48 protein-coding genes and 1 pseudogene (1 of these 49 running past the window's edge) are annotated in these 57,212 nt (G+C 68.8%); 23 read left to right on the top strand and 26 right to left on the bottom strand.

What is annotated here, in order from left to right:
* The 6 genes and pseudogenes from ACWD3H_RS36410 to ACWD3H_RS36385 form a co-directional block, all read left to right on the top strand.
* A protein-coding gene (locus tag ACWD3H_RS36410; protein WP_451958241.1) for an NAD-dependent epimerase/dehydratase family protein crosses the window boundary here: on the top strand, positions 1-463 show its 3' portion. Its footprint begins 482 nt before the window's first position; the window shows 463 of its 945 coding nt (coding positions 483-945); the start codon falls outside the window, past its left edge; it ends in the stop codon at positions 461-463.
* A 571-nt stretch (positions 464-1,034) separates the two neighbouring features.
* The gene (locus ACWD3H_RS36405; protein ID WP_350959590.1) at positions 1,035-2,381 is read left to right on the top strand and encodes an HD-GYP domain-containing protein; all 1,347 of its coding nucleotides are present in this window, start codon (positions 1,035-1,037) and stop codon (positions 2,379-2,381) included.
* Entirely contained in the window at positions 2,378-3,658 is a 1,281-nt protein-coding gene (locus ACWD3H_RS36400) for an HD-GYP domain-containing protein (RefSeq protein ID WP_451958240.1), read from the top strand. The genes ACWD3H_RS36405 and ACWD3H_RS36400 overlap by 4 nt, the downstream gene beginning before the upstream one ends.
* A 156-nt stretch (positions 3,659-3,814) precedes the next feature.
* A pseudogene (locus ACWD3H_RS36395) lies at positions 3,815-3,886 on the top strand (biotin carboxylase N-terminal domain-containing protein); the annotation flags it as partial.
* A 34-nt stretch (positions 3,887-3,920) separates the two neighbouring features.
* Positions 3,921-4,190 (top strand): hypothetical protein, encoded by a 270-nt coding sequence (locus ACWD3H_RS36390; RefSeq protein ID WP_451958239.1) that lies wholly within the window; start codon positions 3,921-3,923, stop codon positions 4,188-4,190.
* A gap of 49 nt (positions 4,191-4,239) precedes the next feature.
* Positions 4,240-4,452 carry a biotin/lipoyl-binding carrier protein gene (locus ACWD3H_RS36385; RefSeq protein ID WP_157594786.1) on the top strand — a complete coding sequence of 71 codons (213 nt, stop codon included), beginning with the start codon at positions 4,240-4,242 and terminating at the stop codon, positions 4,450-4,452.
* On the opposite strand, the gene ACWD3H_RS36380 is transcribed toward ACWD3H_RS36385, so the two are convergent.
* Positions 4,442-4,846, bottom strand: a complete 405-nt coding sequence (locus tag ACWD3H_RS36380) for a thioesterase family protein (RefSeq protein ID WP_451958238.1) — start codon at positions 4,844-4,846, stop codon at positions 4,442-4,444. The genes ACWD3H_RS36385 and ACWD3H_RS36380 overlap by 11 nt on opposite strands.
* Here ACWD3H_RS36380 and bsaP point away from each other — a divergent pair.
* Together bsaP and ACWD3H_RS36370 are read left to right on the top strand one after the other, a co-directional pair.
* A complete protein-coding gene (bsaP, locus tag ACWD3H_RS36375) occupies positions 4,845-5,054 on the top strand; it encodes a biotin synthase auxiliary protein BsaP (RefSeq protein ID WP_343969275.1) in 210 nt (69 codons plus the stop codon). The genes ACWD3H_RS36380 and bsaP overlap by 2 nt on opposite strands.
* A 372-nt stretch (positions 5,055-5,426) precedes the next feature.
* Positions 5,427-7,079 (top strand): serine/threonine protein kinase, encoded by a 1,653-nt coding sequence (locus ACWD3H_RS36370; RefSeq protein WP_451958237.1) that lies wholly within the window; start codon positions 5,427-5,429, stop codon positions 7,077-7,079.
* Between the two features lie 165 nt (positions 7,080-7,244).
* Here the strand turns inward: ACWD3H_RS36370 and ACWD3H_RS36365 are convergent, their stop codons facing one another.
* The 5 genes from ACWD3H_RS36365 to ACWD3H_RS36345 form a co-directional block, all read right to left on the bottom strand.
* On the bottom strand, positions 7,245-8,897 hold the full coding sequence (locus ACWD3H_RS36365; RefSeq protein WP_451958236.1) for an acetolactate synthase: 1,653 nt from the start codon (positions 8,895-8,897) through the stop codon (positions 7,245-7,247).
* 132 nt (positions 8,898-9,029) lie between these two features.
* Complete coding sequence (bioB, locus tag ACWD3H_RS36360) at positions 9,030-10,025, bottom strand: biotin synthase BioB (RefSeq protein ID WP_451958235.1); 996 nt, start codon at positions 10,023-10,025, stop codon at positions 9,030-9,032.
* Positions 10,026-10,128: 103 nt separating this feature from the next.
* Positions 10,129-10,851 carry a dethiobiotin synthase gene (bioD, locus tag ACWD3H_RS36355; RefSeq protein WP_451958234.1) on the bottom strand — a complete coding sequence of 241 codons (723 nt, stop codon included), beginning with the start codon at positions 10,849-10,851 and terminating at the stop codon, positions 10,129-10,131.
* Positions 10,852-10,870: 19 nt separating this feature from the next.
* Positions 10,871-11,590, bottom strand: coding sequence for a GntR family transcriptional regulator (locus ACWD3H_RS36350; RefSeq protein WP_030924850.1), 720 nt, complete (start codon positions 11,588-11,590; stop codon positions 10,871-10,873).
* Positions 11,587-12,747, bottom strand: coding sequence for an 8-amino-7-oxononanoate synthase (locus ACWD3H_RS36345; protein ID WP_355564981.1), 1,161 nt, complete (start codon positions 12,745-12,747; stop codon positions 11,587-11,589). Before ACWD3H_RS36345 ends, ACWD3H_RS36350 begins: the two co-directional genes overlap by 4 nt.
* 68 nt (positions 12,748-12,815) lie before the next feature.
* On the opposite strand from ACWD3H_RS36345, the gene ACWD3H_RS36340 reads away from it, so the two are divergent.
* The gene (locus ACWD3H_RS36340) at positions 12,816-14,279 is read left to right on the top strand and encodes a PAS domain-containing sensor histidine kinase (protein ID WP_350914278.1); all 1,464 of its coding nucleotides are present in this window, start codon (positions 12,816-12,818) and stop codon (positions 14,277-14,279) included.
* 460 nt (positions 14,280-14,739) lie between these two features.
* On the opposite strand, the gene ACWD3H_RS36335 is transcribed toward ACWD3H_RS36340, so the two are convergent.
* Together ACWD3H_RS36335 and ACWD3H_RS36330 are read right to left on the bottom strand one after the other, a co-directional pair.
* On the bottom strand, positions 14,740-14,994 hold the full coding sequence (locus ACWD3H_RS36335; RefSeq protein WP_030924840.1) for a WhiB family transcriptional regulator: 255 nt from the start codon (positions 14,992-14,994) through the stop codon (positions 14,740-14,742).
* A gap of 279 nt (positions 14,995-15,273) precedes the next feature.
* The gene (locus tag ACWD3H_RS36330) at positions 15,274-16,233 is read right to left on the bottom strand and encodes a diacylglycerol/lipid kinase family protein (RefSeq protein ID WP_451958233.1); all 960 of its coding nucleotides are present in this window, start codon (positions 16,231-16,233) and stop codon (positions 15,274-15,276) included.
* 114 nt (positions 16,234-16,347) lie between these two features.
* Here ACWD3H_RS36330 and ACWD3H_RS36325 point away from each other — a divergent pair, with 114 nt between their 5' ends.
* Positions 16,348-16,731 carry a hypothetical protein gene (locus tag ACWD3H_RS36325; RefSeq protein ID WP_451958232.1) on the top strand — a complete coding sequence of 128 codons (384 nt, stop codon included), beginning with the start codon at positions 16,348-16,350 and terminating at the stop codon, positions 16,729-16,731.
* 123 nt (positions 16,732-16,854) lie between these two features.
* On the opposite strand, the gene ACWD3H_RS36320 is transcribed toward ACWD3H_RS36325, so the two are convergent.
* The 3 genes from ACWD3H_RS36320 to sodN all read right to left on the bottom strand — a co-directional run bounded on the left by ACWD3H_RS36320 (position 16,855) and on the right by sodN (position 19,304).
* Positions 16,855-17,655 carry an RNA polymerase sigma factor SigF gene (locus ACWD3H_RS36320; RefSeq protein WP_030924834.1) on the bottom strand — a complete coding sequence of 267 codons (801 nt, stop codon included), beginning with the start codon at positions 17,653-17,655 and terminating at the stop codon, positions 16,855-16,857.
* Positions 17,652-18,077: an ATP-binding protein gene (locus ACWD3H_RS36315; protein ID WP_030924831.1), complete on the bottom strand. Its 426-nt coding sequence runs from the start codon at positions 18,075-18,077 to the stop codon at positions 17,652-17,654. The genes ACWD3H_RS36320 and ACWD3H_RS36315 overlap by 4 nt, the downstream gene beginning before the upstream one ends.
* 825 nt (positions 18,078-18,902) lie before the next feature.
* Positions 18,903-19,304, bottom strand: coding sequence for a superoxide dismutase, Ni (gene sodN / locus ACWD3H_RS36310; RefSeq protein ID WP_355564993.1), 402 nt, complete (start codon positions 19,302-19,304; stop codon positions 18,903-18,905).
* 90 nt (positions 19,305-19,394) lie between these two features.
* On the opposite strand from sodN, the gene ACWD3H_RS36305 reads away from it, so the two are divergent.
* A complete protein-coding gene (locus ACWD3H_RS36305; protein ID WP_355564996.1) occupies positions 19,395-19,697 on the top strand; it encodes a S24 family peptidase in 303 nt (100 codons plus the stop codon).
* Here ACWD3H_RS36305 and ACWD3H_RS36300 read toward each other — a convergent pair.
* Positions 19,667-20,197, bottom strand: a complete 531-nt coding sequence (locus tag ACWD3H_RS36300) for a CGNR zinc finger domain-containing protein (RefSeq protein ID WP_343969233.1) — start codon at positions 20,195-20,197, stop codon at positions 19,667-19,669. The two genes, ACWD3H_RS36305 and ACWD3H_RS36300, sit on opposite strands and share 31 nt — an antisense overlap.
* Positions 20,198-20,474: 277 nt before the next feature.
* Here ACWD3H_RS36300 and ACWD3H_RS36295 point away from each other — a divergent pair, with 277 nt between their 5' ends.
* Positions 20,475-21,668, top strand: coding sequence for an NAD(P)-dependent malic enzyme (locus ACWD3H_RS36295; RefSeq protein WP_355564999.1), 1,194 nt, complete (start codon positions 20,475-20,477; stop codon positions 21,666-21,668).
* A gap of 465 nt (positions 21,669-22,133) precedes the next feature.
* On the opposite strand, the gene ACWD3H_RS36290 is transcribed toward ACWD3H_RS36295, so the two are convergent.
* The 6 genes from ACWD3H_RS36290 to ACWD3H_RS36265 all read right to left on the bottom strand — a co-directional run bounded on the left by ACWD3H_RS36290 (position 22,134) and on the right by ACWD3H_RS36265 (position 32,572).
* Positions 22,134-23,645 carry a hypothetical protein gene (locus ACWD3H_RS36290; protein ID WP_451958231.1) on the bottom strand — a complete coding sequence of 504 codons (1,512 nt, stop codon included), beginning with the start codon at positions 23,643-23,645 and terminating at the stop codon, positions 22,134-22,136.
* A gap of 846 nt (positions 23,646-24,491) precedes the next feature.
* Positions 24,492-26,003, bottom strand: coding sequence for a hypothetical protein (locus ACWD3H_RS36285; protein WP_451958231.1), 1,512 nt, complete (start codon positions 26,001-26,003; stop codon positions 24,492-24,494).
* A 485-nt stretch (positions 26,004-26,488) separates the two neighbouring features.
* The gene (locus ACWD3H_RS36280) at positions 26,489-27,661 is read right to left on the bottom strand and encodes a trypsin-like serine peptidase (protein ID WP_355569213.1); all 1,173 of its coding nucleotides are present in this window, start codon (positions 27,659-27,661) and stop codon (positions 26,489-26,491) included.
* Between the two features lie 129 nt (positions 27,662-27,790).
* Positions 27,791-29,026 (bottom strand): trypsin-like serine peptidase, encoded by a 1,236-nt coding sequence (locus ACWD3H_RS36275; protein ID WP_451958230.1) that lies wholly within the window; start codon positions 29,024-29,026, stop codon positions 27,791-27,793.
* A 216-nt stretch (positions 29,027-29,242) separates the two neighbouring features.
* A complete protein-coding gene (locus ACWD3H_RS36270; RefSeq protein WP_451958229.1) occupies positions 29,243-30,802 on the bottom strand; it encodes a hypothetical protein in 1,560 nt (519 codons plus the stop codon).
* Between the two features lie 654 nt (positions 30,803-31,456).
* Entirely contained in the window at positions 31,457-32,572 is a 1,116-nt protein-coding gene (locus ACWD3H_RS36265) for a trypsin-like serine peptidase (protein WP_451958228.1), read from the bottom strand.
* Between the two features lie 318 nt (positions 32,573-32,890).
* Between ACWD3H_RS36265 and ACWD3H_RS36260 the strand changes: the two genes are divergently transcribed.
* The 4 genes from ACWD3H_RS36260 to ACWD3H_RS36245 all read left to right on the top strand — a co-directional run bounded on the left by ACWD3H_RS36260 (position 32,891) and on the right by ACWD3H_RS36245 (position 37,469).
* Positions 32,891-34,351, top strand: a complete 1,461-nt coding sequence (locus ACWD3H_RS36260) for an acetyl-CoA synthetase (protein ID WP_451958227.1) — start codon at positions 32,891-32,893, stop codon at positions 34,349-34,351.
* A 105-nt stretch (positions 34,352-34,456) separates the two neighbouring features.
* The gene (locus tag ACWD3H_RS36255) at positions 34,457-35,344 is read left to right on the top strand and encodes a hypothetical protein (RefSeq protein ID WP_451958226.1); all 888 of its coding nucleotides are present in this window, start codon (positions 34,457-34,459) and stop codon (positions 35,342-35,344) included.
* A 9-nt stretch (positions 35,345-35,353) separates the two neighbouring features.
* Positions 35,354-36,316: a zinc-binding dehydrogenase gene (locus ACWD3H_RS36250; protein WP_355616998.1), complete on the top strand. Its 963-nt coding sequence runs from the start codon at positions 35,354-35,356 to the stop codon at positions 36,314-36,316.
* A 133-nt stretch (positions 36,317-36,449) separates the two neighbouring features.
* The gene (locus ACWD3H_RS36245) at positions 36,450-37,469 is read left to right on the top strand and encodes an oxygenase MpaB family protein (protein WP_451958225.1); all 1,020 of its coding nucleotides are present in this window, start codon (positions 36,450-36,452) and stop codon (positions 37,467-37,469) included.
* A gap of 90 nt (positions 37,470-37,559) precedes the next feature.
* Here ACWD3H_RS36245 and ACWD3H_RS36240 read toward each other — a convergent pair whose 3' ends face one another.
* The 7 genes from ACWD3H_RS36240 to ACWD3H_RS36210 form a co-directional block, all read right to left on the bottom strand.
* Positions 37,560-38,249 (bottom strand): PadR family transcriptional regulator, encoded by a 690-nt coding sequence (locus ACWD3H_RS36240; RefSeq protein ID WP_355616994.1) that lies wholly within the window; start codon positions 38,247-38,249, stop codon positions 37,560-37,562.
* The gene (locus ACWD3H_RS36235; protein ID WP_350959546.1) at positions 38,246-39,043 is read right to left on the bottom strand and encodes a DUF4097 family beta strand repeat-containing protein; all 798 of its coding nucleotides are present in this window, start codon (positions 39,041-39,043) and stop codon (positions 38,246-38,248) included. Before ACWD3H_RS36235 ends, ACWD3H_RS36240 begins: the two co-directional genes overlap by 4 nt.
* Before the next feature lie 69 nt (positions 39,044-39,112).
* Positions 39,113-39,289, bottom strand: a complete 177-nt coding sequence (locus tag ACWD3H_RS36230) for a DUF6104 family protein (protein WP_169750152.1) — start codon at positions 39,287-39,289, stop codon at positions 39,113-39,115.
* Between the two features lie 113 nt (positions 39,290-39,402).
* On the bottom strand, positions 39,403-43,110 hold the full coding sequence (locus ACWD3H_RS36225) for a multifunctional oxoglutarate decarboxylase/oxoglutarate dehydrogenase thiamine pyrophosphate-binding subunit/dihydrolipoyllysine-residue succinyltransferase subunit (protein ID WP_451958224.1): 3,708 nt from the start codon (positions 43,108-43,110) through the stop codon (positions 39,403-39,405).
* A 194-nt stretch (positions 43,111-43,304) separates the two neighbouring features.
* Entirely contained in the window at positions 43,305-43,970 is a 666-nt protein-coding gene (locus ACWD3H_RS36220) for a B3/B4 domain-containing protein (protein WP_451958223.1), read from the bottom strand.
* Between the two features lie 78 nt (positions 43,971-44,048).
* Positions 44,049-46,589 carry a glycoside hydrolase family 9 protein gene (locus ACWD3H_RS36215; protein ID WP_451958222.1) on the bottom strand — a complete coding sequence of 847 codons (2,541 nt, stop codon included), beginning with the start codon at positions 46,587-46,589 and terminating at the stop codon, positions 44,049-44,051.
* A gap of 203 nt (positions 46,590-46,792) precedes the next feature.
* On the bottom strand, positions 46,793-47,686 hold the full coding sequence (locus ACWD3H_RS36210; RefSeq protein ID WP_451958221.1) for a glutathione S-transferase family protein: 894 nt from the start codon (positions 47,684-47,686) through the stop codon (positions 46,793-46,795).
* A gap of 182 nt (positions 47,687-47,868) precedes the next feature.
* On the opposite strand from ACWD3H_RS36210, the gene ACWD3H_RS36205 reads away from it, so the two are divergent.
* Together ACWD3H_RS36205 and ACWD3H_RS36200 are read left to right on the top strand one after the other, a co-directional pair.
* Positions 47,869-48,390, top strand: coding sequence for an NADPH-dependent FMN reductase (locus ACWD3H_RS36205; RefSeq protein WP_451958220.1), 522 nt, complete (start codon positions 47,869-47,871; stop codon positions 48,388-48,390).
* Positions 48,391-48,509: 119 nt separating this feature from the next.
* Positions 48,510-49,016: a flavin reductase family protein gene (locus ACWD3H_RS36200; RefSeq protein ID WP_355563231.1), complete on the top strand. Its 507-nt coding sequence runs from the start codon at positions 48,510-48,512 to the stop codon at positions 49,014-49,016.
* A gap of 334 nt (positions 49,017-49,350) precedes the next feature.
* Here the strand turns inward: ACWD3H_RS36200 and ACWD3H_RS36195 are convergent, their stop codons facing one another.
* The gene (locus ACWD3H_RS36195; protein WP_355616983.1) at positions 49,351-50,409 is read right to left on the bottom strand and encodes an NAD(P)H-dependent amine dehydrogenase family protein; all 1,059 of its coding nucleotides are present in this window, start codon (positions 50,407-50,409) and stop codon (positions 49,351-49,353) included.
* 309 nt (positions 50,410-50,718) lie between these two features.
* Between ACWD3H_RS36195 and ACWD3H_RS36190 the strand changes: the two genes are divergently transcribed.
* The 5 genes from ACWD3H_RS36190 (at position 50,719) to ACWD3H_RS36170 (ending at position 57,136) form a co-directional block, all read left to right on the top strand.
* Complete coding sequence (locus ACWD3H_RS36190) at positions 50,719-51,615, top strand: SDR family oxidoreductase (RefSeq protein ID WP_355563237.1); 897 nt, start codon at positions 50,719-50,721, stop codon at positions 51,613-51,615.
* A gap of 370 nt (positions 51,616-51,985) precedes the next feature.
* A complete protein-coding gene (locus ACWD3H_RS36185) occupies positions 51,986-53,494 on the top strand; it encodes a sugar ABC transporter ATP-binding protein (protein ID WP_451958219.1) in 1,509 nt (502 codons plus the stop codon).
* 100 nt (positions 53,495-53,594) lie between these two features.
* The gene (locus tag ACWD3H_RS36180; RefSeq protein WP_350914341.1) at positions 53,595-54,602 is read left to right on the top strand and encodes an ABC transporter permease; all 1,008 of its coding nucleotides are present in this window, start codon (positions 53,595-53,597) and stop codon (positions 54,600-54,602) included.
* A 219-nt stretch (positions 54,603-54,821) separates the two neighbouring features.
* A complete protein-coding gene (locus tag ACWD3H_RS36175; protein WP_355563242.1) occupies positions 54,822-55,886 on the top strand; it encodes an ABC transporter substrate-binding protein in 1,065 nt (354 codons plus the stop codon).
* Positions 55,887-55,981: 95 nt separating this feature from the next.
* Positions 55,982-57,136, top strand: coding sequence for a Gfo/Idh/MocA family protein (locus tag ACWD3H_RS36170; RefSeq protein WP_451958218.1), 1,155 nt, complete (start codon positions 55,982-55,984; stop codon positions 57,134-57,136).
* Positions 57,137-57,212: the final 76 nt, after the last annotated feature.

The raw sequence follows: 57,212 nt of genomic DNA, 5'->3' as shown, positions 1-57,212 counted from the left end.
GCTCCACGGCATCGACTACACCACGCTGGTGCTCTCCAACGTCTACGGCCCGCGCCAGTCGCCGGACGGCGAGGCGGGGGTGGTCGCCATCTTCACGGACGCGCTGCTCAACGGCACCCCCACGGTGGTGTACGGCGACGGCACCCAGACCCGCGACTACATCTTCGTCGACGACGTGGTCGACGGCTTCGCCCGTTCCTGTGGCGCCAAGGGCGGCGGCGGCCGCTTCAACCTGGGCACCGGAGTCGAGACCACCGACCGGAGGCTGCACTCCCTGGTCGCCGCGGCGGCGGGGGCCGTCGACGAGCCGGGTGGGGCTCCGGCCCGCCTGGGAGACCTCCCGGCCATGGCCGTCGATCCGGCTCCCGCCTTCGACGGGCTCGGCTGGCGCCCCCAGACGGACCTGGCCACGGGCCTGAAGGCCACGGTCGACTGGGCGAGGACCAAACTCGCAACCCCGTAATCCCACCAAGCACCCTCAACTCGTGAGGCCACACCGGACCGGCCGGGACAGCGCCCTGGGGCCGTCCCTCAAGAATCTTCCTGAGGGACGGCCCGTGAGGCCGCGTCGGCGACTGGACCAGGAAGCCCCCTGGGGACGTGCCCCATGCTTTGTTCCCGAGGGACTACTCGTGAGGCCGCGCCGGCGACTGGACCGAGGAGAGCGGGGTCGCGAGGGAAGGAGCCGGGTAAGAGCGGCCGAACCGCGACGCGCAGCGTCGCCGGCAACTCGTGAGGAACGAGCGACCCGCTCGACGAGGGAAGGAGCCGGATAAGAGCGGCCTCACCGCGACGCGTTAGCGTCGCCAGAAGCAGGCCCGAACCGCGACGCGCAGCGTCGCCAGCAGTCCGTGATTGACCGGTTACGCTTTGCTTTCGATTGGCCGTCTCGCCCTCCTGATCTGGCTCGCTTCTGTAGCCTGAGTGCGAAATCGACGTGGAGGCAGCGCATGTTGAAGGAAACGGTCGACCCGGCCCACCCCGGGATCTCCTGGACCTGAACGCGCGCCCTTTGGAACCCTAGGGTGGCCGCTTTGCGTGGACTGCCGTGGTTTGCCAAGGTCTATCTGATCCTTGTCATCGGAGCCGCCTTTGTGCTGCTCGGATACAGCGTGGCGGCGGACGGTCGCCTGGATCGGCTCGACTGGTCCAACCTCATGGTGCTTGCCCTGCTGTTCCTGGTGTGCGAGTCGGTGCCCACCCTGCTGAGCGTCAGGCAGGCGGCGGTGTCGGTCAGCTTCTCCGCCGTGCTCGCCGCGGTGGTGCTGCTCGGCCCCGAGGGAGCGGCGCTGGTCGGCATGACGGCCATGTTCAGCGTGCGGCCCGGCCTGCCGCTGGTGAAGCGGCTGTTCAACAGCGCCCAGTTCGCCATCTGCGGCTACGTCGCGGGCCGGGTCTACGTGGCGCTCGGTGGCAGAGCCGAGGTGCCCACCATCGCCGGATTCGACGAGATCATCGTGCCGTTCGCGGGCGCGGCGGCCGTCTTCGTGCCCCTCAACTTCGTCCTGATCGCGTTGGTGCTGGCGGTCACGGGCCAGGCCGATCAGGTGCCGCTGCGGGGCGTGGCCCAGTTCATGGTCTCCTACTTCGGTTACGCCACCTTCGGCCTGCTGATCGCGGGGCTGTGGGCCACGGTCAACTCGATCTCCGCGGTGCTCGTGCTGCTCCCGCTCTTCGTGGCCCGCTGGGCCTTCGGCCAGTACCTCGCGCAGCAGCGCTCCTACGACGCCACGATCGCCGCGCTCTGCCAGGCGGTGGAGACCAAGGACTACTACACGCGCGGCCACTGCACCCGCGTCTCCCTGGCCGCGGGAATGATCGCTGAGGAGATCGGCATGGGGTCCGAGCGGTTGCGTGCGATCCGCTACGCCGGGATGCTTCACGACGTGGGCAAGCTGGGCGTGCCGACCAAGGTGCTGCAGAAGGACGGCCCGCTCAGCGAGGAGGAGTTCGCGGCCATCCAGCTCCATCCGATGCGCGGGCTGGAGATCGTGCGCGGCATCGACTTCCTGGACGAGGCGTTCGCCGGGATCATGCACCATCACGAGCGGCAGGACGGCAAGGGCTACCCGATGGGGCTGGCGGGGGACGAGATCCCGGAGTTCGCCAGGATCATCGCGGTGGCCGACGCCTTCGACTCGATGACCTCGGACCGTTCCTACCGCAACGCCCGTCCGCGCGAGGTGGCCATGACCGAGCTGCGCAAGGGCGCCGGCACCCAGTTCGACCCGGTGATGGTCGTGGCGTTCATCAAGGCGGTCGACCGCGACGGCTGGGAGCCGCCGCGCACCGTCGTCACGCCCCTGGCCGACGTGGCGGAGACCACCACGAAGGACCACGACGACCCGACCATGCCCATTCAGGTGGTGTCCGAGCGATGAACGGCTCCGGCGCCAACCGGGCTTTCCAGGCGCTCGACTCGGGTCAGCTGCTGCTGATCTGCGCGGCGGGCCTGCTGGCGGTGGCCGGGGTGGCCCACACGGCCGCGACAGGGCTGCTCGATCCCCAGATCGCCGTCGCCTTCGGCGCGTTGATCGCGGCGGGGGAACTGGCCAGGCTGACCATGCCCGGCAACAGGGAGGTGGCGCCGATCGGCGCGGCGGCCGCGCTCGGTTACACGCTCCTGCTGGACATGGGTGGTGTTCCCACCCGGCACTCGGCGCTCCAGGTCGTCGCGGTGCTCTCGGTCGGCATGGTCGCCGGGGCGCTGCCGCACCTCGCGGTGGGCCGCCCACCCCGCCTGGACGCGATGGCGCGCAGGCTGCTCACCGGCGCCCTGCTCGCGCTGGCCTACCGGCCGCTGGCAGGCCCGCTGTTCGACCTGGCCAGGGGCGATGAGAGCGGCTGGTGGCCCGCGCTCGGAGTGATGGCCCTGTTCATCCTGCTCATGGTGGTGGCCGACGTGCTGCTGGCCGCCGCGCTCCGGGCCGAACAGGTGCGTGCCGCCTTCAAGGTGGCCGTTCACGACGAGCTGTGGATGGCCGCGCCGTTGGGGGTCGCCGTCGCGGCCTCGGGCATCCTGCTCGCGCTCGCCTCGCACAGCATGGACATGGCCGCGCTGCTGGTCTTCGCGGCGCCGCTGCTGGTCACCCAGGTCGCCTTCCGTAAGTACGCCGGGATCAGGGCCACCTATCTGCAGACCGTACGAGCGTTGTCGAGGGTCACCGAGGTCGGCGGCTATGTCGAGCCGGGGCATTCCCGCCGGGTGAGCCGCCTGGCGGTGGCGGTCGGGCGGGAGCTCGGCACGGCCGAGCCCGAGTTGCTGGAGCTCGAATACGCCGCGCTCATGCACGACATCGGTCAGCTGTCGCTGCGCGACCCGATTCCCGGCGGTGCCACGGTTCTCACCGACCCCGAGCAGGCGCGGCGCATCGCCGAGCTGGGCGCGGAGGTGATCAAGCAGACCGGGGTGCTGGACCGGGTGGCCGAGATCGTCCGTCGTCAGTGTGACACCTGCGCCGAGAAGCCGCCCACGGCCAGCCGCATCATCAAGGCGGCCAACGCCTACGACGATCTCGTGGGTGGTTCCAGTGACCGCGATCGGGCAGGCGCCGCGCTGGAGCGTCTCCGTCTCGGCGCGGGCAAGGAGTACGATCCGACGGTCGTCGAGGCGATGGCCAGAGTGATCGACAGGCTGGCCCCGATCCATCGGCTTTAGGGTTCTCCTACAGTTGAACGCCGGTTCCCTGCGGTTTCCGCCCGCTCACATCTGCGGGGTTCCTACGGTTCGCGTTGCCGCGATCGGTGGTTTCGGGCGAACGGTTGCGCGGAATGCCCAGCCGTAGGGTGGAGCGGTCGAAAGGAACCCACCAACGTGTTCGAGTCCGTTCTGATCGCCGACCGTGGCGAAATCGCACGACGGATCGTCCGCACGGTTCGGCACATGGGGGTGCGTGCCGTCGCGGTGTACTTCGAGGTGGATGCCGACCTGCCGTTCGTCACCGAAGGAGCCGCCGGGCGAGGGGGGCTGGGTCGACTCCGGGTACGCGTTGGGGAACACGGTCACGCCGTTCTACGATCCGCTCATGGCCAAGCTGTGCGGGTACGGGCGGACGCATGCCGAGGCGCTGGGGCGCGCCCGCGAGGCCGTGGCGGGCAACAACCGACCGTTCCGCCTGGAGCTGCTGGAACGGCCGGAGTCCGTCGACGGAAAGTACGACACAGGACTGGTATCTCGCATGCGAGCGTGATCAGCTCTGTCTGGCACAGTTGAAGAACGTTGAACGATGGGAGTTTCCGGTGGCTGAGATCCGCGCTGAGATGGTGGCGAATGTCTGGAAGGTCCTCGTGGCCGAGGGGGACACCGTAGAGGACGGCGACACCCTGCTCATTCTTGAGTCGATGAAGATGGAGATCCCGGTCCTCACCGAGGACGACGGCGTGATCGCCAAGTTGCAGGTCGCCGAGGGCGATGTCATCCAGGAGGGCGACCTGATCGCCGTCATCGAGTAGTTCCGCCCCCGCTCCCGGGAGTGAGGCGCGCGAGGAAGCGCTCGCGGTCGACGACGACGCGCTCGATGGTTCCGCTCGCGACGACGGACTTCCGATCGCGGGCGGTGAAGCCGAAGACCAGGCGGTGGCCGTCGACCTCGGTGAGTTCGACGGCGACCTCGATGTGCGTGCCGACCGGGCTGGCCGCCAGGTGCTCCAGAGAGACCCGTGTGCCCACGGAGGTCTGGCCGGGGGCCAGAGCTCCAGCGACCGCCTGGAGGGTCGCCTGTTCCGCGAGAGCCAGCACGCGGGGGGTGGCCAGCACGGGGACGTCCCCGCTGCCGACCTTCGTCGCGGTGTCCTCCTTCTCCACCATGGTGAGAAGCCGTGCCTGCAGACCGGGAGCGAGCGTCATGCGCGCCAGCATAGGCTCTGGTCCCGTGACCCCGTACTGCGACCACTGCGGCCGCCCGGAGGGCGAGGCCGACCACGCCGGGTGCCGGGCCGCGCGCGTGATGGAGCCGCCCCGTTACTGTGCCCGCTGCCGCCGCCGGATGGTGGTGCAGGTGACCCCAGGCGGCTGGTCCGCGCGCTGCGCCGAGCACGGTGTGACAAGCGGCTGACGGTGAGCAGCGTGTGCCGGCTTTTTCACCCGAATGCGGTTCGGTGGAGATGGGTCGCTTTCGCCCCGGCTTACGTCTTATCTGCGTAGTCTTGTAGGGTTTTACGGACTTTGCTGGTGTGCTGTGGGTTGCCGTTGCGGTACCCGGGTCGGCTGTTTCGGGTATGACGCCCGAGTTGCCCCGGGCGCAAGGGCCTGCAAGGTGTACAAGTACGCCCAAAATTGCCGGGGTTTGTGCGATGCTACGGCACGCGTCTTGTTTGCGAGCCATACGGCATGCAGGGTTTCGTTACAGCGCCGTGATGGTGCCGCGATGCGAATCCGCTTTGTTGGAGAGCCCTGGCGTAGGAGTGGAGAGGGTTACGGGGGAGTAATGGTGGCCCAAGGCACGACGCTGGCGGGGCGGTATCGCCTGGATACCCGCATCGGCGCCGGCGGTATGGGCGAGGTGTGGAAGGGCGAGGACATGGTCCTGGCCCGCACCGTCGCCGTCAAGGTGCTGCTCCCGGGCCGTACCGACGATCCGGGCTTCCTGGTTCGCTTCCAGGGCGAGGCCAGGGCGATGGCGACGATCAACCATCCCGGGGTCGTCGACGTGTACGACTACGGGGTTCACGAGGTACCCGGCGCGGGGGCTACGGCGTACCTGGTGATGAAGTTCGTCGACGGCGAGCCGCTCGACCGCCTGCTCGGACGGCTGCGACGCATCGCCCCCGGGGCCGCGATGGACCTCATCTCCCAGGCGGCCTCGGCGCTGCAGGCGGTCCACGACCAGGGCATCGTCCACCGGGACATCAAGCCGGGCAACCTGCTGGTGCGCTCGGACGGCACCCTGGTGCTCACCGACTTCGGCATCGCCAGATCCGACACCGCCAGCCGGCTGACGGACGCGGGCATGGTGCTCGGCACCGCCGCCTACTGCGCGCCGGAGCAGGCGGAGGGCGCACCCGTCACGCCCGCCGTGGACATCTACGCGCTGGGCGTGGTGGCGTACGAGTGCCTGGCCGGGCAGCGCCCGTTCGACGGTGACACGCCGGTCACCATCGCGCTCAAGCACATCCGCGAGGCGCCGCCGCCGCTGCCGCCGGACGTCCCGCCCGCGATCCGGGCGCTTGTGGAGCGCTCCCTCGCCAAGGATCCGGCCCGGCGCTTCCCCAGTGCCGCCGCCATGAGCGCCGCCGCCAGGCAGGCGGCCTTCGGCGCGGAGGGTGCCACCGCGCTGTCGCCGCAGGCAGGAAACGTCCCGGAGACCGGATGGCAGGTGCAGGCACCCCAGCAGGGACAGACCGGCTGGCAGGGCCAGGGACCGGCCATGCCGCAGACGGGCGGCTGGCAGGACGCGGTGCAACACCCCACCACGTCGGCGCACGGGGTGGGACCGGCCACCGAGACGGTCTCGCAGCACCGCGGCCGCCGCGCCGCGCGGAAACAGGGGCGCAAGGGAGGGGTGATCGCGGCGTCGGTGGCGGCGGGCGCGATATGCGTCGGCCTCGTCACGGTGGCGATCAACGGGTTGGCGGCCTCAGGCTCGGCCCCTGACCCCGACCTCATGGGGGGGCAAACGGTGCCCACCGTCAGCGCGTCGCCGACGCCGCCGAAGAAGGGATCCCGCAAGCCGCCGTCCCCTACTCCCACGGTGACCCGCCTGACCCCGAACGATCGGCCCACGCCGACGGCGACCCAGGGGGACAAGCCGCCGTCTCCCACCGCGGAGGCCACGAAGACGCGGACCCCCACTCCTACTCCCACCGCCACTCCCACCCCGACCCTGCTGCCGAAGAAGAGTGTTCCTGCCGTCATCGGGATGACGCCGGAGGCGGCGGCCGCGACGCTCAAGCAGGCGGGCTTCACGTCGAAGCTCTCCTACAGCGCCGACGTCGATCGTTCGGGGTGTGTCGAGGTGGTCGAGTCCCGCCCCGGCGCGGGAACGATGTGGAGCCCTTCCAAGCCGGTGGAGATCATCGCCGTCAACGTCGACTGCCCGCCCACGCCCACCCCGACGCCCACCCCGACCCCCAAGCTCTAGGCAGGCAAGGTAACGGCGGCTGTCCCGCGGGGACCTTCCTCCCCTTCGGGGGCGGGCGGTGCCTCGCCGCGTCATCGGTCACCGCGGCACGCCGCGGCTCCCTCCTCCGCCTCGCGAGGCACCAGCCGGCCGATCCCCGTCACGGCGAGATCCGCCGGGCAGGGCCTAGATGCCCGTGGTCTGGCGGGGGTAGGCCACCGAGGGGTCGGTGGCGATGTTGACCATGTAGGGCACACCGGAGTCGAACGCGCGGCGCAGGGCCGGGCCGATCTGCGAGGGGTCGGTGACGAGCTCACCGCCACCGCCGAGGGCGGTCACCACCTGGTCGTAGCGGCACTGCGGCTGGAGGTCCGCGGCCACGTCGTAGCCGTAGAGCATCTGCATGGGGTGCTTCTCCAGGCCCCACATACCGTTGTTGCCGCAGATCATCACGACCGGCAGGCGGTGCCGCACGAGCGTGTCGACGTCCATCAGCGAGAAGCCGGCCGCACCGTCGCCGAGCAGCAGCACCACCTGCGAGGAGGGACGGGCCACCCTGGCGGCGATGGCGTAACCCAGACCCGTGCCCAGGCAGCCGTACGGGCCCGGGTCGAGCCAGTTTCCCGGCTGCTTCGGCTCGACGTACTTGCCCGCGTACGAGACGAAGTCACCGCCGTCGCCGATCACCACGGCGTCGTCGGCGAGGAGCTTGCCCAGCTCGCCGTAGATCCGCATCGGGTGGATCGGGTCGGCCGCGGACTCGAGCAGGGCGGCGTCGGCGGCGATGGCGGCCGAGGCCGCCTCGGAGAGCCGGGTCACCCAGGGCGCGTAGGCCTTGGGGGACACGCCCGCTTCGGCGCAGGCCGTGCCAAGCCCCCAGAACAGCAGCGAGAGGTCACCGGCTGCGGTGCCCGCGGGCTCCATGTGCGTGGTCAGCTGCGACGGCGCGTCGGCCAGGTGCACGACCTTGGCGAGCGGGGTGCCGTCCTTGCCGCCGAACCAGCCGTAGCCGAGGCGGAAGTCGATCGGGGTGCCGGCCACGATCACCAGGTCGGCCTGGGAGAACGCCGTTCCCCTGGCCCGGGTGACCAGCAGTTCGTGGCCGGCGGGCAGGATGCCGCGGCCCTGGCCGTTGGGGATGACCGGCAGGCGGTATTCCTCGGCGAAGCTCCTGGCGACCTCCTCGGCGCGGTCCATCCACACGTCGGAGCCGAGCACCAGCACCGGGCGCTGGGCCTCGGCGATCAGGCGGGCGATCGCGGCCAGCGCGTCGGGGTCGGGCTCCAGCGGCGACGGGGTCAGCGTCTGGGGGGCCTCTTCGAGCGCAGGCGCGGCCGAGAAGAGGTGGTCCATGTGGAAGTCGAGGAAGACGGGGCCGCGGTGCGGGGCGAGGGCGGTGCGGAAGGCCATCTCCACGTCCTGCGCGACGGAGTCGGCGCCCGAGCCGGTGAAGGCCAGCTTGGTGATCGGTGCGAACAGCGGCGGGTGGTCGATCTCCTGCAGCGCGCCCGAACCCCACCGGGACTGGGGGGCGCGGCCTCCCATGACCACGACGGGCGAGCCGTTGAAGTGCGCGGTGGCCACTCCGCTGACGCCGTTGGTGATGCCGGGGCCCGCGGTGAGTACGGCCAGCCCGGGTTTACGGGTGAGCCGCGCGGTCGCCTCGGCGGCGAAGACCGCGCTCTGCTCGTGGCGGACGTCCAGGATGGGCATCCCCTCGTGGACCGCGCCGTCGTAGAGCGGGAAGACATGTCCACCGGACAGGGTGAACATGGTCTCGATGCCGTATGCCTTGGAGATGGCGACCGCGATGTCACCTGCGTGCTTCGGAGACTCCATATCGCGCAACCTACCAGTCAGTCACTTAGCCGAACAGGGATTGTTCTCCCTGCCCAGATCCCCTCGCCTAATGCGGGCAGCACATATGGCATCCGGCTGGAGATAAGGGATAGGCATTCGTCGGCGGGAGGCTCAGAGAGTGTCGGAGAGCGCCTTGATGGGCATCTTCAGGTCCGCCAGCAGGCCGAGGTCGGCCTCGGCCGAGCGGCCCAGGGTGGTCAGGTAGTTCCCCACGATGATCGCGTTGATGCCGCCGAGCATGCCGTCGCGGGTGCCCAGGTCGCCCAGGGTCAGCTCGCGACCGCCCGCGTAGCGCAGGATCGTGCGGGGCAGCGCGAGCCTGAAGGTGGCGATCGTCCGGAGCGCCTCGGACCCCTCCAGCAGCGGGAAGGACTCGAAGGGCGTGCCGGGGCGCGGGTTGAGGAAGTTCAGCGGGACCTCGTCGGGCGCCAGCTCGCCCAGCTGCCCGGCGAACTCGGCCCGCTGCTCCCGCGTCTCGCCCATGCCCACGATGCCGCCGCAGCACAGTTCCATGCCGGCTTCGCGCACCATCAGGCAGGTGTCCCAGCGCTCCTCCCAGGTGTGGGTGGTGACGACCTTCCCGAAGTGCGACCTCGCGGTCTCCAGGTTGTGGTTGTAGCGGTGCACGCCCATCTCGGCCAGCTCGTCGACCTGTGCCTGGGTGAGCATGCCCAGCGAGCACGCGACGTTGATGTCGACCGCCTCGCGGATCGCCTTCACGCCCTGGCGGACCTGGTCCATCAGGCGCTGGTCGGGTCCCCGTACGGCGGCCACGATGCAGAACTCGGTCGCCCCGGTCGCGGCGGTCTCCCTGGCGGCCTCGACCAGAGAGGGGATGTCCAGCCAGAGGGAGCGGACCGGGGAGGAGAACTGCCCCGACTGCGAGCAGAAGTGGCAGTCCTCGGGGCAGCCGCCGGTCTTGAGGGAGACGATCCCCTCGACCTCCACCTCGGGACCACACCACTTCATCCGCACCTCGTGGGCCAGGGCCAGCAGCTCGGCCAGGCGGTCGTCCGGCAGTTCCAGGCAGCGCAGGGCCTGCGCGGCGTCGAGACCACGGCCTCCCTCCAGCACCTGCGTCCTGGCGATCTCGAGGATGTCGCTCATCAAATACCTCCAGCGTGGAGATCCCGGGTGCGGCCCCGGGAAGGGGCGGGATTCCCGGCTTCCACCGGGGAGGACGTCGAGCGGTTCGGATCCGCGGTCGTGGCTACGGGGAAAGCCTAAGGGTGGTGCGGAAGGCGGCGGGGTCGAAACCACCGCCCAGCGCCGGCCCCAGCCCGGAGTGGGCGGCGTGGGCGAAGGCGTCGCGCTCCAGCAGCCCGGCGCCCTCGGGAAGGGCGCCCGCCAGCGGCCGGGCGGCCAGCATCTCCAGATCCGCGACGTTGCTCCGCTCGGCGAGACCGGGCGCGGCCGGCCAGGAGCCGATCACCACCCCGGCCGGCTCCAGCCCTCGGTGGGCCATCGCCTCCAGCGTCAACGCGGTGTGGTTGAGCGTGCCCAGCCCGGCCCTGGTCACCAGGAGCACCGGCGCCGAGAGCGCCCTGGCCAGGTCGGCCAGGGTCGCGCCCTCCTCGTCGAAGCGGACGAGGAGCCCGCCCGCCCCCTCGACGATCACCAGCCGGTGTGAGTCGGCCAGCTCGCCGACCCGGTCCGCCACCCGGGCGAGGGAGACCGGCGGCAGACCGGCCAGGCGCGCCGCCGCCGCGGGGGACAGCGCGGCGGGGTACCTGGCCGACTCGAAGGTCGTCCGTACCCCGGACAGCCGGATGACGTCGTCCACGTCGCCGGGTTCGGTGTCCGACACCCCGGTCTGCGCGGGTTTCACCACGGCCACGGAGGAGCCCCGCTCCTTGGCGAGCGAGGCCACCGCCGCGGTGACGACGGTCTTTCCCACCCCGGTGTCGGTCCCGGTGACCACGAGAATGCTCACTCGTCCCAGCTTAGGTGGGTCAGGGGCGGCGCAGGCGGGTGACGAACTTGTAGCGGTCGCCCCGATACAGGGACTGGGCCCACTCGACCGGGTTGCCGTCCGCGTCGAAGGCATGCCTGGTGAGCAGGAGCAGCGGCAGGCCCGCGTCGACGCCGAGCACCTGCGCGTCGTACGGGGTGGCCAGCACGGTCTCGATGATCTCCTCGGCGTCGGTCAGTCGCACGTTGTACGCGTTGTACAGCGTCTCGTACAGCGAGGAGTGCATCTCCAGCTCCCGTCGCAGGCGGGGGAAACGCCGGGCCGACAGGTGGGTGGTGTCGATCGACATCGGCTCGCCGCTGGCCAGGCGTAGCCGGTGGATGCGCAGCACGCGGCCGCCGGCGTTGATGGCCAGGCGGCGGGCCAGCTGCTCGTCGGCGGTGACGTAGCTGATGTCAAGGATCTTGGTGTCGGGTTCGAGGCCGACGGTCCGCAGATCCCCGGTGTAGGAGGTCAGCTGGAGGACCTGGGCGACCTTGGGCTGTGCGACGAACGTCCCCTTGCCCTGGATGCGCACCAGGCGACCCTCGACCACGAGCTCGGACAGGGCCTGGCGCACCGTGGTGCGCGACGTCTCGAAGCGGACCGCGAGGGCTCGCTCGGGGGGCAGGGCGCTGCCCGCGGGCAGGCTCTTGGTGAGGGTGAGCAGGCTGCGCTTGACGTCGTAGTATTTCGGGATTCTCGGGGAGTCGTCGCTCACATGGTCACCTTCATCTCGGCCACGGCGGTGAGTGCACCCCTGATCACCGCTAGATCGTCGGAACTCAGATTGGCCCGTGCCGTCAACCGCAGGCAAGAGCGGCCGACCGGCACCGAGGGCGGCCGGAAGCATCCGGCGCGCACCCCGTGTTCCGCACAGATGAGGGCGGCCCGAAGTGCGATCTCGGGTGGGCCGAGCACGACGGGGACGACCGCACCCGCCGGATCGCCGCTCTCCAGGCCGAGATCGCGGGCCATAGCGGCCAGCTTCCTCGCCATGGTTCGCACGCGTCCGGGCAGTTCGGGCTGATGGTGAAGGATATCGACAGCGGCGAGTGCCGCGGCCACGCTGCCGGGTGCCAGCCCGGTGTCGAAGATGAACGGCCGGCCCGTGTCCACAAGGGTTTGGATGACCTCGGGCGCGCCCAGTACGGCTCCGCCCTGGGCCCCCAGGGACTTGGACAGTGTGATCGTTCTCACAATGCCCGGCTCGTCCGCCAGCCCCGCGGCGTGCACAGCGCCCTGTCCGCGCGGCCCGATGACCCCGATCGCGTGGGCCTCGTCGACGACCAGCAGCGCACCCTGCCGCACCGTCGCCGCGTGCAGCTCCGCGAGCGGGGCCAGATCGCCGTCCACGGAGAAGACCGCGTCCGTGACCACGATCGCGTGCTCCTCGTCCCGGCAGGCCAGCGCCCTCTCCACGGCGGCGACGTCCCGGTGCGGGGTGACCACGACCCGCGAGCGCGACAGCCGGCAGGCGTCCACTATCGACGCGTGGTTGCCCGCCTCGGAGACCACCAGGGCGCCCCTGCCCAGAGCCGCGACGGCGGCCAGGTTGGCCAGGTAGCCGGAGGAGAACACCAGGGCGCCCTCCGCGCCGGTGAAGGCGCACAGTCGTGCCTCCAGGCGCGCGTGCAGGGCCGTGGAGCCGGTGACCAGGCGGGAACCCGTGGAGCCGGTACCCCAGGTGCGTGTCGCCGCCACGGCCGCCTCGGCCAGCCGCTCGTCCCTGGCCAGGCCGAGGTAGTCGTTGGAGGCCAGATCGACGAGGCCGTCGTCGTCCGGTGTGCGGGCGCGTAGGGTCCGCCGCAGCCCCGCGGCGTCCCTCGTGGCCGCCGCCGTACGGAACCGGGCCAGCGGATCAGGGATCTGCTCCATAAGCGGCATCTTTTCAGCAGGACTCACCCGATTCGCGTTCGGGCCTGGAAAGAACGCATGATGCACGAGTGCCGACTCTAAGCGACCTGGCGGTCCGTCACACCGCGCTCGACGATGCGGACCTTGAGTGGATGCACTCGCTGGTCTCCGACTGGCAGCTCCTCGCGGACCTGTCCTTTGCCGACCTGATCCTGTGGATCCCGCTGAAGGACGGCTCCGGCTGGGTCGCGATCGCGCAGATGCGGCCCACCACCGGGCCGACCGTCTATCACGACGACATCGTGGGCATGATCGCGGCGAAGGGCGAACGGCCGCTGCTGGAGACCGCCTGGAACGAGCGGCGTATCTGCCGCGAGGGCGATCCGGACTGGTCGAGCGGGGTGCCGGTGCGCGAGGAGACCATTCCCGTGCGGCGGGCCGACCACTTCCTGGGCGTCATCCAGCGCTCGACGAACCTGTCCTCCGCGCGGACCCCCTCCAGGCTGGAGCTGACCTACCTGCAGAGCGCCTCCGACCTGGCCCAGATGGTGGCCGAGGGCCGCTTCCCGTTCTCCGGTGCGGAGCCGATCCTGGTCCGCTCCCCGCGGGTGGGCGACGGGCTGCTCCGGCTCGACCGGGCGGGCCGTGTCACGTACGCCTCGCCGAACGCGCTGTCGGCCTACCGGCGGCTGGGCCTCACCGCCGACCTGGTCGGTGCGGAGCTGGGCCGTACGACCGCCACGCTCTGTTACTCCGACGAGCCCATCAACGAGAACCTGATGATCGTCGCGAGCGGGCGAGAGCCCCGGGAGACGGAGGTGGAGTCGGGCGGCACCGTGGTGCAGCTGCGGGCGATCCCGCTGATCGTCGGTGGCGGAAGGATCGGCGCTCTGGTGCTCATCAGGGATGTGACCGAGCTGCGCCGCCGTGAGCGAGAGCTGATGACCAAGGACGCCACCATCAGGGAGATCCACCACCGGGTGAAGAACAACCTGCAGACGGTGGCCGCGCTGCTGCGGCTCCAGGCCAGGCGGCTGCGGCTGCCGGAGGGCAGGGAGGCGCTGGAGGAGGCGGTACGCAGGGTCGGGTCGATCGCGATCGTGCACGAGACGCTCTCCCACACGCCCGAGGAGCAGGTGGACTTCGACGACATCGCCGACAGGGTGATCGCGATGACGGGAGAGGTCGCGGCCCCGGAGACGCAGGTCGTGCCGCGCCGGGTGGGGAGCTTCGGGGTGCTGCGCTCGGAGATCGCGACGCCGCTGGCGATGGTCCTCACAGAGTTGCTGCAGAACGCTGTCCAGCACGGGCTGGCGCAGCGTCAGGGTAAGCTCCAGGTGATCGTGTCGCGCGGGGCCGAGCGGTTGGACGTGATCGTGTCCGACAACGGCAGCGGGCTGCCAGAGGACTTCGACCTGGACCAGACCACCAGTCTGGGGTTGCAGATCGTACGGACCCTGGTGGTGGGCGAGTTGTCCGGGCGGCTGGCCATCGAACCGCGACAGGGCGGCGGCACCGAGGTGAGCCTGAGCATCCCCCTCCCCGCGGCCTGAGCGGCGGGGCAGGGAAACCGCGTCAGATCGAAACCTCACAGCGAGGCCGCATCGCCGACCGGACCAAGGAGCGGAACATTCTTACCGCAACGCGTGGCGTCGCCGTTGACGCAACGCGAAACGGAACGAACGAAGAGGTAGGAAACCAGGTCAGAGCGCTTCACCACAACGCCACGCCGGTGACCGGTCAGATGCCACCTTGGGGACGTGCCCATGCCTACCCCGAGGGACTACCGTGAGGCCGCGCCGGCGACTGGACTGAGGAGTGAAGGAGCGAAGCGGATGAACGACGAGGGAAGAAGCCGGGTCTGAGCGGCCGAACCGCGACGCGCCAGCGTCGCCATTGACACAGCGCGAAGCGGATGAACGACGAGGGAAGAAGCCGGGTCTGAGCGGCCGAACCGCGACGCGCAGCGTCGCCATCGGCACGCGGCCGAACCGCGACGCGTTAGCGTCGCAATTAAACGCTACTGCGGGCGCGGGCTCGGGCCGTACGGCGCTTGAAGGCGCGTCGCTCGTCCTCGCTCAGGCCGCCCCAGACACCGGCGTCCTGCCCGGACTCCAGCGCCCACTTCAGGCATGCTTCACTGATAGTGCAAGTACGGCAGACCTGCTTCGCTTCTTCGATCTGCATCAGGGCGGGGCCGGTGTTGCCGATCGGGAAGAACAGCTCGGGGTCCACGTCACGGCAGGCAGCTCGGTGGCGCCAGTCCATGCGTCCACTCCTTAGTAAAGAGGAGCCCTTACGCGCTCCAACGGCTCACTTTGTGAAGAGTTTCACTAACCAGCGCGAACAACTCCCCGATCCGTGGTTCGGCTCGGGGCACGTCCGCTTGATCGCCGATGGCCTGGGAGCGGGGTGCCGCTCAAAGGTCCTACGTTCCGACGTCAATCTCGAGATTGTCAGCCACGCTCAGTACACGCAAGAGGTTTGGGAGAAGGTTTTGCCTGAAATGGATGTCGGATGCGTCACACAATGACGGGATGTAACGGGTTAGACCAAGACTCGTAACGCGTTAGGGATAGAGCGGAACGTTATCCTCTCAACCTCCCCCAGGTAGTCCCCGTCCAGCTGAAACGCCACGGGCCGCCCGGCACTCAGCGTGAACTCTCTCTCGTCGTGGAGCTGCACCAGATGACGGCCGGTGGGCAGAGTGTCGCGGGCGCCGATGATCTGTGGTATCAGCTGGAGCATGCTCGGCAGGCCCAGGCGCTGCAGGCCCAGCAGGTCAAGGCCGGTCTCGAAGCTCGCCCACGGGGTCGGTGAGACCGGCCGCGGGCCGATGTACGTCCAGGGTGAGGTGTTGGAGACGACGGCCATGTAGACGCCGCCGGTCGGCGGCACCTCCGGCCCCTCGACGGTCATCGAGGGGTGACGCTTGTCCGTCGACAGGTAGTGGTGTAACGCGGTGTTCACATAGCGCGCGGGCGTGGCCTTGCGGCCGGTGCCCCTTATCCCCTCGACCGCCCTGACCACCTCGGCGTCGTACCCCAGGCCACTACAGAACGTGAAATATCTAGTCTGGTCATCCCAGATCGCCTGACCGAGGCCGACGATCCGCTGCCGGCCGTCACGGATCGCCTCCAGGATCGCCCCCACCGCCTCGACCGGACTGTTCGGCAGGCCGAGGGCCCTGACGAAGACGTTGGCGCTGCCGCCGGGAATGGCCAGCAGCGCCGGCCGGTCGACCGAACTGCCCTCGTCGCCGCCCTTTCCATCCACCGGGTCGAGCAGCCCGTTCACTGCCTCGTTGATGGTGCCGTCACCGCCCAGTACGGCCAGCACGTCGTAACCGGAGGCGTGGGCCTTGCGGGAGAGCTGTGTCGCGTGTCCCCGGTAGCCGGTCTCCTCGACGGTCAGGTTCATCGTCGCGCTCAGCGCCCTGATGAGCACATCCCTGGTCCGCTGGTTGGTCGTCGTCGCCTTCGGATTCACCAGGAGCATCGCGCGCATAATCTCAGCGTATCCGCCGGAACCCAGACTTCCGTCGAAACCCGACCTTCCGTCAAGACCTGAGCCGAGACGGCAAAGAACGGTGTGGCGCCCCCCGGCGATAGGGTTGACACCGTGTCGAACCGTCCGATGACCCTCACCGTCGCCGCCGCCGTCATGGCGGTGGAAGGCGCCACCGCTCTGCTCCTCGGCGGCTACGTCGGCGTGGAGACCATGATCGGCCGGCCGTCCGACCTGATGACCTCGATCGCCGTCGCGGTGTCCGGGATCATCATCGGCGCGGCCCTGCTCTGGGTCGGATGGGGCATGATCCTCACCGAGCGGTGGGCCCGGAGTCCGGGCGTGCTGACGCAGATCTTCGCCATCCCGATCTCGGTCACGCTGATCCAGTCCGACCAACTGGTGATCGGCATCTCGCTGATCACCCTGGTGGTGATCGGACTGGTCACGCTACTGTCTCCGCCGACGACGCATGCCCTCTACGGGGACCAGGGCTAGGCACGTGCCCACCGGGGCCGGTCAGACGGGGCCTCGCCGCGTTGTCACAGGTCACCGCGGCACACCGCGGTTCCCTCCGCCCCTTATACGAGGCACCACCTGACCGATCCTCGCAGGCAGGCCCTAGTCGTCCACGGTCAGGCCCTCGCGGAGCTGGGCGAGTGTCCTGGCGAGCAGCCGGGACACGTGCATCTGCGAGATGCCGAGCTCGGTGGCGATCTGGGACTGTGTCATGTTGCCGAAGAAACGCAGCAACAGGATTCGCTTCTCGCGCGGAGGCAGCCGCTCCAGCAGGGGCTTGAGCGACTCGCGGTACTCGACGCCCTCCAGGGAGTCGTCCACGATGCCGAGGGAATCGGCCACCGCCGGCGCGTCGTCGTCGCCGGAGTCGGGCGCGTCGAGGGAGACCGTGGAGTAGGCGTTGGCCGACTCCAGCCCTTCGAGCACCTCCTCCTCGCTCATCTTCAGGAACGTGGCCAGCTCGGCCACGGTCGGCGCGCGTCCCTCCCGCTGGGAGAGCTCACTGATCGCCTTGGTGAGCGAGAGCTTCAGCTCCTGCAGCCGGCGCGGCACACGGACCGCCCAGCCCTTGTCACGGAAGTGACGTTTGATCTCGCCGACGATCGTCGGGGTGGCGTAGGTGGAGAACTCCACGCCGCGGCCGAGATCGAAACGGTCGATCGACTTGATCAGACCGATGGTCGCGACCTGTGTGAGGTCGTCCAGCCACTCGCCCCGGTTGCGGAACCGGCGGGCGAGATATTCGACGAGGGGCAGGTGGAGCTCGACGAGCTCGTCACGGATGCGCTGGCGCCGGGGGTCGTCGGAGGTCAACTCCACCAGCTCTGCGAAGAGCAGGCGCGCACGCACCCGGTCGGGCACCGCGTGGTCGCTGGCGGCCATGGCACGAGTCCTTTCCGTCACGCCGGCCTCGCCGCGCCTCGGCGCTTGCGGAGGACGATCGCCATACGGTCGGGGGAGTCGGTTACGGCATCCACATCATCAGCCAGGGCGGTGAGCACCATCCACGCGAAATCGTCGCGCTTCGGGGGGGTGCTTCCCACCGTGCTGACCTCGACCCGCACCTTCATCAACTGCCCGGTGAGTTCGAACTCGGCGGTCAGATCGGTGCCGGGGACGGCCTGGGTCAGCAGCATCGCACACGCCTCATCGACCGCGATCCGTAGATCCTCGATCTCGTCCAGCGTGAAGTCCAGCCGTACGGCAAGTGCGGCTGTCGCCGTACGCAGCACGGACAGATAAGCACTCGTTGCCGGCAGCCGGACGCTCACCACGTCACGGATCCCGCCCATGCCGACCGCGGGCGCCTCGGTGTGTTCGGTCACGTTCCTCCTCGCAGAGTCGCTGACTGCAACCTACAGCCCTGAGACGGTGGTTGGCCCATTTGGACTCGCGATCGGGGCGATTTGACTGTATTGATTACGAAGCTAGCGCGTGTCCTGCCTATGGCGACGCTGCGCGTCGCGGTTCGGCCGCTCTTACCCGGCTCCTTCCCTCGTCGAGGGAGGCCGCTCGTTCCTCGCGAGTTGCCGGCGACGCTAACGCGTCGCGGTTCGGCCGCTCTTGCCCGGCTCCTTCCCTCGTCGACCGGGGCCGCTCGTTCCTCGCGACCCCGCTCTCCTCAGTCCAGTCCCCGGCGCGGCCTCACGACCCCGCTCTCCTCAGTCCAGTCGCCGGCGCGGCCTCACGGGTAGTCCCTCAGGGGAGGGCATGGGGCACGTCCCAAGGATGCTGCTTGGGGCGGGTTGACGGCACGTCTGCGCGGAGGTTCCTGGGGCTCTCCGGTCCGGATCAAGGGGTGTCCGGGAACTCCTTGATCCGGATTGCCGGCGCTTCCTCACGGGTTTGTTGGCGACGCCGGCGCGTCGCGGTGAGGCCGCTGGGACCCGGCTCCTTCCCTCGTCGACCGGGGCCGCTCGTTCCTCGCGAGTTGCCGGCGACGCTGACGCGTCGCGGTTCGGCCGCTCAAACCCGGCTCCTTCCCTCGTCGACCGGGGCCGCTCGTTCCTCGCGACCCCGCTCTCCTCGGTCCAGTCCCCGGCGCGGCCTCGCGACCCCGCTCTCCTCGGTCCAGTCCCCGGCGCGGCCTCACGGCCCCGCTCTCCTCGGTCCAGTCGCCGGCGCTTCCTCACGGGTTGGTCGTGAGGATTTTAGGCAGCCTTGGTCTCCCAGAAGATCTTGGAGATCTCGTCGATCTTGCCCAGCAGCTCGTCGGCCTTGGCGACGTCGACGGTGCCCTTGCCGCCGGCCGCGCCCGCGAGCTTGGTGGCCTCCCAGAACAGCTGGTGCAGCTGCGGGTAGGTCTCCAGGTGCGGGGGCTTGAAGTAGTCGGTCCACAGCACCCACAGGTGGTGCTTGACCAGCTCGGCCCGCTCCTCCTTGATGGTGAGCGCACGGGAGCGGAACACCGGGTCCTCGTTTCCGGCGTACTTCTCCATGATGGCCTTGACGGACTCGGCCTCAATGCGGGCCTGGGCCGGGTCGTAAACGCCGCAGGGCAGGTCGCAGTGCGCCGACGCGATGTGCCTGGGGCGCAGAAGTCGTGCGAGCATCGGAAATCCTTCCTTGATGCCATGTTCAGAATGGTCCGGTTAACGACCTTACTCGTCTCTGAATGCCCGTGTGGGAGGGGGTTACGCTCGATGAGAGTACGTGTCGTGGGGGACTCGATGCTGCCCGCGCTGCGGTCCGGTGACTGGCTCTGGGTACGGCGTGGAGCGGTGGTGAGGCCCGGGGATCTGGTCGTCGCCCGGCTGCCGTCCGACCCCGCCGTGCTCATCGTCAAACGTGCGGTCTGGGAGGCGGACGGCGGCTGGTGGCTGGAGAGCGACAACCAGCGCGCTTCCGGCAGGCGCGACAGCTGGGACTTCGGCGCGCTGCCTCCGTCGTCGATCGTCGGCCGGGTGGTGCTGCGCTACTGGCCGACCTTCTGGCGGGCCCGGTAGGCGGCGACGTTGGCACGGCTGGCGCATCGCTCCGAGCAGTACCGGCGCGATCGGTTGGAGGAGGTGTCGAGGTAGGCCCTGCGGCAGGGCGGCGCCTGGCAGAGGCCGAGCCGGTCGACGCCGAGATCGGTGATCATGGTGGCGAGTCCCATCACCGCTCCCACGGCGTACTGGTCGGCCATCCGGCCACCCTCGGTGAGGTGTAGATGCCAGCGCTCGCCGTCGTGCCCGGAGATCTGTGGCTGGACCGGATGGTGGATCAGCAGCGAGTTGAGCCGGTCGACCACCGCCTCCTCGTCGCCCGCCTCGGCGGTCTCGAACACGATCATCAGCTCCTCGCGCAGGTCGCGCAGGGCCTCCAGGTCGCTTCTGGTGATGCGGCAGCCGGGCCGGTAGCGACCGCCCTCTTCCAGGAGCGCGCGCAGCCCTTCGAGACCGGTCAGCCGGTCGGGGCTGTTGATCAGTAGTACGGCCAGCTCCGCGTAGGAGGTCAGGTCCATCTGGGGATCCGTCAATGTAAGAGGTGGCATGGACTTCGAGTATTACACGGTGTGGTGAGGTTAACACCGGGACGACGAAAGTATGGGTACCCGCCCGTGGTGACAGTCTCAACATGTGGCACAATCGAGCGACGGGTGACCCCCGAACCCTCCAGGCGACCGTGCTCAGTGAAGTAGGCCCCGAGCGGCTACAGAAGCCGGGGACAGGCTTCCCGCGGCCGTCTCAGAAGGAACTATCCGTCTGCCTGACTGAACTACAGGGGTCGCTGTGGCCACCATGCCATCTTCCATCTCTCTCGAAGCCCTCGAAGCCCTGGATCTGGATCCGGCCTTCGCCCTGCACCGCGGGGGCAAGCTGGAGGTCCGCTCCACGGTCCCGGTCCGCAACGCCGACGACCTGGCACTCGCCTACACACCTGGCGTGGCCAGAGTCTGCAGCGCGATCGCCGAGAAGCCCGAGCTCGCCAAGGACTACACCTGGATCTCCAACGTGGTCGCCGTCGTCTCCGACGGCACCGCGGTGCTCGGTCTCGGAGACATCGGGCCTGCCGCCGCCATGCCGGTCATGGAGGGCAAGGCCCTGCTGTTCAAGCAGTTCGCGAATGTCGACGCGGTGCCCATCTGCCTGGACTGCACCGACGTGGACGAACTGGTCGAGACGGTCGTCCGGCTCGCCCCCTCCTTCGGGGGGATCAACCTCGAGGACATCAGCGCCCCCCGCTGTTTCGAGGTCGAGGCGCGCCTCCGCGAGATCCTCGACATCCCCGTCTTCCACGACGACCAGCACGGCACCGCGATCGTCGCGCTGGCCGCGCTGAAGAACGCGGCGCGGCTGACCGGTCGCTCGCTGGGCGATCTGCGGGCCGTGGTCGCCGGTGCCGGTGCCTCCGGGATCGCGGTCAGCCGGATCCTGCTCAACGCGGGCATCGGTGACATCGCGGTGGCCGACTCCAAGGGCGTCATCCACCAGGGCCGCGACGGGCTCAACCCGGTGAAGGAGGCCCTGGCCCGCGACAGCAACAGGGCCGACCTGCACGGTTCCACCGAGCAGGCGCTGGCCGGGGCCGACGTGTTCATCGGACTGTCCGGCTCGACGGTCTCGGAGGAGGCCATCGCGTCGATGGCCTCCGGTTCGATCGTCTTCGCACTGTCCAACCCGACGCCCGAGGTGCGGCCGGAGATCGCGCGCAAGTACGCGCAGGTGGTCGCGACCGGCCGTTCCGACTTCCCCAACCAGATCAACAACGTGCTGGCCTTCCCCGGCGTCTTCCGCGGGGCGCTCGACGTCCGCGCCACCACGATCACCGAGAACATGAAGGTCGCCGCCGCCGAGGCGCTGGCCGGGGTGGTCAAGGACGACGATCTGTCGGCCGACTACGTGATCCCCAGCCCGTTCGACGAGCGCGTCGCCCCGGCGGTCATCGCCGCCGTCTCCGAGCAGGCCCGTGCCGACGGGGTCGCCCGCCTCTAGATCGCGACAGCCCAGGCGGCACGGCAGGCGAACTCGCCACCCGGCCGAAGTACGATCACGCCCACCAGGCACACGACCGAACGCCCCTCGCCCGACCGGCGGGGGGCGTTCCTGGTCTCCAGGGACGTCGGTATCCGTCGCGCGTCGTGTTACGGAAAGTACCTGTGCTCACCGGGCGGGTACGCGCGTACGAGCGGATCACGCACGCTGTCGGCCTGCCCGGCCTTGGAAAGGAGCGGGAGCGGCGCTGCCGGCCAGGACTCGCTCCCACGTCATGGCCCTGCGGCGGAGGCCGGGTTCTTCACCTCGCGGGGGAAACGGGGCGAGGAGCCTTCACCGGTGAGAATCCGGTGGGAATGGCCGAAGGGGCCCGGCTGGTGCCGGACCCCTTCGGGTGAAGCTGGTGGAACAGGTGAGCCTGGAGGTTTGGACGCTCAGGCTCGGGTGATCGTCGGTTAGCTACTACTACTTGACGATCGAGCCGGACCAGACGTTGGCGGCCTTGCTGTAGACCGTCTGGGTCTCACCGTCGAAGTACGGCGAGGTGATCAGGTCGTAGCGGTTGTTGTTGTCCTGGTCACCGAAGAGGCTGGTGACACCGTTGACGTAGCCGAGACGCTTGGCGTTGCTGTACTTGGCGAGCCAGGGGCCACCGTCGGCGCCGGGGGTGAAGGAGCTCTTCAGGCCGATGTGCTCCTCGACCTTGTGAGCGGCCGACACGTAGGTCTTGCCGGAGGTCTTGCCGTAGGTCCACTTCGGCGTGACACCGGTGTAGGCCTTGTGGCCGTCGTTGTGCGGGGCCTCCGGGTAACCGAACACGAACACCGTCTGCTCGGGCTTCTGGTTCCAGGTGAAGCCCTGGCCGCCGACGTTGTCACCGAGGCGACCGGTGTCCTTGATGAAGCCGTCCACGACGTAGAAGACCGTCTTGAAGTACCCCTTGACGGAGGACTCCTTGACGAAGTACTTCACGAAGTAGTGGGTGATGGTGTAGTTGCCATCGACGAGCTTGCGGTAGCCCAGGCCGGTGTAAGCGTCGTACTGCGCCTTGGTGACGTGCTCGACGGTGGTCTTGCCGGGGGCCTTGGCGCCGTTGAGCTGACCGGTGGGAGCCTTGTCGTAGGCCTCCTTGGAGACCTCCTGGAACACCTTCACCGCGCCGGGGTAGTCCGGGCCGACCTGCTCGCTGAGCTTGTCGGTCTTGGCCCAGGCGGCGGAGGTCTCGCCACCGTGCAGGTCCACGGTCTTCTGGTACTCGGCCTCGGAGATCGGGACGTCCTTGGCGAACTTGGCGCCATTGAAGGCCTTGTAGTCGCCCTCGCTGACTTCCTTGGCGGTGCCGCCACCGATCTGGACGCCGTTGTACACGGTCACGAACGCGTAGTCGCGGTCGCGGTCGTTGAACGCGGAGAAGTCGTAGTGGGTGAAAGCGGTCTTACCCACGTAGATGCCCCACGGGGTCTTGCCCTGGTAGTAGCCGGGGACGAAGACCCAGTTGTCCATGACGCTGGCGTTCTTGGTGTCGTCGTAGACGCAGTGACCGGCGGTCGCGACCAGGTTGCGGTACTTGCCCTGGATCGAGGTGGCCGAGCACCAGGCCAGCTCACCCTTGGGGTCAACGAAGAACACCTTGCCGATGGTCTTGGGCAGGTTGATGTTCTTGACCTTGGCGGTGGTCTTCTTCTCTTCGCCGATCGGGGCGACGACGCCCGGCTTGCCGTCGGGGGTGTAGCCGCCGCTGGCGTTCAGCTTCGCCGTGGCCTTGTTCTCCCAGGTGTAGGCCTTCGCCTTGGCCAGGTTGTTGGTGTGCTCGTTGGCCGCGAGCCAGAACTTGGCGACCTCGACCGCGGACGGGGCGTCCTTGGCCATGGTGTCGTAGGCCCAGTCCGGAGCGGCGTTGGCGGTGCCGGCCAGACCAGCGGCCAGCAGACCGGTGGCCAGAACGGCGCCACCGGCGGGGAGGAGGATGCGCTTCAAGGGAACTCCTTGGTCTGATGTGGAACGCTTCTTGCGTCCCATGCGTCAGTAAAGGGAATGCCAGAAACATACAGCGCCGATCTTGAACACCGGAAGCCGCTTTGGGGATCAAAGAGGTCCTTGATCGCGTCGATGCTGTTTTGTGATGTTTAGGCGCCCCTGAAGCTGTTGTTGAGGTTGGGGGTTGAGCGCCATGTTTACGCAGATAGACATGGTGTTGTTGTGAAAGTGGCCGATGTGGCGTGAGTGGGTCGGCACGTTCGGTTACCGGTCGAATGTGACTCAGATCACATCAAGTTGATGGCACCGATTCCGTGAGGGACACGTCTAAAGGGCCGGCGATCCGGGATCCGGGGGTCCGGAGGGTCGAGCGGCACGCGGGGAACGCACGAGAGCCTCTCTCAGAGGCTTGATCCTTTTGCTGCCGGGCTCCCGGCGCCGGGCTGGGGAAAAGATCCCCTGCGGGAGGCTCGATCCCTTCTGGTGGCTCACATGGCGTCACGCGGGTGAGGTGGCCCGCGGTTCACGGGCCAGGCCAGACGACCGCGGGATCTCCGGCCTCTGGCGTCGCCGAGCTCCTTGCCGGAACGGACAGTCGGGCCGAGGGCTGGATCCCCATCGGCCGGTTGCCGAGCTTCCCTGCCCTCGGCGGCGCCACAACGTCGAAGGGCCCGGCATGTGCCGGGCCCTTCGGTATCTATGTGAAGCCGATGATCGCTTCCGCGACCCCGGTGGGAATGGCCGAAGGGGCCCGGCTGGTGCCGGACCCCTTCGGGTGAAGCTGGTGGAACAGGTGAGCCTGGAGGTTTGGACGCTCAGGCTCGGGTGATCGTCGGTTAGCTACTACTACTTGACGATCGAGCCGGACCAGACGTTGGCGGCCTTGCTGTAGACCGTCTGGGTCTCACCGTCGAAGTACGGCGAGGTGATCAGGTCGTAGCGGTTGTTGTTGTCCTGGTCACCGAAGAGGCTGGTGACACCGTTGACGTAGCCGAGACGCTTGGCGTTGCTGTACTTGGCGAGCCAGGGGCCACCGTCGGCGCCGGGGGTGAAGGAGCTCTTCAGGCCGATGTGCTCCTCGACCTTGTGAGCGGCCGACACGTAGGTCTTGCCGGAGGTCTTGCCGTAGGTCCACTTCGGCGTGACACCGGTGTAGGCCTTGTGGCCGTCGTTGTGCGGGGCCTCCGGGTAACCGAACACGAACACCGTCTGCTCGGGCTTCTGGTTCCAGGTGAAGCCCTGGCCGCCGACGTTGTCACCGAGGCGACCGGTGTCCTTGATGAAGCCGTCCACGACGTAGAAGACCGTCTTGAAGTACCCCTTGACGGAGGACTCCTTGACGAAGTACTTCACGAAGTAGTGGGTGATGGTGTAGTTGCCATCGACGAGCTTGCGGTAGCCCAGGCCGGTGTAAGCGTCGTACTGCGCCTTGGTGACGTGCTCGACGGTGGTCTTGCCGGGGGCCTTGGCGCCGTTGAGCTGACCGGTGGGAGCCTTGTCGTAGGCCTCCTTGGAGACCTCCTGGAACACCTTCACCGCGCCGGGGTAGTCCGGGCCGACCTGCTCGCTGAGCTTGTCGGTCTTGGCCCAGGCGGCGGAGGTCTCGCCACCGTGCAGGTCCACGGTCTTCTGGTACTCGGCCTCGGAGATCGGGACGTCCTTGGCGAACTTGGCGCCATTGAAGGCCTTGTAGTCGCCCTCGCTGACTTCCTTGGCGGTGCCGCCACCGATCTGGACGCCGTTGTACACGGTCACGAACGCGTAGTCGCGGTCGCGGTCGTTGAACGCGGAGAAGTCGTAGTGGGTGAAAGCGGTCTTACCCACGTAGATGCCCCACGGGGTCTTGCCCTGGTAGTAGCCGGGGACGAAGACCCAGTTGTCCATGACGCTGGCGTTCTTGGTGTCGTCGTAGACGCAGTGACCGGCGGTCGCGACCAGGTTGCGGTACTTGCCCTGGATCGAGGTGGCCGAGCACCAGGCCAGCTCACCCTTGGGGTCAACGAAGAACACCTTGCCGATGGTCTTGGGCAGGTTGATGTTCTTGACCTTGGCGGTGGTCTTCTTCTCTTCGCCGATCGGGGCGACGACGCCCGGCTTGCCGTCGGGGGTGTAGCCGCCGCTGGCGTTCAGCTTCGCCGTGGCCTTGTTCTCCCAGGTGTAGGCCTTCGCCTTGGCCAGGTTGTTGGTGTGCTCGTTGGCCGCGAGCCAGAACTTGGCGACCTCGACCGCGGACGGGGCGTCCTTGGCCATGGTGTCGTAGGCCCAGTCCGGAGCGGCGTTGGCGGTGCCGGCCAGACCAGCGGCCAGCAGACCGGTGGCCAGAACGGCGCCACCGGCGGGGAGGAGGATGCGCTTCAAGGGAACTCCTTGGTCTGATGTGGAACGCTTCTTGCGTCCCATGCGTCAGTAAAGGGAATGCCAGAAACATACAGCGCCGATCTTGAACACCGGAAGCCGCTTTGCGAGGGAAGAAGCGGGTCTGGAGTGTCGAGACCGTTTCGTGATGTTTAAATGGCTCTGATGTCGACGCTGTAACCAAAACTTGCTCAAGGTGTTTGCGCAGCTAGACATGATGTTGGGATGAAAGTGGCAGATGTGGCGTGAGTGCCCGCTTACCGTGAGCCACTATGTCCATGTGATGCAGATCACATCAAGTTGATGGCACCGATTCCGTCGCGGGCACGTCTAACGGCCCCCTCAAGGTCCGATCCGGCTTTCGCGTCATCGCGCGGCCCGGCTTCCGGCCCCCCGGACCGGGCCCCTCCCGCCCCGGAAACGGGTGCGGGACCCGGCGCGTGGCGCCGGGTCCCGCTGCTGGTTCGGGAACTTCGAAGGTGCGCGGGCTACTTGTAGAGCTCGCCGTTCGGGCCGACGATCCTGCCGGACCACACGTTGGCGGCCTTGCGGTAGATCTCGGCGGTCTCACCGTCGAAGTACGGCGAGGTGATCAGGTCGTAGCGGTCGTTCTGGTCCTGGTCGCCGAAGAGGCTGGTAACACCGTTGACGTAGCCGAGACGCCTGGCGCTGCTGTACTGCGTCAACCACGGGCCGCCGTCGGCGCCGGGGGTGAAGGCGCCCTTGAGGCCGACGTGCTCCTCGACCTTCTCCGCCGCGGAGACGTACTCCTTGCCCGACGTCTTGCCGTACAGGTACTTGGGGGTCACGCCGCTGTAGGGCCTGTCGCCGTCGCGGTGCGGGGCGGCGGGGTAGCCGAAGACGTAGACGGGCTTTCCGGTCTTCTGGTTCCAGGTGAAGCCCTGGCCGCCGACGTTGTCACCCAGGCGGCCGACATCCTTGGAGAGCAGGATGTAGTAGTGCGAGCCGCGCGACCACTTGGGACCGCTGAACCCCGCGTACTCGGCCTTGGTGACCTGCTTGACGCCGTTGAAGGCGACTCCGTTGTAGACGGTGACGAAGGCGTAGTCCTTGTCGTAGTCCTCGTAGTTGGCGAAGTCGTAGTGCGTCCACGCCGACTTGCCGACGTAGATGCCCCACGGGGTCTTGCCCTGGTAGTAGCCGGGGACGAAGACCCACTTGTCGAGGGTGTCGCTGTTGCTGCCCGGGTCGTAGACGCAGTGGCCGGCCGTGGCGACCAGGTTGCGGTACTTGCCCTGGATCGAGGTGGCCGAGCACCACCGGTACTGCCCGTTGACGACGAAGAACACCTTGCCGATGGTCTTGGGCAGGTTGACGTTCTTGGCGAGCGACGGGGTGGGCTTCTGGGAACCGGTCGGGCCGACGCTGCCGGGCCTGCCGTCGGGGGAGAAGCCGCCGCCGACCTTCATCTTCGGGGCACCGGGGTCCGCGTTGTAGACGGTCGCCCTCTTGAGGGCGGCGAAGTTCGAGGCTGCCCAGAAGTTGATGACCGAGACCGCCGAGGAGTTGTTCCTGGCCATCGGGTCGGTCGCCCAGTCGGGGGCGGCCTGGGCGGTGCCCGCCAGGGGGCCGACCAGGGTGGTGGCCAGCAGGGCGGTGGCGGCTGCGGCGCCACCGAGGGGAAGAAGAGAGTGCTTCAAAAGACGAGCTCCTTGCGCTGCAACGTTCCCGGGGATCCGGGAACTGCGGGACGACAAGCTACGAACCTATGCAGCGACCGCCGGGCCAAACGTCGTCTAAGCCCCTCTTAAGGCTCTCTTAAGGCGGCGTTATGTTCGGGGCGCCTGCTGGGTGGCCGCCCAGTGGTAGGCGACGTAGGTCGACGCGATGAAGTACGGGGAGGAGATCCGGTCGTACCTGCGGTCGGTGTCGGTGTCCCAGGCGAAGCTGTTGACGCCGTTGAGGTAACCGAGCGCGGTCCTGTTGTCGTAGGAGATCAGCCAGGGGCCACCGCTCGCGCCGTTGGTGAATCCACAGGTCAGAGCAATACCCTGCTCGACCAGGCGAGCGGGGGCCCGCACCTTTTCGGTGCGCCCGTCGCACGACTTGAGCCGCTGGCCGTCGTAGGGCCTGCTGCCGTTGGGGTGCGGGGCGGCCGGGTAGCCGAAGGCGAGGGTGAACAGGCCGGTGCCCCGGTTGGTCGCCAGGCCCTGCCCGCCGACGTTGTCCTCCAGGCTGCCGACACCCTCCATCTCGTAGGTGCCGGTGGTCTTATCCGCCTTCCACCTGAAGCCGTCGTGCACGGTGACGAACGCGTAGTCGTAGTCGTAGTCACCCCTGCCGACGAAGTCCTCGTGCAGGTTGAGCGAGTGGCCGACATAGATCCCGTACGGGGTGTTGCCCTTGTCGTAGCCGGGGATGAAGATCCAGTACTCGGCCTGACTGCCCGTCTTGGCGTCGTAGGCGCAGTGTCCGGCCGTCGCGACCAGGTTGTGGTTGGCCGCCGCCACCGAGGAGGCGGAACACCAGTAGTCCTTGTTGCCGATCCGGAAGAACACCTTGCCGACGGTCAGTGGGGAGCCGCCGGAACCCGGAGCCCGCTTCTTCGGAAGGGTGGGCCTGACCAGCGGCGCGGCCCCCCCGGGCTTGGCGGCGCTCTTCCCGCCGCCGGCCGCGGTGGTGGCCTCCTCGGTCATGGCCGTCGCGCCGCCCGCCTCCCCGGCGGCGGCGGCCGTGGCGCTTCCGGCCGTGGCGCTTCCGGTGGCGGTGTTTCCGGCGGTGGGGGACGGCGAGGTGGTGGTGCCGGATTTCCCCCCGGGTGTCGCGGGCACCCCGGGTGTCGCGGGCCCGTTGTCCATGGCCTGCTTGAGCCTGGCCGGGCTCCAGTACTCCGCGATCCGCCGCATGTCGGCGACGCTCTTGGTCAGCGGGATCGAGGTGATGCCGCTGGGCACCGTGTTCAGCGGACCCGCCGCGGCGCTCCCGGCGAACGCCGACGTCATGGTCACACAGGCGGCGATCAGCGCCCCGAGTGTGGCCGTGAGCCGCCGTACGCGGGAGGACATGAGGGGGATTCCTTTCGGAGGGCCGGAGTTTCGGAGGGCTACCAGGGATGCAAGGGGTGATTTTTCCAGATCAACTTGGTTTTGGGCAGTTCGCTGGACCGATCCGCTCATGCTCCGTTATCTGGTCAGTGTGCCCGAGGGTGTATAAGCACTCCGTGAAGCTGCGGAAAGGGCCCGGTGCGTACCGGGCCCCTCCTGGTTCACACAGCCTGCGTCCTAGGCCGGGAGCTTCCCGGTCCAGAGGTTGGCCGCGTGCTTGTAGATGCCGTACGTCTCACCGTTGAAGTACGGGGTGGTGACGCGGTCGTAGCGGTTGTTCTTGTCGCTGTCGATGGTCAGGCTCACCACACCGTTGAGGTAGCCGGTCCGCTTGCTGTTCTTGTACTGCAGCAGGAAGGGGCCGCCGCTGGCGCCGGGAGTGAAGGCGCACTTGATCGCCTGGTGCTCCTCGGCCTTGTAGGCCGCGACGACGGGAGCGGCGACGGTCGTGCCGTAGCACCACTTCTGGGTGTGACCGGAGTACGGCTTGTCGCCGTCCAGGTGGGCCGAGGTCGGGTAGCCGAACGTGAAGACCTTCTTGCCCAGCTTCTGGTTCCAGGCGAAGCCCTGGCCGCCGACGTTGTCGCCGAGGCGACCGGCGTCGGCCACCGTCGAGATGTAGTGGCGGAAGATCACATACTTCACCGACGCGGTCTTCTTAATGTACTTCACCACGTAGTAGTGGGTAATGGTGTAGTTACCCTTTTCGTCGATCTTCCGGTAGCCGGGACCCTTGTAGGCGTCGTACTCGCTCTTGGTGACGTTCTCGACACGGCTTTCGAGCTTGGAGCCGGCCTTGGGCCAGTCGCCCTGCGGCAGTTCCTTGTCCTTGAGGGTGACCTTGTCGTTCTTCAGGCCGTAGATCTCGCCGGTGACCTTCTCCCAGGCCCACTTGTCCGTCTCCGACGCGACGGCGAGGGCGCCCTTGTACTGGGGGCCCACCTCGTCCTCGGAGGAGATGTTCTCGACCTTGCCGATGCCACCCTTCTGGGTCCACTTGTCGTAGGTCTCGAAGTCGACGGTGCTGGCCGCCTCGCGGCCCACACCGCCCTTGTCGACGTGCGCCTTGAAGGTCTTGTAGTCGACTTCCTTCTCCGGCTGCTGCTTGATGCCGTTGTAGACGTTGACGAAGGCGTAGTCGTAGTCGTAGTCCTCGTAGACCGTGAAGTCATCGTGGGTGTTGACCTTGGCGCCGACGTAGATGCCCCAGGGAGCCTTGCCCTGGTAGTAGCCGGGGATGAACACGAAGTTGTTGAACGGCTTGTTCGTGTCGGTGTCGTAGACGCAGTGGCCGGCGGTGGCGACCAGGTTGCGGTACTTCGACTGCACGGAGCTGCCGGAGCACCAGCGCTCCTGTCCCTTGCTGTCGACGAAGAAGACCTTGCCGACGGTGATCGGGAGGTTCACGTTCCGCGACTTGCCGGCGGACTTGCCGCCCTCGCCGGTGGGGGCGACGACGCCGGGCTTGCCGTCGGCGGCCGCCCTGGCGGCGCCGGTCTTGTTCAGCTTCGCCGAGACGGTGGAGTCGGAGAGGTAGGTCTTCGCCGACTTCAGCTTCGAGGCGGTCCAGTAGCCCGCGATGGCCTTCGCGTTACCGGAGGGGGTGAGCGCCGCCGACTTGATGTCGGGGTCGGCGGTGCTCGCCTGGGCGGTGGCGGGGAGGGAGGCGCCGATCATCGCGGCTGCCGCGAGGGCACCGCCGAGGGGAAGGATCAGACGCTTGGCTCGGGGGTTCAATGAAGCTCCTTCTTTGTCATGGATCACTCGGGACGCGATCCACGCATGCGTAAAGAGACAAGAGGTGACCGTACTCGGCAAAGATGGGGTAAAGGGCTACAAAACGGGCAAGAGCCTGGACCGATATGATTTCGTTACCAAATTCATGGAACCGGAAATCCATTCCGCCCGTCTGATCCCTCCTTGCTTGATCGAGAGATCTCGTGAGGCTCATTTGAGCGTGTGAACTGCGAAAACGCCGAGACTGGTCGTTGTCCTGACGGTGGGTGTCCCTCCTCCCTCGGAACGTTCCGGGGGAGGAGGGGCTGTGGCCGCCGACGCGAGCAGGGGCCCGATCTTGAGACCGGGCCCCTCTCGTTCCTCCGGCCGGCCGCGGGTATACGGCGACGCTGCGCGTCGCGGTTCGGCCGCTCTTGTCCGGCTCCTTCCCTCGTCGGGCGGAGTCGTTCGTTCCTCGCGAGTTGCCGGCGACGCCGGCGCGTCGCGGTGAGGCCGCTCTTACCCGGCTCCTTCCCTCGTCGACCGGGGCCGCTCGTTCCTCGCAACCCCGCTCTCCTCAGTCCAGTCCCCGGCGCGGCCTCACGGCCCCGCTCTCCTCGGTCCAGTCACTGGCGCGGCCTCACGGGTTGTCGGCGACGCTGCGCGTCGCGCGGGTCAGTCGGTCCAGCGGTTGGCCGCGGCCTTGTAGACCTTGTAGGTGTCGCTGTTGAAGTACGGCGAGGAGATCTTGTCGTACCGGTCGTTCTTGTCGGTGTCCCAGGCGATGCTGTTGACGCCGACCAGGTAGCCGGTCCGGCTGGAGCTCTTGTACTTGTAGAGCCACGGGCCGCCGCTCGCGCCCGCGGTGAAGGCGCACTTGAAGCCGATGTGCTCCTGGACGTTGTACTTCGGCGCGGCCGGCATGGCGCCGGTCTTGCCGTAGCACCACTTCATCGTGCGGCCGGAGAAGGGCTTGTCGCCGTCGGGGTGCAGTCCGGCCGGGTAGCCGAAGGCGAAGACCGTGTTATTGATCTTCTGGTTCCAGGCGAAGCCCTGGCCGCCGACGTTGTCGCCGAGCCGCCCGACCTTCTTGATGATCGGGTGCCACTTGCCGTCCTTGTCCTTCTCCCAGTTCACCTTGAACCCGGAGTGGACGTTGACGAAGGCGTAGTCGTAGTCGTAGTCCTCCTTCACCACGAAGTCGTCGTGCGCGTTGAACCACTTGGCCGCGTAGATGCCGTAGGGGTTCTTGCCGTCCCACGCCTGGTCGCCGTCCCAGTAGGACGGGATGAAGATCCAGTTGTCGTAGAACTGGTTGGTCTTCACGTCGTAGACGCAGTGCGCGGAGGTGGCGACCACGTTGCGGTACTTGCCCTGGACGGAACTGCCGGAGCAGTACTTCCAGCTCTTCGGGTCCGCCGGGTTGGCGCCGGGCAGGGTGAAGAAGACGCGGCCGACGGTGTTGGGCAGGTTGACGTGCTTGCTCTTGGAGGACTTGGTGCCCTCCTCGCCGATCGGCGGGACCGCTCCGCCGGGACCGTCGGGGCCCGCGGCGCCGGAGGCCTTGCCGCCCTTGATGCTCAGGTCGAGGTCGCCGGTGGCGTCCGTGGCCTTGCGCATGCGCTCGGGCGACCAGAAGGAGGTGGCCTCCGTGGCCGTCTCAGAGGCCGGGGAACTGACCACATCGTTGGGGGCTTGAGCGGCGTTGGCGCCTGTGGTGGCGCCGATCACTCCGGCGATCATGAGAACGCCGGTGAGGGGGATCGTGAGGCGCCGTGCTCGGGAATTCATGAAGCTCCTTTCGCGCTCGGCGTGGAGACGGGACCTCTCCTCGCCGGGAAAACGATCGGAACGTTACTGACTGAATCGAGCACTCGGCGAGGAATTGACGGGAAAAAGCATTGAATGGTTCCAGGCGATGCGATCTCGTTATTTAAATAGCGATTTGTTATGGTTTAACAAATAGGCATTTTCGCAGGTCATCACGGGTGTTGGGGGCCTCTGTGGGCATCTGTGGCACCATTGGTAACAGCGATTACCGAAGGTTTCTCGAGTAACTCCGGCACCCCCGGTCTATTAAACCGAATTATGTTCTGGTTGGATGTCGGCATGAGTGGAGATCCCCGTAACCCATGCCTTGTCGGCGTCGCCCAGCACACGGTCCGCGTCCAGCCGGGGCCCGAGCCGTTGGATCTGTGGGAACTCGTCGCCCGCGAGGCCGCCGCCGACGCCGGGGCCCCAGGTCTGCTGAACGCCCTCGACTCGATCCAGGTCGTCTACACCGAGTCCTGGCAGTACGACGACCCGACGGCCAGGCTCGCCGAGCGGCTCGGCGCCGCTCCCCGCCACCGGGCCTACTCCAAGGTGAGCGGTACGGCACCGCAACTGCTCCTCGGGGAGGCGGCCTCGATGATCGCCAGGGGTGAGCTGGACGCCGCCCTGGTCGCCGGAGCCGAGGCGCTGGCCACGCGCAGGGCCCTGCGCAGGGCGGGGGAGCGCGTGGCGTGGAGCCATCCGGCGAATCCCAAGCCGCCCTACGGCTGGGAGCGGCCCCCGCACCCGGCCGAGCTGGCCCACGAGCTGTTCCTGCCCGTCCACACCTACGCGATCATGGAAACGGCCCGGCGGGCGGCGGCGGGCGAGTCCATCGAGGAGGAACGGGCGGCACGAGGGCTGATGATGGCTCCGATGACCGAGATCGCCGCGGCCAACCCGCACGCCTGGTACCGGGAGGTCGGAAAGCCCTCGGAACTGGTCACCCCGGCCGTGGACAACCGCATCGTCGGCTGGCCCTACACCAGGCGCACCGTCGCGGTCATGGAGGTGGACCAGGCCGCCGCCGCGATCCTGGTCAGCGACGGGCTCGCCGACCGGCTCGGCATCCCCCGAGACAGGCGCGTCTACCTGCGAGGATGGTCCTACGCCGAGGACACCTGGGAGGTGGCGGCCCGTCCCGTGCTCGGCTCCTCGCCGGCCATGGCAGCCGCGGCGCGGGCGGCCTTCGCGCGGGCGGGGACCGGTCTCGACGAGATGTCCGCGCTGGACCTCTACAGCTGTTTCGCGATCGCGCTCCGCGCCGCCTGCGCGGCAGGGGGGCTCGACCCGCTCGACCCGCGAGGGCTGACCGTCACGGGTGGCCTGCCGTACGCGGGGGGGCCGGCCAGTGACTACGTCCTGCACTCCACAGCGGCGATGGCCGAGCGCCTGCGGGCCGCGCCGGGCCACGGGCTGGTCACCGGAGTCGGCATGCACCTGACCAAGCACACCTATGCGGTCTGGTCCACCGAGCCCGGCGGCGCCCTGGGCGACGCCGCGCCGGTGTACGTCGCGGAACCGGTGCCGATCGCGGACTCCTACGAGGGACCCGCGACCGTCGCCGGATACACGGTCGCGCACGGCAGGGACGGAGCGGCCGAACGAGGCATCCTGATCGCCGACCTTCCCGGTGGCGGCCGGGCACACGCCCACGTCCGCGGGCCCGATCTGATCGCCGAGGCCGAGTCGCGGGAACTGGTCGGCGCCGAGGTGCGCCTGGTCCCCGAAGGGCCGGTGAACGTCGCGACCTGGTGACGGCCTCCCTGGCGGGTATCGACTCTGATTCGTGCTGGTATCGAGATCGCCCGAATCCGAAGATGGAGTCGCACCATACCTTCTCCGCAGGAGGCGGCCCAGGACGTGGCCGGTGGCCGATACGACATCATCGAGGCGAGGTCCCCGCGGGGACCTCGGCGCTGGATCGGTGCCGCGGTGCTGGCGGCGCTCCTGGTGGTGCCGGTGCTGGTCCTGCTGGCCGGCCGGGAGCCCGGCGCGGTCCCGCCGCTCCCGCCGCCGGTGCCCACCCGGACGGTGGCCGGCGCCAAGGAGGTCTCCAACGTGCTCTACCCCCGGCCCCGTCGCAGGGGCGGCAGGGAGATCCTCAACGTGGTCTTCCCCGACGGCTCGGCGGCGGAGGTCGACTACCCGGCGGAACTGGGCCTGGCCAGGCTGGGGGTCCGGCCCGCGATGACGGGCAGGCTCGACGGGGAGGCCGGCACGTACCGGCAGCTGACCGTGCCGCCGGGAGGGCCGGCCGGGGTGGCGATGAGCAGGCCGATGATCCGGAAGCTGGCCGGGCAGGTCACGCTCTGGCACCCGATGAGCCCCGCCGAGGGGGAGGTGCTGCTGTTCGCGTTCGACCCCTGGTTCGTGGCGCTGCGCGATCTCAAGGACGGCATGCCCTTCGAGCAGCGCATGCTCTGGGCGCGCAACCTGCGCGGCAGGGTGACCAGGGGCGGCTACCTCGTGCTCGACGCTCGGGCTCCGGTGCGGCTGGCCGGGGCGGGGGAGACCTTCCGCGGCGAGCAGGTGGGGCCGCAGCTGTGGTTCGGCGGGGCCAGGGAGACGCTGCTCGTGCTGGCGCCGGTGCCCGGCTGCGACGTCGCGGCGATCGAGCTCTCCGTGATCGAGCAGCGGCGCCGCTTCTCCGCCGAGACCTGTCAGGACGGTGTGTACGTGGCGGCCTCGGGAGAGCGGGGGCACGTGGAAAGGACGGTCGCTGAAATAGTCGTCAGGCGGACAGCGTAGGGTGCGGCCATGTTCGCTGTAACCGCCACGCAGATCGATCCCGACAACCCGCTCGCCGGTCTCACCCTTGGTGAGCGCCCGGAACCCCAGGTCCCCGAGGGGTGGACCACCGTCACGGTGAGAGCGGTCTCGCTCAACCATCACGACCTTTTCACCCTGAAGGGCGTGGGCATCCGCGCGGAGCAGCTCCCGATGGTGCTCGGCACCGACGCGGCGGGGTACGACGAGGACGGCAACGAGGTCATCGTGCACTCGGTGATCGGCAACGGTGCCGACGAGACGCTCGACCCGAAGCGTTCCCTGCTGTCGGAGAAGTACGACGGCACCTTCGCCGAGCGGGTCGTCGTGCCCAGGCGCAACCTCGTGCCCAAGCCCGCCGCGCTCAGCTTCGAGGAGGCCGCCTGCCTGCCGACGGCCTGGTTGACCGCCTACCGCATGCTGTTCGACAAGGCCGGGCTGGAGCCGGGCTCGACGGTGCTGGTCCAGGGCGCGGGCGGTGGCGTGGCCACCGCGCTGATCCTGCTGGGCCGGGCCGGGGGATACCGGATCTGGGCGACCAGCCGCTCTGAGAAGAAGCGGGCGCGGGCCCTGGAGCTGGGCGCCGACCAGGTGTTCGAGGACGGTGCCCGGCTGCCCGAGCGGGTCGACGCGGTGATGGAGACCGTCGGCCAGGCGACCTGGGCGCATTCGCTGAAGGCGCTGCGCCCCGGTGGACGGATCGTGATCTCAGGCGCGACCAGTGGAGTGGTCCCGCCGGCCGAGCTGAACCGCATCTTCTTCCTGCAGCTCTCGGTGATCGGCTCCACCATGGGCACCCGTGACCAGCTGGGCAGGCTCGCCCGCTTCATGGAGCAGACGGGTACCCGCCCGCTGATCGACCGGGTCCTCCCGCTGACCGAGGCCCGCGAGGGCATCGCGGCCATGCACGAGGGCGAGCTCTTCGGGAAGGTCGTCTTCACGCTGCCGGGGTGAACGCGGTCCGCGGCGGAGCGGAGCACGGCCGGGCATCGGTGTGTTCCCGATCACGTGCGTAAGTAATGGGTTACTTTTCTGCCTCCCGGGTGATAGAACACGGATGAGCGATGTATCGCCCGGGAGGCCCGGAATGACCGACTCAACCGCGCACCGCGACCCCGACGCGCCGCGCGCCCCCCTCGCCGCGCCCGCCGGCTCCTCCGCGTACGGCGGTCCCGGCACGCGCGGCGGCCCGGTGGTGAGCGCCGTCCCGACTCTCCCCGAGGCGGGGGACGGCGAGCACGCGCGCAGCGATCCCGAACCGTTCGGCCCCGGTGACCTGCTCTGGGACGGGATGGGCGACCAGCGGCTGATGTTCCTGCTCGGCGGCGGTCTCATCATGCAGGTCATGCACCCGGCGATCGGTGCCGCGGTCGGCCGGCAGTCGGTCTACCGGTCCGACCCGTGGGGACGGCTCACCCGCTCGCTCAACTCGCTGCAGACCTGGGTGTACGGAGGGCCGCAGGCCATCGAGGAGGGCAAGCGCCTGCGTGAGATGCACAAGGACATCAGCGGCGTCGACGCGCAGGGCAGGAGCTACCACGCGCTGAGCGCGGGACCGTACGCCTGGGTGCACCTGACCGCCTTCGAGCGCGCCGTCACCATGGCGAGGTACTTCGGCGAGCGGCCGTACACCCCGCAGGAGGAGCGGCGCCTGTACGAGGAGATCATCCGCCTGGGCCGGATCCTGCGGGTCCCCGAGCGGATGTTCCCCGCCACGGTCGACGACTACTGGACCTACTTCCACGACATGGTCGACAACACGCTGGAGAACCATCCGACGGCGCACGACGTGCTGGAGACCACGCTCACCGTGGGGGCACCGCCGCTGCTCCGCGGGCCGCTGCGGGCACTGTGGCGCCCGCTCGGTCTGACCTCGGGCCGGCTCAACCACTTCGTCACGGTCGGCACGCTGCCGGACGCCGTCCGCCAGAAGCTGGAACTGCCGTGGACCGCCAGGGACGAGGTGCGGCTGCGCCGTCTCGGCAGGGCGGTCGCCGTGACGATGCCACGCCTGCCCGAGCGGGCCAGATATCTGCCGATCGCCTATCACGCCAGGCGGGCGGCACACGCACAGGAGCGGCTCACCCGCGCCATGCGCGTCGCCTGAGGAAAGGCCGCCGCTCCGGGTGCCGCCGGTCCGCGCGCGTCGCGTGGCGGGGGCGCGGACCGGCGCGCGTCGGCGGGGGAGGACGGGTGGTTACCGGAGCGCTTCGCGGATGCGGCGGGCCGCGTCGTACAGGGCGTCCTGCGCGGTGGCCAGGGTCTCCTCGGTGACCTGCGCGTTCGACGCGTCCCTGTGGACCTCCTCGGCGAACTCGGCCAGCATCTGCCCGAGCCGGGCGTCGCCGGCGTGTGACCCCTCGCCGGTGAAGCCGGCGGCCCAGATCCGCTTCCAGTCGTCCTTCCACTCGTGCTTCTGGCGCTGCCATTCCGTCTTCTGCTCGCGCCAGGCCCTGCGCTGGTCGTGCTTGGCCTGCTTCTCCTCGTACCCGGAGCCCTGGCGCACGTCACGTGCCATCTGGGTGAGCTCCTCGCGCAGCGACTTCACGGTGTCGCGCACGTCCTCCTTGACCTCGCGGGCGATGTCGCGGACCGAGTCGGAGATCTCCTGCTCCAGATCGGCGAGCTCGTCGAGGCGGTCGTTGAGCTCGGCGCGGCCCCGGTCGCTGATCGTGAAGACCTTCTTGCCGTTCACGACCTCGTGGGTGACCAGCCCCTCCTCCTCCAGACGGGCCAGGCGCGGGTAGATCGTGCCGGGCGAGGGGGAGTAGACACCGAGGAAGCGATCCTGGAGCAGCCGGATCACCTCGTAACCGTGGCGGGGGCTCTCCTCCAGCAGCTTCAGGAGATAGAGCCGGAGCCTTCCATGACCGAAAACCGGGCTCATGCTTGGGCTCCCTTCAGCAGGGTGACATCGGCGGAGACGGTGTGCGCCGTCAGGGAGGCCATGCCGCCGCCGATCCGGCCGGTCAGCGACCTCGCGCCGGTCTGGGTGGAGTGGTGGAGTTCGGAGAAGGCGGTGTCGAGCCTGCCCGAGGTGGAGCGGATCTTGACATCGGCGTCCACGGCGTGCGGGAGCCTGAGCACGATGTCGCCGGTGACGCTGTTCAGCGTCACATGACCGGTCGGCGGGAGCTCCAGGTCGGCGGTGATCCGGCCGGAGACGGTGGTGACGCTGAGACGCCGGGGGGTGCCCTGCGCCACGGTCAGCTCGCCGGAGACACTCTTGAACGACAGGTCGCCGACCAGGTCGCGGCTCTCCACGTCGCCGGAGACGGTGTCGGCGTTGATCTCCCCGCTCACCCCGTCGAGCACGATGTCGCCCGAGACGCCCCTGACCGAGGTGCGGTCCTCGAATCCGGAGACGACCGCGGAGGCGGAGACCACCCCCACGTTGATCGGGCAGCCCTTGGGCGCGGTCAGCGTCAGCGTCGCCCGGCGTCGCCCCGGGCGCAGCCAGCCCAGCAGGCCGTCCCAGGTCAGGTCCTTGTAGGTGACGGTGAGCGTGCCGTCGTCGTCATGGGTGACGAGCAGCGGTGTGGTGTCCACCTCGGTGACCTCAAGCGTGGCGGGGCCGTCGCCGGCCAGCACCGCCAGCCTGCCCGCCACGATGCGCACGTTCAGCTTTCTCACGGAGTCGAAGGTGAGCTGCTCTGGTTTCTCGATGGTCCACTGCCGCATGTTCGTGACCTCCTTGTGCATGACACGATATGTCGCGTCGGTCGGGAGGTCAAGATATATCGCGTTATTTCAATCGTCCTCGTCGTCCAGCCGGGCCAGCCAGGTGGCCAGCCGTTCCACCGGAGTCTCGAAGTCCGGGTTCAGGTCGACGAACTCGCGCAGCCGCTCGGCCAGCCACCCGATGGTGACCTCCTCCTGGCCACGACGCTCGACGAGCTCCTCGATGCCCCGATCGGTGAAGTACATCGTTCTCCTCGTGGTGACACTTGCCATAACGGGGAAGTCCCCCGCAGAGGTTCCTGCGGGGGACTTCCGTGGTGACGCCTGCACTGCGGACCGCCGGTCGGCGGCCCCTTCCTCTAGGTGAAGACCTCGCCCAGCATCTGCTGCAGCTCGGCCTCGTGGGCCGAGTGCGAGCCGGTCGCCGGGGAGGAGTTGGCCTTGCGGGAGACCCGCTTGATCACGCGGCCGCCGAAGACGCCCGGGTTCTCGGCCATCTTGAGCGCCAGGAACGGCCACGGCCCCATGTTGAGCGGCTCGTCCTGCGCCCACACCAGCTCGACGTCGGCGGAGTAACGGCTCAGCTCGACCTCCAGCGGGTTGCCGGGGAACGGGTAGAGCCGCTCAAGACGGACGATCGCCACGTCGTTGCGGCCCTGCTTGTCGCGGGCCGCCGCCAGGTCGTAGTAGAGCTTGCCGGAGACCAGCACGACCTTGCGGACGCCGGCCGGGGCGACGGTGGTGTCGCCGAGCACCGGCTGGAACGACCCCGAGGTGAACTCGCCGACCGACGAGATCGCCGCCTTGTGCCGCAGCAGCGACTTGGGCGTGAACACCACCAGCGGGCGGTGCCGGTTCGACAGCGTCTGCCAGCGCAACAGGTGGAAGTAGTTGGCCGGCACCGTGGGCTGCGCGACGGTCATGTTGTCCTGGGCGCACATCTGCAGGAAGCGCTCGATGCGAGCCGAGGAGTGGTCGGGGCCCTGTCCCTCGTAGCCGTGCGGCAGCAGCAGGGTGACGCCGGAGCGCTGGCCCCACTTCTGCTCGCCCGAGGTGAGGTACTCGTCGATGATCGACTGAGCGCCGTTGACGAAGTCGCCGAACTGCGCCTCCCAGGCGACCAGGGCCTCGGGCCGCTCCACGCTGTAGCCGTACTCGAAGCCGAGCGCGGCGTACTCGCTCAGCAGGGAGTCATAGACGTAGAACTTCGTGGTGCCCTGGTTGAACGTCTTGAGCGGGGTGTGCTCCTCGCCCGTGACCCGGTCGACCAGCACGGCGTGCCGCTGGGTGAACGTGCCGCGCCGGGAGTCCTGGCCGACGAGGCGGACCGGGTGACCGTCGATCAGCAGCGATCCGAACGCCAGGGTCTCGCCCATGCCCCAGTCGATGCGCTCCTCGGTGACCATCTGCCCGCGACGCTGCAGCACCGGCAGCAGGCGCGGGTGGACGGTGAAGCCCTCGGGCATGTTGAGCTGGGTCTCCACGATCCGCTTGACGGTCTCCTCGGAGATGGCCGTCTTGACGTCCTCGTGGGACCAGGGGATGTTCTCCATGTCGATCGGGCGGGAGAACTCGTCCGTCGACGCGTTGGCCGCCGCGCGGGTCTCGGCGAAGGCGTTCTCCAGCTTGGCCTGGTAGTCGCGGAGCGCGCCCTCGGCCTCCTCGACCGTGATGTCGCCCCGGCCGATCAGCGCCTCGGTGTAGAGCTTGCGGGTGGAGCGCTTGGCGTCGATCAGGTCGTACATCAGCGGCTGGGTGAAGCCCGGGTTGTCCATCTCGTTGTGGCCGCGACGCCGGTAGCAGATCAGGTCGATCACGACGTCCTTGCGGAACGCCTGGCGGTACTCGAAGGCCAGGCGGCCGACCCGGACCACGGCCTCGGGGTCGTCGCCGTTGACGTGGAAGATCGGGGCCTGGATCATCCGGGCCACGTCGGTGGCGTACACGCTGGAACGCGAGCTGGCCGGGCTGGTGGTGAAGCCGACCTGGTTGTTGACCACGATGTGCACGGTGCCGCCGGTGCGGTAGCCGCGCAGCTGCGACAGGTTGAGGGTCTCGGCCACCACGCCCTGGCCCGCGAAGGCCGCGTCGCCGTGGACGAGCACGGGCAGGACGGTGAAGCCCTCCTCGCCGCGCTCCAGGAGGTCCTGCTTGGCGCGGACCACGCCCTCCAGGACCGGGTCGACCGTCTCCAGGTGGGAGGGGTTGGCCACGACCGAGGTCCTGAGCTTGGAGCCGTCGGGCGAGACGAAGTCACCGCTGGCACCCAGGTGGTACTTCACGTCACCGGAGCCGTGGGCGCTGCGCGGGTCGATGTTGCCCTCGAACTCGCCGAAGATCTGCCCGTACGACTTGCCGACGATGTTGGCCAGCACGTTGAGGCGACCGCGGTGGGCCATGCCGACCACGGCCTCGTCGAGCCGCTCCTCGGCCGCGGCGCTCAGCACCGAGTCGAGCAGCGGGATCAGCGACTCGCCGCCCTCCAGCGAGAAGCGCTTCTGCCCCACGAACTTCGTCTGCAGGAACGTCTCGAACGCCTCGGCGGTGTTCAGCCGCTCCAGGACACGCAGCTGCTCGGTGCGGTCGGGCTTGGCGTGCGGCCGCTCGACGCGCGCCTGGATCCAGGCCCGCTCCTCGGGGTTCTGCATGTGCATGTACTCCACGCCGATGGTCCGGCAGTAGGAGTCACGCAGCACGCCGAGAATGTCGCGCAGCTTCATCAGGGGCCGGCCGCCGAAACCGCCGGTGGCGAACTCGCGCTCCAGGTCCCAGAGGGTCAGACCGTGCGACTTGATGTCGAGGTCGGGGTGCTTGCGCTGCTTGTACTCCAGCGGGTCGGTGTCCGCCATCAGGTGGCCGCGGACCCGGAAGGCGTGGATCAGCTCTATGACACGCGCGGACTTCGCCACGTCGTCGTCGTGCGTGGTGGAGATGTCCTGGACCCAGCGGATCGGCTCGTACGGGATCCGGAGGGCCTCGAAGATCTCGTCGTAGAAGCCGTCCTCGCCCAGCAGCAGCCGGTGGACCTGGCGCAGGAAGTCGCCGGACTGGGCGCCCTGGATGATCCGGTGGTCGTAGGTGCTGGTGATCGTCATGACCTTGCTCACCGCGAGGCGGGAGAGCGTGTCGGGGGAGGCGCCCTGGTACTCCGCGGGGTACTCCATCGCGCCGACGCCGATGATCGTGCCCTGCCCCGGCATCAGGCGCGGCACCGAGTGCACGGTGCCGATGGTGCCCGGGTTGGTCAGCGAGATCGTGGTGCCGGCGAAGTCGTCGACCCCCAGCTTGCCCGCCCTGGCCTTGCGCACCACGTCCTCGTAGGCGACCCAGAACTGGCGGAAGTCCATCTGCTCGGTCGCCTTGATCGACGGGACCAGGAGCTGACGGGTGCCGTCGCTCTTGGCGACGTCGATGGCCAGGCCCAGGTTGACGTGCTCGGGCTTGACCAGCGCCGGCTTGCCGTCGACCTCGGCGTAGGAGTGGTTCATCTCCGGCAGGACCTTGAGGGCCTTGATCACCGCGTAGCCGATGAGATGCGTGAACGACACCTTGCCGCCGCGACCGCGCGACAGGTGGTTGTTGATCACGATCCGGTTGTCGATCAGCAGCTTCGCCGGGACCGCGCGCACGCTGGTCGCCGTCGGGACCACAAGGCTGGCCTCCATGTTGGCGGCAGTCCTCGCGGCCGCGCCGCGTAGTCGAACTTCCTCGGCACCGGCGGGCAACTGCGTCTCCTGCTTGGATCGGTCCGCCGGGGCGGCCTTGGCCGCCGCCGGCGCTGGGGTCGTCGTCACGGGGGCCGGGGCGGCCGGAGCCGCGGCGGCCCGGACTGGGGCAGCCGGGGTCGAGGAAGCGGTGGGTGTCGGAGGAGTGGACGCGGCGGTCGCCGCACCCGGGGGAGCGACTCTGCCGGCCCCTGCATCAGGGCTGTAGTCGGCAAAGAAGCTCCACCAGGCCCGGTCGACCGACTCGGGGTCCTGGAGGTATTTCTGGTACAGCTCGTCGACCAGCCACTCGTTCTGGCCAAAGGCTGCCAGCGGGTTTGTCCGCGACGACTCAGACGACACGGCGGAAATCGCCCTCTTCCGCAGATCGGCGTTGATGATAGAGAACCTGTCCAAGGCTACTCGCCTCGGCCCGGACCTGCGCCACTCTGGCCACAGCTTCCTTGTCGATCCTCTCAGAACTGTTTAAAACGGTCACCTCCTGGGTAGCCGTTCTGCCCGCTGAGTCCCTGGTCAGCCGGACCCGGCGGGCTTCGTCAATCCAATCCGACCAGTCGGAACTCTGTCTGTATCTCCGGGGTAACATCTTCGAGCAGGCCGGCCAGTTCGTCTCCGGCGGCCCGCAACTCCTCGATGGACAGGGGTGCGAGTCGCTCCAGCAGGAACAGCGCGTCCGTCGTCTCCTCGGTGATCCGGGTGCGGACGCACTGCCGCCAGTTCCACCGGCGGCAGGTGACCCCCCTGTCGTCACGCCAGACGACCTCGCCGATCTCCGGGTGGTCGATCGCCGGCTCGCCTCTCTCGACGACCTCGAACGGCTCGTCGCCGGTCGCGCGCACCAGCCTTGCCGTCCCCTCGTAGCGGGTCAGGTCCTCTCCGCCGATCGGCAGGCCGTGCCTGATGCTGATCGCGTTGTAGGCGTCGACCACCCGGTTGATCTCCGGCGGCGGCATCCGTCTGACCAGGGCGTCCACCGAGGGCCGGGTCCGCTGGGGCTTGGCGCCGAATGCCCGGTATGTTTCCCGCCACGCCTCGACCCTCGCGTCGTCGACCGCCACCGCCTTCTCGGCCGCCTCCGCCAGCCAGGCCCGCGACCTGTCGTCCGTCGGCCCGTTGCGCAGCCCGTACACCCCTATCACCAGCACCGCGAAGTCCGGCCTGAGCGCGCTGACGGCGGGGTCCACCCAGATGTCCTCGATCACGGCCCCAGTTTAGGCGGCGTGCGCGGCGCGGCGAGGAAGGACGGGGTGGCCGTCCAGTGGACGGCCACCCCGCGCCGATCATCCGCAGAGGGTGCCGTTGAGGAGCAGGCGTTCCGGCTTGGGGTTGGGGCCCGGGGCGTCGGCGCCGATGAAGCCGAAGGTGACCGAGTCACCGGGTCTGATGGTCTTGTTCCAGCTGAGGTTCCTGGCGGTCACGGTCGCGCCGTCCTGGGAGATGTCGGCACTCCAGTGCCGCCGGACGCTCTGGCCGCCGAGGAAGGACCACTTCAGGGTCCAGCCGTCGATGGCCTTCTTGCCGGTGTTGGTGACGGTGACCTGGGTGTTGAACCCCTCGGGCCACTGGCCGTGGTTGGTGTAGGTCACCTTGCACACCCCGGTGGCGGCGGGGGTGTCCAGGTAGGAGGCGATCCAGGCGAGCGGGGAGTTCCAGTTGATGGTCAGCTCGTTGGTGGACCACGACTCGATGTCGTCGATGTAGCAGAACTGGGGCGCGCAACCCCTGAGCTTGGCCTGGGCCACCGGGTCCTGGATGCTGGAGTTCGGGCCGCCCGCCAGGGTGCCGCGCGGCGGGTTGGGCAGGGACGGGTCGAGCTGGTGGGCGTACCAGCGGCTGTGCTGGTTCTTGGCGGCGACCTCGCCGTAGCCGGTCACGTACGACTGGTTGAGGGCGTTGCGCCCGAAGAGGTAGTCCAGCCCCTCCAGCACCCCGTCGCGATACTTCGCCTCGCCGCTGAGGTCGTGGGCGACGGCCATCACGACCATGTTGTTGAGCACCAGGTTGTTGGAGCCCCAGTCGTAGGTCGACGGGTTGTACGGGACGCCGTAGGGGTGGGCCTTCTGGACGGCGAGATACCTGTCGGCGCCCTCCAGTACCGATTGGCGCACCCGTGCCCGGTCGGGGAGCGCGTTGGGCACCGCGGCCAGCTGCAGGCGGCCGAGCTGGGCGGTGTTGCCCCAGTCGAAGCCGCGCTCACGCCAGATGTCGCCGGTGTGGTGCGGCGAGGCGAGCACGTAGTCCTTGAACTCCTTCTCGGCGGTGGTGAGATAGAGCTCGGCGGCGGCCCAGTAGAACTCGTCGGTCACGTTGTTGTCGTCGTAGGTGCCGCCGCCCACCCCGTCGGAGGGGTCGGCGTACCGTGCGGGGTCGGCCTTGGCCGCGGCCCAGGCCTTCCTGGCGGCGGCGAGGTTGCGCGCGGCGAACGCGGCGTCGTACGGGGCGAAGAGCCGGGCCGCCTGGGCCGCGGTGGCGGCCAGGTTGAGGGTGGCGGCGGTGGAGACCGGGTGCAGCTCGCGCCGCTGCGCGTCGAGGTGGGGCAGGAGCGGCAGGCCCGTCCACGCGGCGTCGTGGATCTTGTGGTGGACCATCCCCGCGTGTGGCCGGCCGTCCGGGACCTGCATGCTGAGCAGGAACTCCTGCTCCCAGCGGGCCTCGTCGAGGATGTCGGGGACCCCGTTGCCGCTCTCGGGGATGTTGAGATCACCGTCGGAGTGGATGCCGTCGGCCTTGGCGCGCTCGAAGGCGGACATCAGCTGGTGGACGGAGATACCGCCGTTGACGACGTACTTGCCGTGGTCGCCCGCGTCGTACCAGCCCCCCTTGACGTTCAGCGTGTAGTCGCAGACGCCCGGCTGGCAGGGCACCTCGACGTCCCCCTGGTTGGGGGCCACGCCCGCGTGCCCGGCGGGCCTGCCGTAGCCGGGGCGGAGGGTGTCGAGGATCGGGATGCCGCTGCGCTGGGTGTAGTAGAACTTCAGCGCGTCACCCCTGAGCTCGTCGTAGACGTCGGCGCCGATGTCGAACGGGCGGCTGGTCTCGCCGTCGGCCTCCAGCGTGTAGCCGGTGCCGGGGGCGATGCCGGTGCCGGGGGCCGAGCCGAAGTCGATCGAGTGCGTGTTCTGGCCGGAGCTTCCGTCGACGCCGCGCGGGACGGTGTCGCCCTGGGCGACGACCTGCCCGCCGCGCCGGAGCTTCCAGCCCACCGGCTCCGTCTCCTCGGTGACGAGCGTGGCCCTCTTCGGCCCGGCGGGCAGGTAGCCGACCATGTTCACCCGGACGCGGGGTCCGGTGTCCGGCCGGTAGACGTCGGGTTCGGCTCCGCCTTTCAGGGAGACGTCGTCCACGCAGAACCTCCACGGGGTGGCGCTGCCCCCGAGTTGGAACGCCACCTGCGCGCCTGGCAGGTCCACCGGTGAGGTGAAGGTGTAGCGGTAGTCGTTGCCCGACACGCTCAGCTCGGGGTTGGCCGACAGGTACTGGGTGTAGGGGTCGACCGGGAGCTGGACGAGGGCCCTGGCGACGCGGCCGGGCGTCGCGACGCCGAAGAAGGAGAACTCGTACGTCTCGTCCTTGACCAGGGGGATGTCGTTCTGGCCGACGATGACGTCCCACGGGTTGGCGGTGCCACCGGGGATGTCCGCGCAGAGCCGTCCGTCCTCGATCTCCAGCGCGGTGTTGCCGGTGCTCCACCAGGGGGCGGTGCCGGTGTCGAAGGTGCCGTTGACGATCTGTTCGGGGCCGTCCGCGGCGGCGGGCAGTGGGGTCAGGGTCACCAGGGCGGCGGCCGTGGCGAGAGCGAGCCAGGCAGGTGGTCTGATCACGGGGGGTCCTTTACGCGGGGGATGCGCCTCGCGGTGGGAGCGTTGGGCGGGAGCGTCTTTGTGGGAGCGCTCCCACTACGAGGATGTGCCGATGTTTCCAGCGCGTTTCGCCCGCAGTCAATCGACCCCCCTCCGGGGTCGCCCGCTGACCGGGTGAATGACCGATTTGCCCGATGAAACTTTCAGAGCCTCCGGGGGCCGCGTCAGGGAGCGGTCCAGTCGACCTCCGGCCCCCGGGGCACGATCCCGCTCGGGTTGACGTTCGTCTGTGTCACGAAGTAATGCCGTTTGATCTGATCGAAGTCGGTTGTGTCGCGGAACGCGGGAATGGCGTACAGCTCGCGGGCGTAGGCCCACAGAGCCGGGTAGTCGACGAGCCTTCGCACCGAGCATTTGAAGTGCGAGTTGTAGACCGTGTCGAACCTGGCGAGCGTGGGGTAGAGCCGCACGTCGCTCTCGGTGAGCGCGTCGCCGTGCAGGCGGCGCCGGCCGGTCAGGCGCTCCTCCAGCAGGTCGAGCGTGGCGAACACGCCGGTGACCGCCTCGTCGTACGCCTCCTGGGAGCGGGCGAACCCGGCCCGGTAGACGCCGTTGTTGAGGCCGTGGAAGATCACTTCGTTCAGCGCGTCGATCTCCTCGCGCAGTTCCTCGGGGTAGAGGTCGGGCGCGCCCTCGGCGTGCCACGGCGCGAAGGCCGTCTCCAGGGTGAGGGTGATCTGCGGGTAGTCGTTGGTGACCAGGCGCCCGGCGGCGATGTCCCAGACGCAGGGCACCGTGTAGCGGCCCTGGTAGCCGGGATCGGTCGCCAGGTAGAGCTCGGAGAGGTACTCCACTCCCGTCACCGGATCACCTCCGGGTATCCGCCAGCCCTTCTCGTCCCTGATCGGATCGACGATCGTCACCCCGACCACCTCCCGCAGGCCCAGCAGCTCGCGGACGATGAGCGAGCGGTGCGCCCACGGGCAGGCGTAGGAGGCGTAGATCTGGTAGCGGCCGGGCTCCGGCGGATGCTCGCCGCCCGCCTCGATCCGTGTCGTGAACCGGTTCTGCTGCCTGACGAAGCGGCCGTCGCCGGAGATCTCCTTTTCCAGCTTCATGGTATGACGGTACGGGATCCCGAACCGAATATGATTCGGTTGAGGAGATCGGTGGGGCTCGGCCCTCTGGAGAGTTTCATGCAAAACAAGTAGGAAATATTGACTTAGTCCGGAGTGGTGCGTAGCTTGTCCGGTATGAGCTGCTATCTGACCCGTTTCGACCAGAAAGCGCCGGTGGCCTCATGAGCATCGTGACCGTGGTGGGAAACCCGCGACCCGGGTCGCGCACTCACGGAGTGGCCATCTCGGCGGCGGAGGCGGTGGCCCGGCGGATCGGGGATCAGGAGGCTCCCGAGGTCGTCGATCTGGCGGTCCTGGCTCCGCTGCTGTTCGCCCCGGAGACGGCGCCGGAGGTGAAGGCCGCGCTGGAGCTCCTCGCGGGTGCCGATGTGCTGGTGGTGGCGAGCCCGACCTACAAGGCCACCTACACCGGCCTGCTCAAGGCGTTCCTCGACCGGCTGCCGGGTGGCGCCCTCGCCTCGGCCGTCGCGCTCCCGCTGCTGGTGATGGGGGACGCCAGGCACTCCCTGGCGGTGGAGGTCCACTTCCGGCCGCTGCTGGTGGAGCTTGGTGCCGTCGTTCCCACGCCGGGCCTCGCGCTGCTGGAGTCGCAGCTCGCCGACCTCGACGCGGTCCTCGGCCCCTGGGCCGACCGGGTCGGCCCGCAGGTGGCGGCGGCGCTCGGGCAGCGGACTCCCGCGTGACGCCGGGAAGAGATGGCGACATTAATGGGTTCTGAGAAGTGTCTTTTGTTCCTCGAAGGGGGAAAAGTGACCAAGTGGAGCACCTTGGCGGTACCCCACCCGTCCCTGGGAGAGGTGTCATGACCGAGACCCTGTCCGGCCGAGCGGTCGACGCGGAGCGGTTCCGGCAGGCGCTGGCCGTTCACGCGGCCGGGGTCGTCGTCGTCACGGCGCAGTTCGAGGGCGTACCGGTCGGTCTCACGGCCACCTCATTCGCATCCGTCAGCCTTGCGCCCCCGCTGGTCTCCTTCTACGTGGACCAGTCGTCGAGCACCTGGCCCTGGCTCCGGCAGGCCGATCACTTCGCGGTGAACGTCCTGGCCAGCGATCAGGCCGAGCTGGCCGCGCGCTTCGCGAGGAAGGGCGTCGACCGCTTCGCCGCACCCACCTCCTGGGCCCCGGGGCACCTGGGCGTCCCGCTGCTGGACGGTGTCTCGGCTCACCTGGTCTGTGCCCCCCACTCCACCGTCGACATCGGTGATCACATCCTGGTCGTCGGACTCGTCACCGAGACGAGCCTCGAACCCGGAGGTCGCCCGCTCCTGTACCACCAGGGCCGTTTCGGGCGTTTCACCCCTCACTCCTGATTGTTGAGTGGAATTTCCGTTTGGTCGGGCAAGGGGATGTCCCGTGATGGAGCGTTCCCTTCCGTGGGCTCTGACCTTCGGTGCCCTGATGAATTCCATGGCCGATTTCCGGATGGGTGAACGCGACGCGGAGGCGCGGGTGCACGGCGGGTGATCGGTGCGCGGGCCCGAGCGGAGAAGCCGCTTATTTCGGCGAAAGTGTTAAATACCGGATATCTCTAATCGGCGGCTTCGCGTGCCCCGGTCGCCGTACGGCCGGCCTGCCGCGGGGCTCGCCCGCGCGATGCCTGGCAGTGCTTCCTCTGGGCTTCCTCTGGGCTTCCCCGGGGCTTTCTCAGGCGAGGCGGACGGTGCCCCGGCCGGTGGTCAGGGGGAGATCCAGGGCGGTACGGATGCCCGGTGGGGCGGCGCAGAGGGCGGCCACGGAGTTCACGGCATGGGCGGCGGCGCCGGCCAGCCCGTGGGAGATCTCGCTGACGGTGAGCATCAGCTGGGGCATGCCCTCGATGTGGACGCTGAAGCCGGGGTCGGCCCAGCGTGCCACCCGGGTGGCGTCGGCCTTGTAGACACATTCCACGGTCATCAGGGGACGGCCGCGGACAAGCCCGCTGAACATCCAGCGGGAGGCGCACACGGTGCCCGCCCTGACCAGTCCCGCGGCGATCTCGAACTCCTCTGAGGCGAGCTCGAACTCGTCGCTCTCCTCGACCTCGTCGAGGGTCACGCCGAGGTTGTCGGCGACGAACTGGACGCTCTCGGCGAACAGCGAGCGCTGGAAGGCGCGGAAGGGACGCACCCCGGCGGTGTAGTCCTTGGCCGAGCGGGTGAAGCCGAACAGGTCCACCACGATCTGCCGGGAGGGGTGACCCCGGAAGTCGGACGACTCCCGGACGTAGATGTGGTCGACCCTGCTGGACAGGCCGGTCAGCGTGAGCGGCAGCATGTCGCTCATGAAACCGGGGTTGACGCCGGTGCCGTGCAGGGACGTCCCTCCCGCCCGGCAGGCGGCCTCCAGGCGGTCCACCACCGCCGGGCCGTAGCACTTGGGGTAGACGAACCCGGTGGTGGTGATGACGTTCTTGCCGCTGGCGAGCAGCGCGCAGATGGTCTCCACGTCGTTCGGATGACCCCCGCCGAAGTAGAAGGTCGGCAGCGGCATGTGCAGCACGCAGTCGGCCTCCAGGGCGAGAATCTCCTCGACGTCGTCGGTGCAGACGACGCCGGCCTCGGGGAGTCCCACGAGGAGCCCCGCGTCCCGTCCCACCTTGTCCGGGTCGTAGACCAGCACCCCGACCAGTTCGAACTCCGGCCGGGTGATGACGCTGCGCAGGGAGTATCTGCCGACTGCGCCGGTGGCCCATTGGACCACGCGCAGGGGCGGCGATAAGGACATATGGGGCCTCCAGCCCGAATTGTTGGGCGGGGCCCTGTTGGGAAAATGAGGGGTGTCATCATTGACCCTCGCCCGTATGGGGCAGAAACTTTAGCAGAAATTAACACGCTCGCTTACTATGCGCAATGATCTCCTATTTTTTGGTTACCGCTCTGGGGGATTTTGGTGCCTTTATCCGGAAGATGTTCGGTCGCTTCCGGGGCGTCGCCGGTCGCACCGGGGGGGCCGGGGCGTCCGCGATGGCATCGCCGGGGCCAAGCAAGCTATTGTTCAAGAGACTAGAATTATGTTCTCGTAGGAGGGTTGCGGATGTCAGAGCTGCGGTTTGACGGCAGGGTCGCGGTCATCACCGGTGCCGGACACGGTCTCGGCCGTTCGCACGCGCTGTCGCTCGCCGAGCGCGGTGCCAAGGTGGTCGTCAATGACCTGGGCGGGGCGTTGGACGGAACGGGGGCCTCCACCGGACCCGCCGCCGAGGTGGTCGAGCTGATCAGGAAGAACGGCGGCGAGGCGGCCGCCAGCACCGACAACGTCGCGACCCCCGAGGGGGCCAGGGCGATCGTCCAGACCGCGATCGACGCCTTCGGGCGGCTGGACATCGTCGTCAACAACGCCGGCATCCTGCGGGACAAGTCCTTCGGCAAGATGAGCGTCGAGGAGTTCGACCAGGTTCTCGCCGTCCACGTCCGCGGTTCGTTCCTGGTCAGCCGGGAGGCGTTCCCGTACCTCAAGGAACAGGGGTACGGCCGGATCGTCAACACCTCCTCGCCCGCCGGGCTGTTCGGCAACTTCGGCCAGGCCAACTACTCCACGGCCAAGATGGGCCTGGTCGGCCTCACCAAGACGCTCGGCATCGAGGGGGCCAGGGCCGGGATCAAGGCCAACGCGATCGCGCCGATCGCCTGGACCCGGATGACCGAGGAAATCCTCCCCGCCGAGTTCGAGGCCAAGTTCACCGCGGAGCGGGTCAGCGCCCTGGTGACCTTCCTGGCGCACGAGGCCTGTGAGACCAGCGGCGAGGTCTTCAGCGTCGGCGGTGGCCGGATCGCCCGGGTGTTCGTGGCCGAGGGGCCCGGCTGGCGGCAGGACGACCACACGGTGGAGGACATCCGCGACAACTGGCAGGCGATCCTCGCCGAGCAGCCGTACCTGACCCCGACCACTCTCGGCCGGCAGGCGACCGCCTCCATGAAGGCCATGCTCTGACGCCGCGCGCCGCGTTCCGGCGGTCCTGAGGCTCAAGGGGCGCTCCCACACCGGGGGCGCCCCTTCTGCTGTCCGCGCCGGGGGCGGGGCCAGGACTTTTGCTGATTCCTGCAAAAGTCGACGGACTGTTAGTTAAAAGCTCTTCACAAACCCAGCCAAAGGGGGTTAGCTTCTGCACATCCCACTCCGGGCGAGGAGGTGCTGTGAGTCGGGTCACCGTTCGGCCGGAGAGCACGCGCCACCACGGTCGCCGCGTGCGGGGCGCGCTCGCGCGCCGAACCCGACCGGCTCATCGAGCCGCACCTGGCGGAGCGGGTGGGGCCTGCGGCGACCACGTTCTCTCGGCCCGACGACGAACCAGTGAGGCCCCATGTCCGAAGCCACCCCCCTGCTGCGCATGCGGGGGATCGTCAAGCAGTTCCCCGGCGTGCGTGCCCTGGACGGTGTCGACCTGGAGGTGCTGCCCGGTGAGGTGCACTGCCTGCTCGGCCAGAACGGTGCCGGGAAGTCCACCCTGATCAAGACTCTGGCGGGCGCTCATCAGCCCGATGAGGGCACGATCACGTTGAACGGTGCGGACGTGCGGCTGTCGAGCCCGATCGCCGCGATCAGGCTCGGCATCTCCACGATCTACCAGGAACTCGATCTGGTGGACGGGCTGAGTGTGGCGGAGAACGTCTTCCTCGGACACGAGCCGGCCCGGCTGGGGTTCGTCGGACGGGGAAGGGCGGCGCGGGCGACGCGGGAGCTGCTGGCCCGGCTGGGGCACGGTGAGATCCACCCGTCGACGGAGGTGGGACGGCTGTCGCCGGCGGCCAAGCAGGTGGTGAGCATGGCGCGGGCGCTGTCGCACGACACCCGGTTGATCATCATGGACGAGCCGTCGGCGGCGCTGGCCCATGACGAGGTGGGCAACCTGTTCCGGATCATCCGGGAGCTGACCGCTCAGGGGGTCGCGGTGGTCTACATCTCGCACCGGCTGGAGGAGATCCGCGAGATCGGGGACCGGGTGACGGTGCTCAAGGACGGTCGCACGGTCGCGGTGGGGCTGCCGGCCAAGCAGACTCCGACCTCGCGGGTGGTGGCGTTGATGACCGGCCGCGAGGTCGAGTACGTCTTCCCGCCGCGCCGCGCGGAACGCGTCGCGGGGGCCGAGGTGCTGCGGGTCGAAAAGCTCACCGTGCCCGGCGTCTTCACCGACGTGTCGTTCTCGGTGCGGGCGGGAGAGATCGTGGGGCTGGCCGGGCTGGTCGGCTCGGGCCGCTCGGAGATCATCGAGGCGGTGTACGGGGCGCGGAGGTTCTCGGGGCAGGTGCTCCTGGAGGGGCGGCCGGTACGCGGGGGCGGTACGACGGGCACGGTCCGCCTGGGGATGGGGCTGGCCCCCGAGGAGCGCAAGGCGCAGGCCCTGCTGCTGGACCAGAGCGTGTCGCGCAACATCAGCCTGGCCAGCCTGGGCCGCTACTCGCGGCTGGGGTGGATGGACCGCCGCCGCGAGGCCGCGGACGCGCGGGAGATGGTGCGGGCCCTGGACATCCGACCGGCCGATCCCGAGCGGCCGGTCAAGACGCTTTCCGGCGGCAACCAGCAGAAGGCGGTGCTGGCGCGGTGGCTGCTCAACGACCGCAAGCTGTTGCTGTTGGACGAGCCGACGCGGGGGGTGGACGTGGGGGCTCGGGCGGAGCTGTACACGCTGGTGCGGCGGCTGGCCGATGAGGGGATCGGGGTGCTGCTGGTCTCCAGCGAGGTGCCCGAGGTGCTGGGGTTGGCCGATCGGGTGCTGGTCCTGCGGGAGGGCCGGGTCATCCGTGAGGCCGATGCCGGTGAGCTGGACGAGCACGCCGTCCTCGACATGATCATGGAAGGGAGTGCCCTGTGACATCCCTCTCGACCGGGAGCACCGGGACTGGTGAAAGGAACCGACAGGTCCTCATGAACGTCATCTCTCGTCGCTTCGAGAACACCCTGGCGGGGCTCCGGTGAAGTCGTCCTCGGACGAGCGCGTCGAGGCGTCGGTCCGTAAACCCGTCGTGGTGAGCCCGCTGGCCCGTCTCGGGGAGACGCGCCACCTCGGGCTGGTGGTCGCGCTGGTACTGCTGGCGGTGGTGGGCCTGGTCACGGTGCCCGACACCTTCGCGACCACCTCCAACCTGGTGAGCATCCTGTCGCTGGCCGCGACCATCGGGGTGATCACGGTCGGCATGACCTTCGTGATCATCGGTGGGGGCATCGACCTGTCGGTGGGCGCGGTGATGGCACTGGCGTCGGTGTGGGCGACCACGCTGGCCACCCAGTCCTACGGCCCGCTCGTGATGATCGTGTGCGCGGTGCTGGTCGGTACCGGGGCGGGCCTGGTCAACGGGCTGCTGATCTCCTACGGGCGGATGGTGCCGTTCATCGCGACGCTGGCGATGCTGGTGGCCGCCAGGGGGCTGGCACAGCGGATGTCCGACCGGCGCACCCAGTTGGTGCAGCAGGGCAACGAGATGATCGTGGAGCTGTCGACGACCCGGGTGCTGGGCATCCCGGTGCTGGTCTACATCTTCGCGCTGGTGGTGCTGGCCGGGTGGGTGGTGCTGAACCGGACCACGTTCGGCCGGCGCACCTACGCGGTGGGCGGCAACCCCGAGGCGGCCCGGCTGGCGGGCATCGACGTGCGCCGCCACACCGTGTTGCTGTACGCGCTGTCAGGGCTGTGCTGCGGGATCGCGGCGGTTCTGATCATGGCCAGGACCACGACGGGTTCCTCCACGCACGGAGACCTGTACGAGCTGGACGCGATCGCGGCGGTCATCATCGGCGGCACGCTGCTGACCGGGGGACGCGGGTCGATCATCGGATCGATCCTGGGTCTGCTGATCTTCACTGTGATCACGAACCTGTTCATTCTCAACGGGCTCAACACCAGCGACCAGCTGGTGGCCAAGGGCCTGATCATCGTGGTGGCCGTGCTGCTCCAGCGGCGCGCCCTCACCTCACGGACCTAGGCCCTGTCTCTTGGATCTTCCGCACCCCGAGGTCAGGCGGCGTCTCGCCACGTTGCCGCCGGTCACCGCGGCCCTCCGCCGGCTCGCGAGAGGCCGGTCGGTCCTCGCCGCGGCAAGATCCGTCAGACAGGGCCTGGACCCGCGTCCCGCGGACCGGTCAGGGGTCCGCGGGGCGCGTCACGCTTCCCCCCAAGTTTCCCCCCAAGAAGGAGCAGGGTCATGACAGAGAACGTCGCTCGCAGGGGTTTCCTGCTCGGCGGTGCGGTCATCGGTGCGGGTGCGCTGGTGACGGCGTGCACCGGCAACGAGGTGGCCGCACCGGCCGGCGCGGCAAGCACGGCGCCGGCACCGGCGGCCGCGACCGGTGGTAACGAGGCGCCCGGCGACAAGGTGGTCATCGGCTTCTCGGCGCCCGCCGCCGATCACGGCTGGATCGCCGCGATCGCCAAGAACGCCGAGGCCACGGCCAAGCAGTACTCCGACATCGAGTTCAAGCCGGTCGAGCCGACCAACGACATCAACGCGCAGATCTCCGCGGTGGAGTCGCTGATCGCGGCGAAGGTCGCCGCCCTGGTGATCCTGCCGAACGACGGCCAGCAGCTCAACCAGATCGCCCGGCAGGCCTCGGACGCGGGCATCCCGGTGATCAACCTGGACCGGGTCTTCCCCGACAAGCTGTCGTACCGCACCTGGATCGGCGGCGACAACTACGGCATGGGCGTCGCGGCCGGCCACTACATCGGCAAGAAGCTCAAGGACAAGGGGGTGGCCGATCCGGTGATCCTGGAGATCCAGGGCATCGCGACGCTGCCGCTGACCCAGGACCGCAGCAAGGGGTTCGAGGACGCGCTGAAGACGTACGGGTTCGCGGTGACGGCCAAGCAGGACGCGCAGTTCACCGTGGAGTCGGGGACCAAGGTCGCGGCGAACCTGATGCAGGCGCACAAGAAGATCGACGCGATCTGGAACCACGACGACGACCAGGGCATCGGCGTGCTGGCCGCGATCAAGGAGGCCGGGCGCAGCGAGTTCTTCATGGTCGGTGGCGCCGGGTCGGCCAACGCGATGCGCGACATCAAGGAAGGAACGGGGGTGCTGGAGGCGACGGTGACCTACAGCCCCACAATGGCCTCCTCGGCGATCAAACTGGCCCGCCTGATCGCTCAGGGCAAGGGGATGAGCGACCTGGTGGAGAACCAGGTGCCCCAGTCGATCACCCTGGCCTCGGAGACGATCACCAAGGAGAACGTGGACGCCTACCTGCCGCTGGGATTCGAGTCCTGATGGCTCAGGCGGACGAGGCCGCGCCCGGACCGACGCCGACACCGGGGCCGACGTCGGGAACGGCAGGGGGGGAACGCCCGAGGCTGGGTATCGGCATGGTCGGCTACGCGTTCATGGGCCGGGTGCACTCCCAGGCCTGGCGTAGCGCGCCGGCGTTCTTCGACCTGCCGGCCCGGCCGGTGATGGCGGCGCTGTGCGGCCGCTCGGCCGAGGGCACGGCGCGGGCGGCCGAGCAGATGGGCTGGGCAGCGGTCGAGACCGACTGGCGCGAGCTGATCGCCCGTGAGGACGTCGACGTGGTCGACATCTGCACCCCCGGTGATTCGCACGCGCGGATCGCGATCGCCGCGCTGGAGGCCGGCAAGCACGTGCTGTGCGAGAAGCCGCTGGCCAACACGGTCGCCGAGGCCGAGGCCATGGCGGACGCGGCACGGGCGGCCGCGGCCCGCGGGGTCTACGCGATGGTGGCGTTCAACTACCGGCGGGTGCCCGCGATCGCGCTCGCCGCCCGCTGGGTGGCCGAGGGGCGGCTGGGCGAGATCCGGCACGTGCGGGCGCAGTACCTGCAGGACTGGATCGTCGATCCGGACTTCCCGCTGGTGTGGCGGCTGCGAAAGGAGCTCGCCGGGTCCGGGGCGCTGGGCGACATCGGCGCGCACATCATCGACACCGCGCAGTTCATCACCGGTCAGCACCTGACGCAAGTCTCGGCGCTGACCGAGACCTTCATCACCCGGCGCCCGCTGGCCGAGACCTCGGCCGGGCTGTCGGCCGGCGTCGGCGGCGGTGCCGAGACGGGGGAGGTGGACGTCGATGACGCGGCGTTGTTCATCGGCAGGTTCAGCGGTGGCGCGCTGGCCTCGTTCGAGGCCACCCGGTTCGCCACCGGGCGTAAGAACGCGCTGCGCATCGAGATCAACGGCTCGGCCGCCAGCGTGGCGTTCGACTTCGAGGCCATGAACGAGCTCTGGTTTCACGACCACGCCCTGCCTGCCGAGGAGGCGGGGTTCCGCCGGGTGCTGGTCACCGAGCCGGGGCACCCGTACGCGGGGGCGTGGTGGCCACCGGGTCACGGCCTTGGCTACGAGCACACCTTCACCCACGAGGTGAAGGACTTCGTACAGGCGATCGCCTCCGGCACCGCGCCGTCCCCGTCGTTCGACGACGGGTTGCGGGTCCAGCGCGTGCTGGCCGCGGTCGAGCGCAGCGCCGCCGACCAGAGCCGGCTGACAGCGGTACGGCAGACGTGAGCGGGCCGGTCGCCGGTGTGGTGCACCGCGCGCGCAGACGGGTTCGCACGCGCCACAGTCGACGCATTCGTCGGGG

This window comes from Streptosporangium sp. NPDC002607, assembly GCF_053592655.1.
Note: the sequence above shows the minus strand (reverse complement) of the source record. Positions and strands in the feature narration are given on the sequence as shown.

What these genes read in the sequence shown, in the direction of transcription:
- ACWD3H_RS36380 (WP_451958238.1), bottom strand. Translation starts at nt 4,846, where the DNA reads ATGACGCTCGCTCCCGGTCTGCAGGCACGGCTTCTCACCATGGTGGAG.
- ACWD3H_RS36200 (WP_355563231.1), top strand. Translation starts at nt 48,510, where the DNA reads ATGACCGAGACCCTGTCCGGCCGAGCGGTCGACGCGGAGCGGTTCCGG.
- ACWD3H_RS36390 (WP_451958239.1), top strand. Translation starts at nt 3,921, where the DNA reads ATGCCGACCTGCCGTTCGTCACCGAAGGAGCCGCCGGGCGAGGGGGGC.
- ACWD3H_RS36400 (WP_451958240.1), top strand. Translation starts at nt 2,378, where the DNA reads ATGAACGGCTCCGGCGCCAACCGGGCTTTCCAGGCGCTCGACTCGGGT.
- ACWD3H_RS36265 (WP_451958228.1), bottom strand. Translation starts at nt 32,572, where the DNA reads ATGAATTCCCGAGCACGGCGCCTCACGATCCCCCTCACCGGCGTTCTC.
- ACWD3H_RS36240 (WP_355616994.1), bottom strand. Translation starts at nt 38,249, where the DNA reads ATGAGCCCGGTTTTCGGTCATGGAAGGCTCCGGCTCTATCTCCTGAAG.
- ACWD3H_RS36275 (WP_451958230.1), bottom strand. Translation starts at nt 29,026, where the DNA reads ATGTCCTCCCGCGTACGGCGGCTCACGGCCACACTCGGGGCGCTGATC.
- bsaP (WP_343969275.1), top strand. Translation starts at nt 4,845, where the DNA reads ATGCGCGCCAGCATAGGCTCTGGTCCCGTGACCCCGTACTGCGACCAC.
- ACWD3H_RS36335 (WP_030924840.1), bottom strand. Translation starts at nt 14,994, where the DNA reads ATGGACTGGCGCCACCGAGCTGCCTGCCGTGACGTGGACCCCGAGCTG.
- ACWD3H_RS36300 (WP_343969233.1), bottom strand. Translation starts at nt 20,197, where the DNA reads ATGGACCTGACCTCCTACGCGGAGCTGGCCGTACTACTGATCAACAGC.
- ACWD3H_RS36230 (WP_169750152.1), bottom strand. Translation starts at nt 39,289, where the DNA reads ATGTACTTCACCGATCGGGGCATCGAGGAGCTCGTCGAGCGTCGTGGC.
- ACWD3H_RS36370 (WP_451958237.1), top strand. Translation starts at nt 5,427, where the DNA reads ATGGTGGCCCAAGGCACGACGCTGGCGGGGCGGTATCGCCTGGATACC.
- sodN (WP_355564993.1), bottom strand. Translation starts at nt 19,304, where the DNA reads ATGCTCGCACGACTTCTGCGCCCCAGGCACATCGCGTCGGCGCACTGC.
- bioB (WP_451958235.1), bottom strand. Translation starts at nt 10,025, where the DNA reads ATGAGCGACATCCTCGAGATCGCCAGGACGCAGGTGCTGGAGGGAGGC.
- ACWD3H_RS36210 (WP_451958221.1), bottom strand. Translation starts at nt 47,686, where the DNA reads ATGAAGCTGGAAAAGGAGATCTCCGGCGACGGCCGCTTCGTCAGGCAG.
- ACWD3H_RS36250 (WP_355616998.1), top strand. Translation starts at nt 35,354, where the DNA reads ATGTTCGCTGTAACCGCCACGCAGATCGATCCCGACAACCCGCTCGCC.
- ACWD3H_RS36175 (WP_355563242.1), top strand. Translation starts at nt 54,822, where the DNA reads ATGACAGAGAACGTCGCTCGCAGGGGTTTCCTGCTCGGCGGTGCGGTC.
- ACWD3H_RS36305 (WP_355564996.1), top strand. Translation starts at nt 19,395, where the DNA reads ATGAGAGTACGTGTCGTGGGGGACTCGATGCTGCCCGCGCTGCGGTCC.
- ACWD3H_RS36365 (WP_451958236.1), bottom strand. Translation starts at nt 8,897, where the DNA reads ATGGAGTCTCCGAAGCACGCAGGTGACATCGCGGTCGCCATCTCCAAG.
- ACWD3H_RS36195 (WP_355616983.1), bottom strand. Translation starts at nt 50,409, where the DNA reads ATGTCCTTATCGCCGCCCCTGCGCGTGGTCCAATGGGCCACCGGCGCA.
- ACWD3H_RS36295 (WP_355564999.1), top strand. Translation starts at nt 20,475, where the DNA reads ATGCCATCTTCCATCTCTCTCGAAGCCCTCGAAGCCCTGGATCTGGAT.
- ACWD3H_RS36235 (WP_350959546.1), bottom strand. Translation starts at nt 39,043, where the DNA reads ATGCGGCAGTGGACCATCGAGAAACCAGAGCAGCTCACCTTCGACTCC.
- ACWD3H_RS36330 (WP_451958233.1), bottom strand. Translation starts at nt 16,233, where the DNA reads ATGCGCGCGATGCTCCTGGTGAATCCGAAGGCGACGACGACCAACCAG.
- ACWD3H_RS36205 (WP_451958220.1), top strand. Translation starts at nt 47,869, where the DNA reads ATGAGCATCGTGACCGTGGTGGGAAACCCGCGACCCGGGTCGCGCACT.
- ACWD3H_RS36260 (WP_451958227.1), top strand. Translation starts at nt 32,891, where the DNA reads ATGAGTGGAGATCCCCGTAACCCATGCCTTGTCGGCGTCGCCCAGCAC.
- ACWD3H_RS36245 (WP_451958225.1), top strand. Translation starts at nt 36,450, where the DNA reads ATGACCGACTCAACCGCGCACCGCGACCCCGACGCGCCGCGCGCCCCC.
- ACWD3H_RS36345 (WP_355564981.1), bottom strand. Translation starts at nt 12,747, where the DNA reads ATGGAGCAGATCCCTGATCCGCTGGCCCGGTTCCGTACGGCGGCGGCC.
- ACWD3H_RS36190 (WP_355563237.1), top strand. Translation starts at nt 50,719, where the DNA reads ATGTCAGAGCTGCGGTTTGACGGCAGGGTCGCGGTCATCACCGGTGCC.
- ACWD3H_RS36185 (WP_451958219.1), top strand. Translation starts at nt 51,986, where the DNA reads ATGTCCGAAGCCACCCCCCTGCTGCGCATGCGGGGGATCGTCAAGCAG.
- ACWD3H_RS36170 (WP_451958218.1), top strand. Translation starts at nt 55,982, where the DNA reads ATGGTCGGCTACGCGTTCATGGGCCGGGTGCACTCCCAGGCCTGGCGT.